At 41.7% G+C, this 42,812-nt stretch carries 36 protein-coding genes, 1 tRNA gene and 3 pseudogenes; 12 read left to right on the forward strand and 28 right to left on the reverse strand.

Annotated features, from left to right (window positions below; translation table 11 throughout):
* A pseudogene (locus ACOVQQ_RS12530) lies at positions 1-194 on the forward strand (hypothetical protein); the annotation flags it as partial.
* A 612-nt stretch (positions 195-806) separates the two neighbouring features.
* Here ACOVQQ_RS12530 and ACOVQQ_RS12535 read toward each other — a convergent pair.
* A tRNA-Ile gene (locus ACOVQQ_RS12535) sits at positions 807-880 on the reverse strand.
* 19 nt (positions 881-899) lie between these two features.
* On the reverse strand, positions 900-1,319 hold the full coding sequence (gene mce, locus ACOVQQ_RS12540; protein WP_421818497.1) for a methylmalonyl-CoA epimerase: 420 nt from the start codon (positions 1,317-1,319) through the stop codon (positions 900-902).
* An 86-nt stretch (positions 1,320-1,405) separates the two neighbouring features.
* Here mce and rbfA point away from each other — a divergent pair, with 86 nt between their 5' ends.
* The gene (gene rbfA / locus ACOVQQ_RS12545) at positions 1,406-1,798 is read left to right on the forward strand and encodes a 30S ribosome-binding factor RbfA (RefSeq protein ID WP_094485477.1); all 393 of its coding nucleotides are present in this window, start codon (positions 1,406-1,408) and stop codon (positions 1,796-1,798) included.
* Positions 1,798-3,003, forward strand: coding sequence for an ABC transporter permease (locus tag ACOVQQ_RS12550; RefSeq protein WP_421818498.1), 1,206 nt, complete (start codon positions 1,798-1,800; stop codon positions 3,001-3,003). Before rbfA ends, ACOVQQ_RS12550 begins: the two co-directional genes overlap by 1 nt.
* Before the next feature lie 226 nt (positions 3,004-3,229).
* On the opposite strand, the gene ACOVQQ_RS12555 is transcribed toward ACOVQQ_RS12550, so the two are convergent.
* From ACOVQQ_RS12555 to ACOVQQ_RS12610, 12 genes are all read right to left on the reverse strand, one after another.
* Positions 3,230-6,586: a hypothetical protein gene (locus tag ACOVQQ_RS12555; protein ID WP_421818499.1), complete on the reverse strand. Its 3,357-nt coding sequence runs from the start codon at positions 6,584-6,586 to the stop codon at positions 3,230-3,232.
* A 150-nt stretch (positions 6,587-6,736) separates the two neighbouring features.
* Positions 6,737-7,393: a CoA transferase subunit B gene (locus ACOVQQ_RS12560; RefSeq protein WP_421818500.1), complete on the reverse strand. Its 657-nt coding sequence runs from the start codon at positions 7,391-7,393 to the stop codon at positions 6,737-6,739.
* A gap of 2 nt (positions 7,394-7,395) precedes the next feature.
* Entirely contained in the window at positions 7,396-8,100 is a 705-nt protein-coding gene (locus ACOVQQ_RS12565) for a CoA transferase subunit A (RefSeq protein WP_421818501.1), read from the reverse strand.
* Between the two features lie 22 nt (positions 8,101-8,122).
* Positions 8,123-10,444 (reverse strand): penicillin-binding protein 1A, encoded by a 2,322-nt coding sequence (locus ACOVQQ_RS12570; protein WP_094485482.1) that lies wholly within the window; start codon positions 10,442-10,444, stop codon positions 8,123-8,125.
* A 2-nt stretch (positions 10,445-10,446) separates the two neighbouring features.
* The gene (locus tag ACOVQQ_RS12575; RefSeq protein WP_421818502.1) at positions 10,447-10,932 is read right to left on the reverse strand and encodes a gliding motility lipoprotein GldH; all 486 of its coding nucleotides are present in this window, start codon (positions 10,930-10,932) and stop codon (positions 10,447-10,449) included.
* A complete protein-coding gene (locus tag ACOVQQ_RS12580) occupies positions 10,916-12,217 on the reverse strand; it encodes a PSP1 domain-containing protein (RefSeq protein WP_421818503.1) in 1,302 nt (433 codons plus the stop codon). The genes ACOVQQ_RS12575 and ACOVQQ_RS12580 overlap by 17 nt, the downstream gene beginning before the upstream one ends.
* A 1,639-nt stretch (positions 12,218-13,856) precedes the next feature.
* Positions 13,857-14,897 carry a radical SAM protein gene (locus tag ACOVQQ_RS12585; RefSeq protein WP_421818504.1) on the reverse strand — a complete coding sequence of 347 codons (1,041 nt, stop codon included), beginning with the start codon at positions 14,895-14,897 and terminating at the stop codon, positions 13,857-13,859.
* A gap of 2 nt (positions 14,898-14,899) precedes the next feature.
* Positions 14,900-16,261 (reverse strand): rhodanese-related sulfurtransferase, encoded by a 1,362-nt coding sequence (locus tag ACOVQQ_RS12590; RefSeq protein ID WP_421818505.1) that lies wholly within the window; start codon positions 16,259-16,261, stop codon positions 14,900-14,902.
* Positions 16,262-16,349: 88 nt separating this feature from the next.
* Positions 16,350-17,789, reverse strand: coding sequence for a nucleoside recognition domain-containing protein (locus tag ACOVQQ_RS12595; RefSeq protein WP_421818506.1), 1,440 nt, complete (start codon positions 17,787-17,789; stop codon positions 16,350-16,352).
* A gap of 253 nt (positions 17,790-18,042) precedes the next feature.
* Positions 18,043-18,669 (reverse strand): leucyl/phenylalanyl-tRNA--protein transferase, encoded by a 627-nt coding sequence (aat, locus tag ACOVQQ_RS12600; RefSeq protein WP_421818507.1) that lies wholly within the window; start codon positions 18,667-18,669, stop codon positions 18,043-18,045.
* Between the two features lie 31 nt (positions 18,670-18,700).
* Positions 18,701-19,135: a DUF3127 domain-containing protein gene (locus ACOVQQ_RS12605; protein ID WP_421818508.1), complete on the reverse strand. Its 435-nt coding sequence runs from the start codon at positions 19,133-19,135 to the stop codon at positions 18,701-18,703.
* A 17-nt stretch (positions 19,136-19,152) separates the two neighbouring features.
* Positions 19,153-20,034 carry a flavin reductase family protein gene (locus tag ACOVQQ_RS12610; RefSeq protein WP_094485852.1) on the reverse strand — a complete coding sequence of 294 codons (882 nt, stop codon included), beginning with the start codon at positions 20,032-20,034 and terminating at the stop codon, positions 19,153-19,155.
* Positions 20,035-20,499: 465 nt separating this feature from the next.
* Between ACOVQQ_RS12610 and ACOVQQ_RS12615 the strand changes: the two genes are divergently transcribed.
* Positions 20,500-21,639: a sensor histidine kinase gene (locus ACOVQQ_RS12615; RefSeq protein WP_094485851.1), complete on the forward strand. Its 1,140-nt coding sequence runs from the start codon at positions 20,500-20,502 to the stop codon at positions 21,637-21,639.
* Between the two features lie 56 nt (positions 21,640-21,695).
* Here ACOVQQ_RS12615 and ACOVQQ_RS12620 read toward each other — a convergent pair.
* The 5 genes and pseudogenes from ACOVQQ_RS12620 to ACOVQQ_RS12640 form a co-directional block, all read right to left on the reverse strand.
* Positions 21,696-21,956 (reverse strand): annotated as a pseudogene (locus ACOVQQ_RS12620) (ribonuclease E/G); the annotation flags it as partial.
* A 77-nt stretch (positions 21,957-22,033) separates the two neighbouring features.
* On the reverse strand, positions 22,034-22,429 hold the full coding sequence (locus tag ACOVQQ_RS12625; protein ID WP_421818509.1) for a hypothetical protein: 396 nt from the start codon (positions 22,427-22,429) through the stop codon (positions 22,034-22,036).
* Positions 22,426-24,144, reverse strand: coding sequence for a hypothetical protein (locus ACOVQQ_RS12630; RefSeq protein WP_421818510.1), 1,719 nt, complete (start codon positions 24,142-24,144; stop codon positions 22,426-22,428). Before ACOVQQ_RS12630 ends, ACOVQQ_RS12625 begins: the two co-directional genes overlap by 4 nt.
* A gap of 368 nt (positions 24,145-24,512) precedes the next feature.
* Entirely contained in the window at positions 24,513-26,057 is a 1,545-nt protein-coding gene (locus ACOVQQ_RS12635) for a ribonuclease E/G (protein WP_298144131.1), read from the reverse strand.
* 252 nt (positions 26,058-26,309) lie between these two features.
* Entirely contained in the window at positions 26,310-26,600 is a 291-nt protein-coding gene (locus tag ACOVQQ_RS12640; protein ID WP_026703531.1) for an HU family DNA-binding protein, read from the reverse strand.
* Positions 26,601-26,729: 129 nt separating this feature from the next.
* Here ACOVQQ_RS12640 and mutY point away from each other — a divergent pair, with 129 nt between their 5' ends.
* The 3 genes from mutY to gldD all read left to right on the forward strand — a co-directional run bounded on the left by mutY (position 26,730) and on the right by gldD (position 29,073).
* Positions 26,730-27,776, forward strand: coding sequence for an A/G-specific adenine glycosylase (mutY, locus tag ACOVQQ_RS12645; protein ID WP_421818511.1), 1,047 nt, complete (start codon positions 26,730-26,732; stop codon positions 27,774-27,776).
* 247 nt (positions 27,777-28,023) lie between these two features.
* Positions 28,024-28,428 (forward strand): single-stranded DNA-binding protein, encoded by a 405-nt coding sequence (locus ACOVQQ_RS12650; protein WP_094485848.1) that lies wholly within the window; start codon positions 28,024-28,026, stop codon positions 28,426-28,428.
* A gap of 9 nt (positions 28,429-28,437) precedes the next feature.
* Positions 28,438-29,073, forward strand: a complete 636-nt coding sequence (gene gldD / locus ACOVQQ_RS12655) for a gliding motility lipoprotein GldD (RefSeq protein WP_421818512.1) — start codon at positions 28,438-28,440, stop codon at positions 29,071-29,073.
* Positions 29,074-29,806: 733 nt separating this feature from the next.
* On the opposite strand, the gene ACOVQQ_RS12660 is transcribed toward gldD, so the two are convergent.
* Positions 29,807-30,361 carry a heavy-metal-associated domain-containing protein gene (locus ACOVQQ_RS12660; protein ID WP_421818513.1) on the reverse strand — a complete coding sequence of 185 codons (555 nt, stop codon included), beginning with the start codon at positions 30,359-30,361 and terminating at the stop codon, positions 29,807-29,809.
* Between the two features lie 97 nt (positions 30,362-30,458).
* Here ACOVQQ_RS12660 and ACOVQQ_RS12665 point away from each other — a divergent pair, with 97 nt between their 5' ends.
* Positions 30,459-31,322, forward strand: coding sequence for a DMT family transporter (locus ACOVQQ_RS12665; protein ID WP_421818514.1), 864 nt, complete (start codon positions 30,459-30,461; stop codon positions 31,320-31,322).
* Here ACOVQQ_RS12665 and ACOVQQ_RS12670 read toward each other — a convergent pair.
* Entirely contained in the window at positions 31,258-32,220 is a 963-nt protein-coding gene (locus tag ACOVQQ_RS12670) for a hypothetical protein (RefSeq protein ID WP_421818515.1), read from the reverse strand. The two genes, ACOVQQ_RS12665 and ACOVQQ_RS12670, sit on opposite strands and share 65 nt — an antisense overlap.
* Positions 32,221-32,598: 378 nt before the next feature.
* Entirely contained in the window at positions 32,599-33,942 is a 1,344-nt protein-coding gene (gene gdhA, locus ACOVQQ_RS12675; protein WP_094485843.1) for an NADP-specific glutamate dehydrogenase, read from the reverse strand.
* A gap of 240 nt (positions 33,943-34,182) precedes the next feature.
* Between gdhA and ACOVQQ_RS12680 the strand changes: the two genes are divergently transcribed.
* On the forward strand, positions 34,183-34,986 hold the full coding sequence (locus ACOVQQ_RS12680) for a THC0290_0291 family protein (protein ID WP_421818516.1): 804 nt from the start codon (positions 34,183-34,185) through the stop codon (positions 34,984-34,986).
* Positions 34,987-35,189: 203 nt separating this feature from the next.
* Here the strand turns inward: ACOVQQ_RS12680 and ACOVQQ_RS12685 are convergent, their stop codons facing one another.
* On the reverse strand, positions 35,190-36,332 hold the full coding sequence (locus tag ACOVQQ_RS12685; protein ID WP_421818517.1) for a cystathionine gamma-synthase: 1,143 nt from the start codon (positions 36,330-36,332) through the stop codon (positions 35,190-35,192).
* An 80-nt stretch (positions 36,333-36,412) separates the two neighbouring features.
* Between ACOVQQ_RS12685 and ACOVQQ_RS12690 the strand changes: the two genes are divergently transcribed.
* Positions 36,413-37,156 carry a DUF3298 domain-containing protein gene (locus ACOVQQ_RS12690; RefSeq protein WP_421818518.1) on the forward strand — a complete coding sequence of 248 codons (744 nt, stop codon included), beginning with the start codon at positions 36,413-36,415 and terminating at the stop codon, positions 37,154-37,156.
* On the opposite strand, the gene ACOVQQ_RS12695 is transcribed toward ACOVQQ_RS12690, so the two are convergent.
* Positions 37,137-37,592 carry a DinB family protein gene (locus ACOVQQ_RS12695; protein WP_421818519.1) on the reverse strand — a complete coding sequence of 152 codons (456 nt, stop codon included), beginning with the start codon at positions 37,590-37,592 and terminating at the stop codon, positions 37,137-37,139. The two genes, ACOVQQ_RS12690 and ACOVQQ_RS12695, sit on opposite strands and share 20 nt — an antisense overlap.
* A gap of 197 nt (positions 37,593-37,789) precedes the next feature.
* Between ACOVQQ_RS12695 and ACOVQQ_RS12700 the strand changes: the two genes are divergently transcribed.
* The gene (locus ACOVQQ_RS12700) at positions 37,790-38,137 is read left to right on the forward strand and encodes an arsenate reductase family protein (protein ID WP_421818520.1); all 348 of its coding nucleotides are present in this window, start codon (positions 37,790-37,792) and stop codon (positions 38,135-38,137) included.
* A complete protein-coding gene (locus ACOVQQ_RS12705; RefSeq protein ID WP_421818521.1) occupies positions 38,137-39,036 on the forward strand; it encodes a DMT family transporter in 900 nt (299 codons plus the stop codon). The genes ACOVQQ_RS12700 and ACOVQQ_RS12705 overlap by 1 nt, the downstream gene beginning before the upstream one ends.
* Positions 39,037-39,039: 3 nt before the next feature.
* Here the strand turns inward: ACOVQQ_RS12705 and ACOVQQ_RS12710 are convergent.
* From ACOVQQ_RS12710 to ACOVQQ_RS12725, 4 genes and pseudogenes are all read right to left on the reverse strand, one after another.
* Positions 39,040-39,600: pseudogene (locus tag ACOVQQ_RS12710) on the reverse strand (DNA-3-methyladenine glycosylase I).
* 105 nt (positions 39,601-39,705) lie between these two features.
* Positions 39,706-40,545, reverse strand: a complete 840-nt coding sequence (locus ACOVQQ_RS12715; RefSeq protein WP_421818522.1) for a lipid A-modifier LpxR family protein — start codon at positions 40,543-40,545, stop codon at positions 39,706-39,708.
* Positions 40,523-41,254 carry a monofunctional biosynthetic peptidoglycan transglycosylase gene (gene mtgA, locus ACOVQQ_RS12720; protein WP_421818523.1) on the reverse strand — a complete coding sequence of 244 codons (732 nt, stop codon included), beginning with the start codon at positions 41,252-41,254 and terminating at the stop codon, positions 40,523-40,525. Before mtgA ends, ACOVQQ_RS12715 begins: the two co-directional genes overlap by 23 nt.
* Positions 41,251-42,369, reverse strand: a complete 1,119-nt coding sequence (locus tag ACOVQQ_RS12725; protein ID WP_421818524.1) for an NAD(P)/FAD-dependent oxidoreductase — start codon at positions 42,367-42,369, stop codon at positions 41,251-41,253. Before ACOVQQ_RS12725 ends, mtgA begins: the two co-directional genes overlap by 4 nt.
* Between the last annotated feature and the right edge of the window lie 443 nt (positions 42,370-42,812).

Raw genomic sequence — 42,812 nt, forward strand, 5'->3', positions numbered from 1 at the left:
ATTATGCTATTGGTGTTAATGAGGAATGTGCTTGTAAAATTATAACAGTTGATGCCTATGCTCAATCATTAGAGTTTTACGAAAAATTAGGGTTTAAATATCTTTCAGATAGCGACATAGAGAATGATACTAGGCAAATGTATTTAAACTTAACTCCAATTATTACTGCCTCGATTGAAAACCCAGCAGTGTAAATTTTTTTCAATTAAAATTAAAACCTACCAATTTTATTTAGGCTTTCTACTTCGTTTTCATTTTCATTTTTTTGAGATTTACTTTTTCCCCGAACTTTTTGAAGGTTTTAACGATGGTGTGTTACCGGGCGTGTTTTTATTATCTCGTTGTCGTTTGTCAGGCTTTCCTGTTGATTCTGCAATTCTCTTTGGCCCTGGTTTAAGTGACATAATACTGAAATTAAATTATTTAACTTTTAACAAAGTTAATTGTTTTTTATCGAAAAAATACTGATTTATCAAGTCCCTATCATTTTCAGTACCATTTTAAATATACTTCTCATCGCTGCTTTGTTATGTGTGGTGTGTTGTTTCTTGCACGCTCTCCGTGCACTATTTCGCACAAGGGACTGCAGCGGAAAGCCGTGCTGAAAAAAGGCGATTGAAGCCTGTTTTGCGGGGGCGACCCCAGAAGCCGACGCAAAATTTGGCTGAAACGACTTTTGAAGTGCGCCTTGCAGCGTAAGGCCCGACCTGCCGCCACAGCTGTTTCCACTAAATATCCGGCGGCAGGATGTGCCCAAATAAACATCCTAAAAACAAAAAAGCCCTGCACAAGGCAAGGCTTTCGGGTGGTCCCACTTGGAATCGAACCAAGCACCTACTGATTATGAGTCAGTTGCTCTAACCGAATGAGCTATAGGACCGTTTAGGGCTGCAATATTACTAACTATTTGTGTTTTCTGCAACTATATCCTGACACAACTCGACTAAAACGCCGTTTGCCGACTTAGGGTGCACAAAACAAACCCACTTATTGTCGGCACCGCGCTTAGGCGTTTCGTTTAGCAAGGTAAATCCGGCTTCGCGCAAACGCGTCATTTCTGCCTGAATATCGGCTACGGCAAACGCAATATGGTGAATGCCTTCACCTTTTTTCTCTATAAACTTGGCAATAGCCGAATCGGTTGTGGTTGCTTCTAACAACTCTATTTTATTGGGCCCGTTTTCGAAAAATGAGGTTTTTACGCCCTCGCTTTCAACGGTTTCTTCCTTGTACGGCGTCGCACCTAGCAATTTTTCGTACAAACTGTTAGCCGCTGCCAAATCGCGCACGGCAATTCCTATATGTTCTATTTTAAGCATATCGTTTTTTTTCAAAAATAAACTTTCGCACCGATGTTCTGCGCTTTAGTGCCTTACATTTTGCACGATTCGCCTAAATTTGCAGCATGGAAACAAACAGACAGAAAAAAATAGGCGCTTTGTTGCAAAAAGATTTGGTTGATATTTTGCAAGGCGAAATTCGTAAAAACCACATTGCTAATTTGGTGATTTCTGTGAGTAAAGTTTCTGTTACCACAGATTTATCGGTTGCCGCCGTTCACCTAAGCATATTTCCACCGGAACGTGCCGCAGAAATGTTGGCCGCCATTAAAACCAACGCTCCGTTAATTAAACACGATTTGGCACAGCGCGTGAAAATGCAATTGCGTCGCGTACCGTCGCTAAATTTTTATATCGACGATTCGTTAGAATACATCGAACAAATCGACAAGGCGTTGTCGGGCGCAGAAAATCCGATTGAGAACCCCGAATTATTACCACGCAGAAAGAAATCGTAGTGAACGTTTCTTTTTACATTGCTCGTAGATACTTGCGCAGTGCCAGCAAAAGCACTGCAATTAACGTTATTAACCGGATTGCTGCCGTGGGAATTGTTGCCGGAGGAGCCGCTTTGTTTGTGGCCTTGTCGGTTTTTAGCGGTCTGATCAACTTTTCACTTTCGTTTTCTAATGCGGCCGATCCGGATTTGAAAGTGGTAGTTGTTCAAGGAAAATCGATTCAAATAACACCCGAACAGAAACGTCGTTTAACAGAGCTTCCATACGTGTACAAATGGTCGGCCGTGGTGGAAGAGCGTGCTTTATTTACGTACAACGGCAAAGAACAAGTGGCTGTTTTGAAAGGCGTTGACGGAAATTTTACGGCAGTAACGGGTTTGCAGAAATCGATTTATGCCGGCGAATGGTTTTTGCAGAACAGCGGACAAGTAGTTGTTGGTTCGGGCTTGGCGCAGAATTTATCGTTAGGTTTGCTGGATTACAACAACGTATTCGAAGTTTTGATGCCGCGTGCCGGTGGCGCTGAGGTGAATGCCGTATCGGATGCCTTTCACCAAACCGTTTTATATCCGTCGGGCTTTTTTTCGGTTTCGGAAGAGTTAGATGCCAATTACGTTTTTTGCGACATCCGACTCGCGCAGCAGCTGTTGGAATACCAACCTAATGAATACAGCGCAATTGAATTTTCGGTGAGTAGTCCGGATGAAATCGACCAAACCCAACAAGCCATATCACAAATTTTGGGAACGAAGGTTGAAGTGAAAAATAGAGCGCAACTTAACGATGCACTTTACAAAATGCTCAATACCGAGAATTTAGTAGTGTATTTGTTTTTTACATTGGTTTTAATCATCGTGATGTTTAACCTCATTGGCGCATTGATTATGATGATTATCGAGAAGAAAAGCAATCTGCAAACCTTGTTAAATATGGGAATGTCGGTTAAGCAGTTACGCCGAATTTTTTTACTACAAGGTAGTTTGTTGTGCGTTGTTGGTGGTATTATCGGTATCGGAATTGGTGCCGTTTTGGTGTATTTACAGCAGCAATTTAGTTTGGTGATGATTACTCCAACCTTAGCATATCCGATTGTTTTCGAGATAAAAAATGTCGTTATAGTTTTTGTAACCATAACGACATTGGGATTTTTAGCTTCGATGTTAGCGTCGAACCGTGTCTCTGCTCGTTTTCTGAGCGAGAAATAATGTTAAACGTGAGTTCGACATAAAAATCTACGTTAGAACGCTTAAATTGAGTCATTTAAATACTTTACGGAAATTTTTGCTAAGCTATTTTAAAAGCTAATCATTTAAACAGTCGCTTACTTCGTTGTATTTTTTTGAGATACCTCGGTATCCCAAAGAAAATACGCCTTGTAATCAACTATTTAACTGATTTCTAACTTTAATTTTTACATCGAACTCACGTTATTTAGTGAATAATTTTTCGACTCACCACTGTTCCGTTTTCTAAGCTTATTTGCGCAATAATTAAACGGTTTTGCGATGCTAAGTCGTCGATGTAAAACGTGTCGGCGTTTTCTGTGTTGTAATTTCTTATTTTCTTGCCGCTCACATCAAAAACCGAGATAGAGGCTATTTTCTGTCCGTTGCTTCTAAAGCCAAGCTTATTTCCAGTTTTTATGACTTGAAGGTCGGAACTAGAGTCTGGATTGTCTACAGAAAGCGGTGCAGAGGTAAAGCGCAATTCAAAACGCTCGTCGAAAGTTCCGACGGTTGTAGTGAAGTGGTAGCGCGTTTCTTTGATGTTGGTTAAAATATCTAAATCTTTATCCAATAAAAACACGTCCTGATTTTCGAAAAAGCCGTCTAGATTTTCGATACCTATAGATGCAGGTGTTTCCAGTGTAGAAGTATATCCTAACGGAATAACATCGTTGTCGCTAAAATTGAGGTCTCTTCCTTGTATTACGAGTTTTTTATCGTTTAGAAGGGAGTAGAATGAAAAGTAGTTTCCGCCGTTGTTAACGTCGCCGTCGAACCCATAGTCGATTTCATTTGTTGCGCCAGGTACGTAACCGATTAAAGTTTCGGTATAAGCACCGTCTGGATTCGTCAAATTCAACCAAACGCGACTTTTACCACTGTTACTAGGTTCTGAAAAGGTAGTAGCTTGTACTTGCGAAGCTGGTCTGAAAAACTGATTGTTGCTGTTAGCTGTTTTAACGCGCATACTGTTATTCACGATCAGGTTTCTTACACCGTTTGATAAGTTGTTTTGCACTTCAACAAAGAAACCTTGTCCGGACGCGATTTTACCGTTGGGAGCCACACCGCCCGAAGTTGCTGCCAAGCCTTTTACAGAGCCGGTTAAGTTGTAAACAGCATAATCGTCGGCAGAGTAATTGTATGCGTAATTACCCGGAAAAGCTGTACTTATGGCGCTGTTGTGTGTCCAAATGTAAATGGTTCCTGTAAGGATGCCGAGGTTGTTTGCGTTAGATAGAAATAAATCGGCATCGAGTGCAGAAGGGTAGGGGTTTCCAATTAAGTTAAATGTAGCAGTTCCGTTTTTAGCCGCTGGGATCGTGACAACTCCCGTATTTGGAATTCCCGTAAACGTAACTTCGTATGAATTAGTTGGGTTATACGTCAGGTTTTCGGGCGCTCGTGCCGAATAGCCTAAGCCCGGAACCAAGATGTCGTTTTCATTTACAAATACCCAACCATAGTCGGAGTTTCCGCTCTGCATAGGATCGTACTTAAAGGTCCAAGTTGGCGCATTATTTACCAAAACGTGCGCAGGTTGATTTTTAAGTGGTGAGCTCCAATAGATATAATCGTATTGCTTAAGCGGAGTTGTTTTTCGTTTTACGGTAATGTTGCCGTTGTGTGTAGCAGTATCGCTTATTTGTACTAAACTTCCGCCGTCGGCAATATCCAAGGCGCCTTCAACATCAATGCCGTTTTCAACTTGAACAACTGTGTGTGGCGCAATGGTGAGCGTGCGATTGTTTTTTACACGTAATTCGCAGCAAACGAACGATCCGTTTGTGGCCGTGTTGTAGTTTCCGTTAAGTACCACAGAGGATGTAGCTGTTGGTGTGCCGTTCGACCAAGCGGTTCCGCTCCAAGCTGTGGTGGTACTGCAACGCGAAAACTCGTCGGCGCCCATGTCTGGCGTAGTGGTGCTGCGCTCTTGTCCGTCGATGTCTGAACTAAACCCAGAAAGAACCACGCCTTCATTATCGAAGTTTGTTACTTCTGATTCTAAACGTAAATCGGTGTCGGAAACAAAATCGGGTGTCACAGAAATGGAATTTTGGTCTTTTCCGGTTGAAGTTTGCCAATTTGCTAAACTCGTTCTGCGGTTTGTTGTGGTATAATAACTTCCCCAGCTTCCGATGTGCTGTGAAGAAACGTAATCGTTGTAATCGATTTGTGTAAAGCTACTTTGGTTGGTAATGTTGGAATATACCGCAAATCGAATAGAACCGCTGGTTTGTTGGTTTACGAAGACGTTGTTGCGAATGTCGAATTGTGCACCGGCATCGATATACAAACAGGCTGAGGCTCCAGTGGATTGATTTGTTTTCAAGAGTACAGAATTGTAGTACAAACGATTTCCGGTTCCTGATTTTAGGTAAATTCCGTAACCGCCTTGGCTACTTGGGTCGCCACCGCCCGCCGACGAAACATTACTTACCATGTTGTTGTACAAGGTGTTCGAATTTCCTTCGACATAAATACCTGTAGCCAATTTTGAATCGGAAGCGCGAATGGTGTAAATTTCGTTTCCGTTGACTGTTCCGTTGTTTCCCTTTACATGAATGGCGTTTAATCCGATGGATGAAGAATTGGTAACTGCTGATTCAATATTGTTATCCGAAATAACTGCAGTGTTTCCTTCGACGTAGATTACGATATTCGTGTCGTTTCCCGTTGCGTTTTCCAAATTCTTCACTGTGTTTGAAGTAACTACAGCGTTAGCTCCAAAAATGTAAATGCCTCCGAAACTCGGGCTTCCACCTAAGCCATTTGGTCGTCGGATACCATCCAGAACGTTACCAGTAACGGTAGCGTTTGTGGTATTGTTCAAGTAAATTCCATAATAGGGTTTGGAGTTGTTATTTGAATTTCCGATGGTATTGTTACGAATTTCCCAACCTGAATTTGCTGTTGAATTTCCAGTGACCCAAATGCCTTGTTTTACATTGACAAATTGGTTGTTTTCGATGGTATTGGTAGCATTGTCGCCGTTTGCAATAAAATTGGCATTACCTCCGGCGTAGATTCCGATGGAGTTTGTTCCGTTCGTAATACCTACAATGTTCGTTTGAATGATGGCGTTACGTATGCGGTTATTTGTGGCTCCGCCGTACATTCGGATCGCAGCTCGATTGCTGTAAGAATTGCTGTTATCGTTAAAGTTGTTGAAGATAGTAAGTGTTTGATCAGTGCTTGTATTATTTCCGTCGATGGTTACGAAATCCGCACCATTGAGTTCTATGACGCCTCGATTGGTAAATGCACCAGAGATAACGATGTTGTTTTGTCCCGCGTTAGGTCGGATGGTTAAGGTGTTTGTGGCACTTGCTCCTGTGAATGCATTGATTACAACAGGATTGGTCAAGGTTTGATTCTGCGCAAGCGCTAAGACAACGGGGCCGGAAACACCGACATTATTTATTCGAGTAATTGCAGCAGTTAGTGTGCGAAAATTTGGGTCAGCATTTGAAGTCTGTACTACATAAGTTCCACCAGGAACCTGGCCAAAAGCCGTAAATGTAAGTTGCAGAAATACAACAAGGGTAAACAATAGTCTCATAGCAAAATCTTTTTCGCTGCAAAAGTATTGTGCTACAGACGAGTGGCGCTATTTTATCGATTAACTGCGCAGTATTGACGACTATAAATGTTAATTCGTAACTTTTTAAGAATTGTATGAATTAATTTAACATTTGTTCGGATTGATTCTTTAGGAAATATCCATTTCTGGGATAAATCCTTCAATAATCAGATTTGCTTCGGTAGCTTTTACAATTTCTTCTACAGTTACGCCGGGTGCTCTTTCGAGAAGTTTAAATCCGTTAGGCGTTATTTCTAGAACTGCCAATTCGGTTACTACTTTTTTAACACAGCCCACGCCTGTAAGTGGTAGTGTACAGCGCTTAAGTATTTTTGATTCTCCCGCTTTGTTGACGTGCATCATGGCTACGATAATATTTTCTGCGGAAGCAACTAAATCCATTGCTCCGCCCATACCTTTCACCATTTTTCCAGGAATTTTCCAGTTGGCAATGTCGCCGTTTTCGGCAACTTCCATCGCTCCTAAAATGGTTAAATCGACTTTCTGGCTGCGGATCATTCCAAAACTAAAAGCCGAGTCGAAAAAGCTGGCTCCGGGTAAAGTAGTAATGGTTTGCTTTCCCGCGTTGATGATATCTGCATCTTCTTCTCCTTCAAAAGGGAAAGGCCCCATACCTAAAACGCCGTTTTCACTTTGAAATTCGACCGAAATATCGGTGCGTACATAATTGGCTACCAAAGTCGGAATACCAATTCCCAGATTCACATAAAAGCCGTCTTTTACTTCTTTAGCGATTCGTTTTGCGATTTGTTCTTTGGTTAGCATCTTTAGCTGTTTTTCGGTCTTACTGTTCTTTGCTCAATTCTCTTTTCGAATGTTTCTCCTTGGAAAATACACTGTACCATAATTCCAGGAATATGAATTTCATTCGGGTCGAGTGTTCCCGCTGGCACTAATTCTTCAACTTCGGCTATGGTAATTTTTGCTGCTCCAGCCATAGGTGCATTAAAGTTGCGTGCAGTTCCTTTGAAAATTAAGTTACCCGCTTCATCGCCTTTCCACGCTTTCACTATCGAATAGTCGGCTTTGTAAGCGTGTTCTAAAATGTGCATTTTGCCGTTAAATTCCTTTACTTCTTTACCTTCAGCCACTTCGGTTCCGTAACCAGCAGGCGTGTAAAAGGCGGGAATTCCAGCTTGAGCTGCGCGACATTTTTCCGCCAAGGTTCCTTGTGGAGTTAATTCTACTTCCAGTTCGCCCGAAAGCATCTGACGTTCGAATTCGGCATTTTCTCCCACATACGAACTAATCATTTTTTTAATTTGTCGTTTTTGGAGGAGAAGTCCCAGTCCAAAATCATCTACACCGGCGTTGTTGGAAATGCAAGTTAGTTGCGTCACGTTCAACCGAACTAATTCCGCAATAGCGTTTTCGGGAATGCCACAAAGGCCAAAACCGCCAAGCATAATCGTCATACCGTCTTGAATACCTGCAAGAGCTTCAGCGACAGAGTTTACTTTCTTTACAATCATTTATGCTGATTTTTTTTGATTTTTAAATCTCAAATTCGTCTGTATTCTGTTCTTCTTCAACAGGTACATTCTCGTTTTCGTCTGTAGAAGTGGTGTCGCGAACCGCCTGATAACAGTCAACTTTTATTTGCAAATTCGCGGGTCTTTCAAAGGGTTCACGAGACACTTCAAGCGTTTCATCGCCGTAGCATTTTTTCATAAAGATGGCCCAAATGGGGAGCGCGGCTGTTGCACCTTGACCATAGGTTATTCCTTTAAAGTGTGCGGAACGATCTTCATTTCCTACCCAAACTCCAGCGGCTAAGTTGGGAACCATGCCTACAAACCAACCATCCGATTGATTCTGAGTAGTTCCTGTTTTCCCTGCAATTGGATTTCGGAATGCGTATGGATAACCCGTTACCCGATTGTATCCGTGGCCGCCGCCTTCTGTGCGTAATCGCGCTCCAGAACCCGACTCCGTAACGCCTTCCAAAAGTTTAATCACTGCATAAGCAATGTCTTTATTTAAAACGTCGTGCTGTTCGGTTACTGGTTTATAAAGCAGAACGCCGTTTTTGTCTTCAATGCGGTCGATAACTTGTGGCTTAACGTAAACGCCTTGATTAGCGAAAGTACTGTAAGCCGCAACCATATCTTGAACGGTGATTTCAACGGCTCCTAAAGCAATTGATGGCTGCGAGGGAATATCGCTGTTTACACCTAATTTTTTAGTGAGTTCGATTACGGCATCTGGACCCACTTTGTCGATTAGTTTTGCAGAAACGGTGTTAATCGACAAGGCTAATGCTTTCTTTAAGGTTACCATGCCGCGGTATTCGCCGTTGGAGTTGCTTGGCGTCCAGGTTTCGGTAACGTTGTGGCGACCTTTTGGTATCGTAAATGGCGAGTCGATAATAGAATCGCAAGGCGACATGTTAAGTTGTTCGATTGCAGTTGCATAAACAAACGGCTTGAATGTTGAACCAACCTGTCTTGCGCCTTGAGCCACGTGATCGTACTGAAAGTGCTTGTAATTGATTCCGCCAACCCATGCTTTTACGTGTCCGGATTGCGGTTCCATAGCCATCATCCCGGTTTGCAAGAAGCTTTTGTAGTAGCGAATAGAATCGTTTGGCGTCATTACCGTGTCGCGCTCTCCGTCCCACGTAAACACGCTCATTTTTGTTTTCTTATTGAAGGATGCGAGAATTTCGGAATCCGATTTACCGTTTTCTTTAAGAATGCGCCATCTTTCCGAATTTTTGCGCGCTTTCATCATCAACTTTTCCGTTTCGGCTTCGGTGAGTTTTATGAAAGGAGCGTTTTCATTTTTAGATTGCTCGGTATTGAACTCTTCTTGCAGATTTTTCAAGTGCATTTGTACCGCCTCTTCGGCATAGGTTTGCATGCGCGAATCGATCGTAGTGTAAATTTTTAGTCCGTCGCGGTAAATATCATAGTCGCTGCCGTCGGGTTTTTTATTGTCTTTAACCCACTGTTTCATGAATTCGCGCAGGTATTCGCGGAAGTACGTAGCAATTCCGGATTTATGTGTTTGCAACTCGAATTTCAGTTTGATAGGCAATTTTTGTAAACGCTCTTTTTCGTTTTGGCTAATAATATTGGCTTTAGCCATTTGTGCCAGAACTACGTTGCGACGGTTTTTAACGCCTTGCGGATTTCGAACCGGATTGTAGAGCGCCGAATTTTTAAACATACCAACTAAAATCGCCGATTCGTCTGTGGTAAGTTCTTTCGGTTCTTTTCCGAAATATGTTTTTGCCGCAGAACGAATTCCGATGGCGTAGTTATTGAAATCGTATACGTTGAAGTACATTGCAATGATTTCGTCTTTGGTATACTGGCGCTCAAGGCGAACGGCGATAATCCATTCTTTCACTTTTTGGATCATCCGAAACAAGATGAAGTGCGAGCCTTCGCCGTGAAAAAGTTGCTTAGCTAATTGTTGGGTTAGGGTAGAAGCACCGCCATCGGTTCCGACTTTAATTACAGCACCTAGTGTTCGACGACCATCGATACCAGAATGCTCGTAGAAACGTTCGTCTTCGGTAGCAATGAGTGCGTTTACCAGATTTTTAGGTAAATCTTTATATTTGATAGCCGTCCGGTTTTCGTTGTAAAACTTTCCGATTACCACGCCGTCTGAAGAAATGATTTCTGTAGCCAAGTTTGAATTTGGATTTTCAAGCTCTTCAAACGATGGCATAGAACCCAGCAAGCCCCACGACGCAAACAAAAAAGTGGCGAAGATTCCGCCCATGAGGTAAAAATAGTAGCGCCAAAACTTCTTTTTGTAAAAAGAGATGTCTCTATTGATATTAAATTGTTCCTTAATTGACATAATTAGGGTATTGATTCGATTCTAAATCCGATGTCGGTTACGCCTTTTAAATATTCCTCACCTTCGATATTGCCTGTTTTTCGAACGGCTTGTCCGATGTTCACTTTGTATGGACCTTTTTTATCGAAGCGGTAATTTAATTTGTAAACTAATTTGTTGTCTTTTACGTCGCTAAATCCATCGCCCATGAGCGTTCCGTCTGGATTTGCCATCAAGTACTGCAAGGTGTCTACTTTGGTTAATCCGTTGGGTTCTTCCATTTTTACAACCAAATACAAATTGCTAAACTCATATTCGTTGTTGTTACGAACGTTGATGAACAAGTTATACGGTTTTTGTAGTTCGATGTCTTTTAATTCAAAGCTCGCAATCGAATCTTTATGCCACTGCGATCCCACATGTACGTATTCGTCGTATACGCGAAGTTTGTCGCAAGACGCTAACAGTAAAACGCAAAAAATCAGCAGGCAATTAAGAAGTTTTCTCATTGTTCGGACCGTTTTTTGGATTTCCTTTTTTGCGATCGTTGAAGCGCTTTTTGTTCTTGTTTGGCTTCTTTGCAGCAGCTGGAGCGACACCTTCCTTTGCTTGTTGCGGTGCGGCAACCGCTTGCTTTTCTTTCGGTTTTATGGCCACACCAACTTTTTCGCCTTTTGGTTTGTTTTTCTTGTTGTTTCGGCGGCGTTTTGGTTGGTCGAAACGAGTCAGACTCTCTTGGCCCATGGCATTTGTAAAGTCTTTCTCTTTGCTTTCAACGGGTTCGATCGCATAGTCTTCTAGTGCTGAAACCAAGCGCTTTTGCTTGTTTTCTTCGATGATTTCTTTGACTTGTTCGATGCGTAAAGTATGCCAATTGGCAAAGTTATCCGGATAGGCAAACCACATTAAGCCTTTAAAAATGTCTTGCTTTTGGCAGATAGCTACGCCTTTTTCAGTTTGTAATTTGGTGTCGAAATCTGGGAAACCTTTCAAGGCGTCCATGTAAGTGTCGAGTTCGTAATTCAAACAGCATTTTAGTTTTCCGCACTGTCCGGCCAACTTCTGTGGATTGAGCGATAGCTGTTGGTATCGCGCCGCCGAAGTATTTACCGAACGAAAATCGGTAAGCCAAGTAGAGCAACATAATTCTCTTCCGCAGGAACCAATACCGCCTAAACGAGCCGCTTCTTGTCGGAAACCAACCTGTTTCATCTCGATTCGCGTACTAAATTCTTTTGCAAATTCTTTGATGAGTTGTCTAAAATCGATACGATCTTCTGCGGTATAATAGAAAGTAGCCTTCGAACCGTCGCCTTGAAATTCGATATCCGAAATTTTCATTTGCAATTTTAGTGCGATAGCTAATTCGCGGGCTTTTACTTTCATGCTTTCTTCCCGATCGCGAACACTTTTCCAAATGTCGATGTCGCGCTGACTTGCTTTTCGGTAAATTTTTGGGACATCAACACGATCTTTCACGCCTTTTTTCTTCATTTGAACGCGAACCAACTCGCCCGTAAGAGTCACAATTCCGATATCGTGTCCGGGTGAAGCTTCGGTAGCAACAACGTCGCCAATACTTAAGCTTAGATTGTCGACATTTCTGAAAAAGTCTTTGCGTCCGTTTTTAAAACGCACTTCTACACAATCAAATTTTTCCTGTCCGGCAGGCAAACTCATGTTTGAAAGCCAGTCAAAAACCGTTAGTTTGTTACAACTATCGGTTCCGCATGTGCCTTTATTGTTGCAGCCCGCCGGCGCTGAGCCTCCGGTAGAGCAATTTCCACAAGCCATATTTTATAGAGATGTTGTTGCTAGAACAACTTGAAATCGTTAATAATTCAATCGGTAAAGATACTATATATCGGCAAAATCCGACAAGTGTTGGTGCTGTCAAATTAATCTTAAAGTAACCAACGTGAAAGTTTTGGATATTTATGTGTTTAAACGAATGATTTTGAAAATATTGTCTTTCTTTTTTTGAGAAGCTAGTTCCGATAGCTATCGGGATAGACACGAGTTCTGATAGCCATCGGGTTCGATGAATTCACCACTTAATGTATCATATTTCCCAACCAAACCCACGTATCGTCGCTGCCTGAGCAGGTCGAAGACAGCGTTGTGTACATTGTGATAGACTTTGTGAAACATGGTGCTCCCTAAATCTTTGAATCTCAAAATCTTTTAACCTCTGAAAATTACGGTTTTTCCGTAAAATTTATTTCCGGAAATTTTGTACGTGGGAATCGCTCCCCATCCCACCCGCCCCCATCGAGGCGAAGATTTGAAAAAAAATCGACATACGATTACGGGTTTTCCTCATATTTTTAGGAAGCATTGAGATTGGAGTATTTAGTATTAAGACTGGAGTATTAAGTATTAAGACTGGAGTATTAAATATTAAGACTTCGTGACGTTTAGCACTTAACGATTCATTTTTCCCAACCAAACCCACGTATCGCCGGAGCCTGAGCCTGGCGAAGGCATAAACTTTTTTTGAGAAGCTAGAAGCTAGACACTAGAAGCTAGACTTTGATGAATTCACCACTTAACGTATCGTTTTGCCCAACCTGACCCAGGGATTGTTGGAGCCTGAGCCTGTCGAAGGCAGCTTGTCGAAGGTGGCATCGTGTACATCGTGAAAAACTTTGTGAAACATGGTGCTCCCTAAATCTTTCAATCTCAAAATCTCTGAAAATTACGGTTTTTCCGTAAAATTTATTTCCAGGAATTTCGTACGTGGGAATCGCTCCCCATCCCACCCGCCCCCATCGAGGCGAAGTTTTGAAAAAAAATCGACATACGATTACGGGTTTTCCGCATATTTTTGGGAAGTATTAAGATTGGAGTATTAAGTATTAAGACTGCGTGACGTTCACCACTTAACGTATCATTTTTCCCAACCAAACCCACGTATCGTTGGTGCCTGAGCCTGTCGAAGGCATAAACTTTTTTTGAGAAGCTAGAAGCTAGACACTAGAAGCTAGACTTTGATGAATTCACCACTTAACGTATCGTTTTGCCCAACCTGACCCAGGGATTGTTGGAGCCTGAGCCTGTCGAAGGCTAGTGCATTTTTTGTTGGCATGACACGTTCTGTGTTTTCCTCAACAGTTCTATATTTCGAAATAATTTGTGAACTTCGGTGTTTTCTGTGCGCTATAAAAGCTGGTGCCTGAGCCTGTCGAAGGCGCATCTTTCCCTTCTTTCCATTTTTTCCATTTTTCCCTTGCGCACTTTTCCCGCGCGAACGGGTGCAGCGGTATCCTTTGGGCGCTATGCGATTTCCACTGCCGTTCTCGCCCAAAGATATAGCGGAACACGTGACGGCTTGAACCTCTTTTGCGAAGCGACGACTCGTTTGCCGGCGCGCCCAAAAAAGTAAGAGCCGCAAATTCGATACGATTTTTAATCCTCGAAATAGCGTCGGTAATCAGGTTTGGTGAATTTCGACGTCATAGTTGAGCATGTTGCGGTTTAAAGACGCTAATGTCGATTTTGAAACAAAAATGTTCTTAAATAAACGCCAGTTCCAGCGGTTTCTTGCTTGCCACTGCGCAAATCCTTCGTTGCGCCAATCGAAGTCGTCTTTCCAAAAGAAATCGGGACCAACGTAACAATACGTGTACGGCATTAAGTACGAACTGTCGTTATTGCCCGCTACTTTTAAACTCTGGTTTTCGTTTCGCTTTACCGAGGCCGGAAACAACAAGGTAATGTTTCGTTTTACCGCTTCTTCTTGAAAATTCGCCACCAGATCCGGGTACTGATCCTCGATGCTTTTCAAACTAAAATTCTGGTAAGCAGACTCGCCGATTTTATCTACAGGTCGCAGTTGAATTACGTCGATTTTATACTTGCCGCAGCGCTCGAAAAACGAACGTAACTCACCAAAATTGTCGGAATTAAACGTATAGTTTATGCGAAGTTTTACCTGAGGAAATTGCTGTTTTACGGCGGTAATTTCGCTCAGTGTTTCGTGAAATTTTTCGAACTGCGCCAAACCCATGAATTTTTCGTAGGTTTCTTTATGAACGCCGTGCATCGATATAATAAATTCATCTAAACCCGCCGAAACCAATTCAAAAATTTGCTTTTTGTCTAACAAATTTCCGTTTGTAACCATGCTGATAAAGGGCACTTTTTTCTCTTTTGCGAGTTCAACGAGTCGCACATTGTCTTTAAAGAGCGTGGGTTCGGCCGCACAGCCAATTTGCAATTTCAATGCATATTTAAAAATCACGTCAGAAATCCGCGCCAAATCGTCTTTCTTCATAATGCCTTTCATCTTCTTGCGAACAAATTCGGCATCGGTGAAATAGCACATGGTACAACGCAAATTACAAGCTAAAACCGGGTCGAGCTGTATCGACAAATGTCGTTTGCCCGAAACCGACAACAGCCACAATCCCAGAAATTTCAGACGGTGACTCTTAATTCGGCTGTTTAAGCGCAGTAATTTGTATACATCCATTTTTAATCGACGTTTTCGAGCTTATATAACTTGTCGGACAACCGAATTCTGAAGCCGGTTTTTACACTAATTTCGGCTGGAGCCGTTGCCACCGTTGCGGGTTGGTCGTTTACGTAAAGTTCGGAAATCTGTACTTCCTGTTCGCCGGTAGTTGGCCCGGAAATCAAAAGAGTGTCGCCTACATTCACAGCGCCTTGCACCAATTTAAAACGCCCGATGGTAGCTTTTGGGAAATAATGCGTTGCTTTTCCGATTTTGACCCGACGTACTTTCGGAATGGCTACTTTTTTGGCTTCGTCGATGGGTGCTTTGGCTAAGACTTGTGTTTTTGCCGGCGCTTTGTACACCAATTTATCCGATTTTCCTTTTTTGAAAATCTTATTTCCGTTCATAATGCCGCTGCGGAGTTTACGCTGTTCGGCTTCCGGCAATTGAATGATTTCGAGACACTCGTCGGAGCAGGTGTTTTGCATTTTCTCTTTGCAGCTGTCGCATTGAATAAAGAGCAAATGGCAGCCTTCGTTGGCACAGTTGGTATGATTGTCGCAAGGTGCACCGCATTGGTGGCATTGCGCGATAATGTCGTCGGTAATGCGTTCGCCTAAACGATGATCGAAAACAAAGTTCTTTCCAATAAACTTGCTTTCTAAACCTTCGGCTTTTACTTGGCGTGTGTATTCAATGATTCCGCCTTCAAGCTGGTACACATTTTTAAAACCTTTGTACTTCATGTACGCACTCGCTTTTTCGCAACGAATGCCGCCGGTGCAGTACATCAGTAAATTTTTATCTTGCTTGTGTTCGGAAAGTTCTTGTTCGATAATCGGAAGCGATTCCCGAAACGTATCTACATCAGGTGTAATGGCGCCCACAAAATGTCCAATTTCACTTTCGTAGTGATTGCGCATATCGACCACAATGGTGTTTGGGTCTTCCAGTAATTTATTGAATTCGGCGGCTTTTAAATGCACACCAATGTTCGAAGGATTAAATTCCGGATCGTTAATTCCGTCGGCAACAATTTTGTCGCGCACTTTTATTGTGAGCTTTAAAAACGAATGATCGTCGTGTTCAACAGCGATATTCAAACGAATATTCTGCATAAACGGATATACTTCAATGCTGTCTTTAAACTCGTAGAAGTTATCGGCCGGAACCGACAGTTGGGCATTAATCCCTTCATTAGCTACGTAAATACGACCGAGAACATCGAGCGGATTCCACGCTAGGAAAAGGGCATCGCGAAAGTCTTGAGGGTTTTCAATTTGGGCATACGCATAGAACGATATGGTTAGACGCTGCTTTCCAGCTTCGTCTATCATTTTGGATCGTTCTTCTGCGCTTAAGGTGTTGTACAGTTGCATGCTATAAACAATTTAAGAATAGAAGACCGCAAAGGTAGAAAAAGAAACGAAAGTTGCTTATGCAGTTATCAATTTCAAAAACGGCATTCTAGAAAAACCAACTCGCCACAAAAATGGCGGTTAGCACGCATATCAAATCAACTAAGAGCATAGTGCCCAAAGTATATCGCGTGTTTTTAATGTTTACCGAACCAAAATAAACGGCAATTACATAAAACGTGGTTTCGGCGCTGCATTGGAAAATACACACCAAACGTCCGGTAAACGAGTCGGGTCCGGCATTTCGCATGGCATCGATCATAAATCCGCGTGAACCTCCCGAGGAAAACGGACGCAAGATTGCAACCGGCAACGAATCGGTAATTTCTTTGGCCACGCCCATTTGCGCAAATACAAAAGCGATTCCGTTGCTAATGAGTTCAAACAAACCACTGTTTCTAAAAAGCGAAATAGCCACGAGCATACCTAAAACGTATGGGAAAATCTGAACGCCGGTTTGCAATCCATTTCGTGCCCCAACTACAAACGAGTCGAAAACCGTAGTTTCTAAAGCCGCAAATTTCTTTTCGTTGGCAAACGAGAATATCAAGGTAAAGCCAATAATTACCAGTAGCATAATGCCTGATAAATTAGCGGTAAAGAAGTTTTTTTCCACCAAATTCAATCCGTTGATGTAAAAAAGCAATCCGATGATTCCACCAATAACCGCGAAAATGCCCGAAAGTAGCGTAACACTCCAAAAGTTAATTCGTTGGCGAATCCCAACAATGATGAAGGCTGCAATAGTTCCCACGAATGAGGTAATGATACACGGAAGCATCACATCGGCCGGATTCGCTGCGTTTTCGGCTGCGCGGTAACCAATAATCGAGGTCGGAATTAAGGTTAAACCGGCGGCGTGCAAACACATAAACATAATTTGGGCGTTGCTGGCCTTGTCTTTGTCCGGATTTAGTTCCTGCAAACTTTGCATGGCTTTCAGACCAAAAGGTGTGGCGGCCGAGTCTAATCCGAGAAAATTAGCGGCAAAATTCAAGGTCATGTACGAAATCGAATCGTGGTTTTTCGGAATGTCGGGGAAGACTTTCACAAAAATCGGACTCAGCAATTTGGCTAGTTTTTCGGCCGCGCCCGAGTCGATGAGCAGTTGCATCAAGCCGCAAAAAAACGCCAGATAGGCAATAAGCGGCAGTATTAAATCAAGCAAAGTATTTTTACAGGTGGGCAGTAAACCGTCGGCTTTTTGTACGCCGCTATATATTTTTACGGTTTTGGTTTCTTGCACAAAAGTGGTGTCGGCATCTTTGGTATTTCGGTTTAAAACAAAGGTTTTATCGTCGGCTTTGTTTAGGCTATCGGCTATAAAGGCAGGAATTTCGTTTGGGAATTTCTCAGCAATCAGAATTTTGTCGTCTTTTTTTCCATTTATCAGAAAATCAACCGTATAGAAGTTTCCTGTAAAGAGCGCAATACCGATAAAAACGATCGAGGCAATAAATATGCTGAGCCAAAACCTGCTTAAAACCATATAAAATCAATTTTTGTAAAAGTAGCAGATTTTTTTAGTCGTGTTATTTATTATTTGGAAGTTGCGCGCAAACGTTCGGTGGAAATTCGTAGCGCGCCGCGCCATTCGCTCCAATAAACCTCGTTTGCTTCTTGCAGGCTAGCGTTTTGGCGTAGCTTCCGCTGGTCGCTCGCCAAAGTCACAGCCCGCAACGCGCAAACTTTGGTTTATAACCGCTGCTGTCGCTAACTCGAAAAAGTGTGCACGGTGTTCGTTACCTCAAAAACGTTTCAAATTCCTTTCGCGGAATCAATCGGGCACCCAAACTTTCCAAATGTGGGTTCATGATTTGGCAATCGATGAGTTCAAATTGCGAAAAATCGCTAATCAATTGTATAAGTGCCGCTTTCGATGCGTTGCTCACCTTCGAAAACATGCTTTCGCCACAAAATACACGCTTTTGCACGATGCCGTATAAGCCGCCAACCAAATTATTGTCTTGCCAAACTTCAACCGAAAGTGCCACGCCCAACTCATGTAAATGCATATACGCATGTTTCATTTCAGGTGTTATCCAGGTGTCAACTTGACCTTCGCGTGGTATTGCCGCACAGTTTTCTATCACCGCTTCGAACGCTCGGTTGTAGGTAATCGTAAACATTTGCCGGTTAAATACGTTGCGCATGCTTTTGCTCACTTTTATTTCGTTTCTAAAAATCACGGCGCGTTGGGGAGGCGACCACCACAAAATAGGCTCATCGGGATTAAACCACGGAAAAATGCCCGATTGATACGCGAGTTGCAAGCGTTCCGGCGACAAATCGCCACCAATAGCCAATAAGCCGTGATTGTTCGCGGCAGTGGTGGGCGGAAATTCGAGTGCTGAGGTCAGAAAATGCATAAAAAAAGGCGCTTTCGCACCTTATTAGTTTTTAGAACGGCAAATCGTCCGAATCGGCGTCGGTGTTGTAGCTGTCGGCGGGCGGAAACGGTCCGGTTGGCGCCGCAAATTGGTTGGCTGCCGGCTGTTGCGGTTGCTGGTAGCCCGTTGGTGCCGATTGCTGATACGCCGGTGGTGCTTGTTGAGCCACTTGTGCGCCGCGCTCGATACGCCAGCCTTGAATGTCGTTAAAATATTTTATTTCACCTTGTGGACTTCTCCACTCGCGACCGCGTAAATTTATTGATACGCGAACTTCTTCGCCTACTTGAAAATTGTTCAGCAAGTCGCATTTGTCTTGTACAAAATTGATGCTGATGTATTGTGGATATTGTTCTTGTGTGGTTACTACCAATTCGCGTTTTCTAAAACTATCACTTACGCGTTGCTCTGGGTTGATTACTTTGATGATTCCGGATACTTCCATGTTTTTTGGCTTTTAAATTAGTTAATACGCGGTGCTAGCAATAGTTTCCAGGCATCTAAAACAGCTCCCGAACGCAGGTATTCAAGGGCTTGTTCTTGAATTTTGTGCTCGTCGGCGGTGCTTAATGCGGCTTTTGCTGCAAAATTGCTTTTTACAAATGTATCAATTTCTGCTTCGGTAGGCAACTGTTCTACATTTCCTAACCTGCCTAAATCGTTTCCGGTAAACAAGGAACTATCGCGTATGAATTTCGGAATATTGTCGACACCAATACCCAAGGTTGTTAGCGGTTTCGGAATTTCAAACAAGCCCGTATTCGAACGGCCGTACCAGTTGCCACCTAATCGTGAAACCAAATCGATTTTATGCTGATCGATGCCGCCTTTTTCGTCCAAAACCGCATCCGAAACATGAATTTTTAAAACTTCGCAGATCACTAAATTTCCGGCACCGCCGTTTTCGCCCAAGGCAATAATATCGTTGATTTTGCACTCAAATTGCACCGGACTTTCGGCTACGCGAAACGGTTTTACCAGATCTGACGCCACAGCCGTTAAACCTGCCTTTTCGAATTCGTTTACACCGTCGGGATACTCGGTACTGGACAATGAAACTTGTTCGACCATATCGAAATTCACGACGTTAATTACTACTTCGCGCGTGGCTAAGCTGTTTTCGAGCGTGTGTTTTGTGGTATTATCGCGAACACGACGTGCCGGCGAGAAAATAAGTATCGGCGGATTGGAACTAAAAACGTTGAAAAAACTAAACGGAGACAAATTAGGAACACCCGTTGCCGACAAAGTGCTGGCCAATGCTATAGGTCGCGGACCGACAGCAGCTTGCAAGTACCCTTGAATTTGTGCAGCCGATAAAATATTGGTTTCGAAAGATGGCATTTGAGATTTTTTTCAAATGTACATCACTGCACGAAAAGCTGTTTGAATTTTAAGTTTTTTTAAAATCAATTTTTGGATTTGAGGAATTATTGGTGGTAGGTTTATGGCTTTGTATTTTTTGGTTTGTAATATTGCAATATTACCTCGAATTTAAATAATGAAAATCAATTACTTAACATCTTTATTTTTTAGCGAGAACAACTATAGTAAGCAAGTAAATTGTATAACGTTTTTTCGTTAACGATTTTTCCGCGTTAGCGATAAGAGCGGAAATGCGCTGAAGCCTGCGGTTTTGCGGTTGTTTATTGCGGCGGCGACAGCGAGAGCCCACGCCAATACCTACAACCGCAACCGCAGGCAAAGGGCATTGCAGCGGATAGCGCGGCGCTCGGGCGGACTGAGCAAGGGGAGCGCAACGCCCAAAAATTGAAAAAATAGCGTACTTTTAAATCTCAAATTGTTTGCATGAAATTTTCTCAGAAACCACAATCGGCGCGGTGGATTATCTTGGCAACTTCGTTTGCTATAATCCTGCTTATTTTGTGGAATACGTACCGCTTTTTTCAGGTTTTTAAGAATGAAGAACGCCTGAAAATGACCGTTTTAGCGGAAAGTATGAAGACTATAGACAAGGCCGATTTGCTGAACGATGAAATTGAATTGCCGCTGCAAATTATTAGCAACAACAAGACCATTCCGGTGATTGTAACCGACAGTAAAGGCAAGATTTTAAACACGGCGAACTTAAGCGAACAACTGGCAAACGACAGCGTGTACATGAAGCGCACCCTGGCACGCCTGAAGAAAGAAAACGAACCCATTTTGATGGCGAGTACGGGCAGCAAACAATATTTGTACTACGGAAACTCGGAACTTTTGAACTCGCTGAAGTATTTTCCAATAGCACTTTTGCTGATTATCTTTTTGTTTATTGCGCTGATTTACAACTATTACCGCAGCGTAAAAATTGGAAGTGAAAATAAACTTTGGGCCGGAATGGCCAAAGAAACGGCGCATCAGATTGGTACGCCTTTGTCGAGTTTGCTTGGGTGGATTGAAATTTTGCGCAGCGAACATGTAGAAGAATCGACTGTACAAGAAATCGAAAAAGACGTGGCGCGTTTGCAAACGATAGCCGATCGATTTTCGAAAATTGGTTCGGAACCCGCGCTGGAATCGTTGGATTTAATAGCCGAAACAGAGAAGTCGTACGCGTATTTGAAATCGCGTTTTGCGGGTCAGGTTAGTTTTACGTTTAATGCGCCAGCGTATCCGATATATCGGAATTTGAATCCGGTTTTGCACAGCTGGACGATAGAAAATTTGGTTAAAAACGCCATTGATGCGATGCGCGGACGCGGCGCTATTGATTTAACGATAACCGACGACGGCAAGCAGGTGCGTATTTTTGTGTCGGATACCGGAAAAGGCATTGCCAAACATCAGTTTAAACGTATTTTCGAACCGGGTTTTACAACGAAAAAGCGCGGCTGGGGCTTGGGTTTATCGCTTACAAAACGCATTGTGGAAGAGTATCACAAAGGTAAAATTGCCGTTACACGTTCGGAAATTGGTAAAGGAACAACGATTGAGGTGTGTTTGTAGCACAGGAAAAGGAAGGCATAAAAAAACCCCGACTTCTAGAGAAATCGGGGTTTTTGTTATTCTAAAATTTCGTTGCCTTCGCGGTCAAAGAAATGGTATTCTAAAAAGGTATAAGCATCTCTGGGGATGATTTTTACCCACTTTTTGTATTTCAAGGCCCAGCGCACACGTGGCGATGGCATGCCTTTAGAAAGATACGCAGCTACGAATGGATGTACGTTAAGTACGAGTCCGCGGTGTGTACCGATAAGTCGGTCGAGATCGCTTTCTATTTTGGTAATGATAGAAATAGGCGGATTGTTCGGATTTTGTGTTTTCTGAAAATTGAGTCCGGCAGTCGGTGATGATTTGAATGAATCGTAAAAACAATTGCTATATATATGCCTCTCAAGTTTTATTCACACCGAATAGATGTTAAGCCTATTTCAGGTTTTTTTGGTGTTCCAAGTTCTGTAATGTTCCAACCCGTTTCTGATTTCCAATATTTTCGTAAGATTTTAATTCTTGAGATTCGTTCTTTAACGATTTTTGTAAGTATTCCTTGCTTGCTGTTTTTTAAAATTTCATTGTATGCAGATATGGTACTATCAGGATTTATAATATATTCATTAACAAAGGCTTTTTCAAATCTGTGATAGTTTTCAATTTGACCCTGTAATTCGCTTGTTAGCTTGATAAGTCGCTTATTTTCGATTTCGCATCTTTGAATTTCAACTACTTTGGATTCTTTGTTTTCACAAGAAATAAGTGCAACAAAAAATGTTAGGATAAAGAATATTTTTTTCATCATTCACATGAATTATTTGAACTGTCAAAAACAGTTATTTGATTGATAATTTGTGCTCGTTCAGCAGCGGTTAAGTTTTCCCATGCTACAGTGCCTTGCAAACCTACCCACGAAAGCGCTTCGTATACTTCGTCGGCTTGGGTATTGTCGTAAGCTTTTAATGCTTCTATTATTGTATTACGATAATGTTGTGCCATTAATTGATGTTGTTCGTCGGATGTTGTTTGTCCTGCTGGTATATTAAAAAAGAATCGTTCGTAATAGTCATATAATCCTGGATAATTATTCCTTAGGTTAATTATAAAATTTCTCCATTGAGCGTCGGTGTAATTTGGAAAGTTGAGATTGGGTAGGCTTGAACATTCCATCAATTTCCTAAAGATTTCTGCGTGAATCAACTCGTGAATAAAAGTTCGCGCAATCGATAATTTTGGACGATTTAGATTATTCGAATTAAATGTTATGGTAATAACATAATTCTCTGGCGGGCTAGTTTGTGCATTTATATTTGAAGGAAGCGACGATGAAGTGTTTAAACGTAAATGTGAGACAGGAAAGTCGCCATCAAAATTTTTGATATACTGGCGAAATTGAGCACTATTTCCTAACCCATTATATATATTAGTCAAACAAGGGTTTTCACTAAAAGATGGCTCTTGAATGATTTTATTTAAGAAATCTATTTTCGCTTCTGGATTTTCCATCAAATACTCAATTGCCCAATTTACTAATTCCATAGTGGCTTGGCAGTCGTCGGTTCTAAATAGGAGTCCATTTATGGCAGCTTCTATATCTGGTCTCGAATTTAAAAATTCTCTTTGAGGACTATCCATAAATAAGCTGGAGTAAAATGCTCCTTGACATTCGCTTATCGGGCTAACTACTCCTGTTGGAGGTTGAGCTTCTTCGCAAGGGTCACTTGGTTCGGATTCTGTATTCGCAAGAGGTCTATATACCTGTGTTATTGTTCCCGCGCAACCATCTACCAAATATGTCGCTCCTATATTACCATCTGTATCTTTACATTTGCAGTTTTGAGACTCTCCAGAATGTATTCCATGGCAACACAAAAATTGCAGTAGTATTCGTTCGCAAGGTTGTTCTATTTGCTGCGTACCAGCCCCGCCACTACCTTGATTTCCGTTTCCAGGTGTTGAAGAATCTGGACTTCCTGGGAAATAGCCACCTCCTCCTGGTGAAACTACATCTTCAGGAGGGCAAGGATCTGTTGGTGTTTCTGGAGTTATTGGAGCTGTAATAACTAAGCCTGAAAAGTCCTTGATGGAACCTACTTGTGTTTCGCTGTCGTAAATCGTCAAGTAGCTCTTTTCGAATTTTAACAATTTTAGCTGTAAATCACTATCAGTTACTGGTCTGGCAACAACATTAAAAAAAATCTTATTCGTTTCTAATGGATGATTTTTAACGTACATACTATAAGTTGTGTTGCCTAAGCTATCGACTACTTGCATAATTCTGCTGTAATCCACACTAACAGGAATCTCGGAGCGCGAATGCAAATTTCCTATTTGAAACGGATCGGGTGCACGACGAATAACAGATTGCACTTTTTCTTGTACTTTTTGCGCCTCAGCGCCTTCTAGCAGCGAACTTTTAACTATGCTTTTTGCTTGTTGGTTTTTAATGGTTTCATGCTCAACACTGCACGAGGAGAGCCATGCTAAAACGAAAATTAGTAATGTTGTTTTTTTAAGCAAAAGAAGTTTGCACTGTTGGTTTAATTTTCCCCGTAATATTTTAAGGGGGGGCTAAATAAATATGTCATAATAAATGGTTTAAGTCGAAAATAAAATTAGCTAAATAATTAATACCGTTATGAAATAAGTAACAATTTACACCTTTTTTATTTTCAACTGCTATTTGTTTAAAAATAAAACAACCATTACGGAAAAACCGTAACAGTAATTTCAGGAGAATTATATGTTTGTAGATTTTTAATGAGTGAAACTTCTAAAATTACAAGAGTTTCCCTCAGAACAAATGAAATATGGGTATAAAAAAGCAACTTCTTACCCTAGTTTAAAGCATAAAAAAACCCCGACTTCTAGAGAAATCGGGGTTTTTGTTATTCTAAAATTTCGTTGCCTTCGCGGTCAAAGAAATGGTATTCTAAAAAGGTATAAGCATCTCTGGGGATGATTTTTACCCACTTTTTGTATTTCAAGGCCCAGCGCACACGTGGCGATGGCATGCCTTTAGAAAGATACGCAGCTACGAATGGATGAACGTTAAGTACGAGTCCGCGGTGTGTACCGATAAGTCGGTCGAGGTCGCTTTCTATTTTGGTAATGATAGAAATAGGCGCTTCGATTTCGCCGTTTTCGTTGTTTGGATCTTCCTCTCGTGTTTTGATGTTTACTTCCGGGCGTACACGTTGACGCGTAATTTGTACGAGTCCGAATTTGCTCGGCGGTAAAATTTTGTGTTTGGCTTTATCGTCGCTCATTTCTTCCCTCAGGAAGTCGAATAACACTTTACGGTTATCCGGATTCGACATATCGATGAAGTCGACCACAATAATGCCTCCCATATCGCGCAGTCGCAATTGGCGTGCGATTTCCGCAGCTGCGATGAGATTTACTTCCAAGGCAGTTTCTTCTTGGTTATTGGCTTTGTTACTGCGGTTTCCGCTGTTCACGTCGATTACGTGTAAAGCTTCCGTATGCTCGATAATCAAATAAGCACCTTTGCTCATCGAGACGGTTTTTCCGAAAGAGGTTTTTATTTGTCTTTCGATGTGATATTTCTCGAATATGGGCAAATTTTTAGATTGATAAAGTTTAACAATAGATTGTTTTGCGGGAGCGATCTCTTGGAGATAGTCGCGCGTTTGATGGTACAACTCTTCGTCGTCGACATGAATGCCGCTAAAGGTATCGTTAAATACGTCTCTGAGAATGCTAGAGGCGCGATTCAACTCTCCGAGGACTTTCGATGGATGATGAGCAGTTGGTAATTTTTTACACATTCCCGACCACCTGTCGAGTAATGTTTGTAGATCTTTTTCAAGTTCTGTTGTTTGTTTGCCTTCAGCTACTGTGCGAACAATAACTCCAAATCCTTTCGGACGAATAGAGGAAACCAATCGTTTAAGACGCTCTTTCTCTTCTCTTGATTCGATTTTTTGCGATATAGAAACGCGGTCAGAGAAAGGAACGAGAACAATAAACCGACCGGCTAAGGAGAGTTCGCTGCTAATGCGCGGTCCTTTGGTCGATATAGGTTCTTTGACGACTTGTACCAAAACGGATTGATTAGCGCTGAGAACGTCGGTGATGGCACCATTTTTGTCAATTTCTTTTTCAAATTGAAAGTTCTTTAGCGTGTAATCTTTAGCTTTTCCGGTGGTAAGCGATTTCAGAAATTTGAGTTGTGAATTTAGGTTTGGACCTAAATCGTGATAGTGCAAGAAAGCGTCTTTTTCGAAACCTACGTTTACGAAAGCCGCATTTAAACCGGCAACTGGTTTGCGAATTTTAGCTATAAAAATATCGCCGACCTGAAAGTTGCTTTTTTCTTCTTGTTTGTGTAACTCAATTAGTTTTCCGTCTTTAAGTAAGGCAAAATCAACAGCATCAGGATTAGATCTGATGATGAGTTCTTTGTTCACTTTTGTGTATGGTTGTGGGCACGAGACAAGCTCGTATTTGCCCAATTGTTAAACAATGCTAATTTTCGGTTGGAGCTAACTAGGTTGGCTCGCGATGTCAATGAACGTAAAAAAAGAAAAAGTAGTGTTGAACTACTTTTTCTTTTTGTGGCGGTTAGCTCTCGCTCTCTTTTTTCTTTTGTGCGTAGCTACCTTATGTCTTTTTCTTTTTTTACCACTTGGCATAGTTGGTGTATTAGTGATTAATATTGGTTATTTAGCCTCATTGTTGGTTTTAACACCCTCAACAAATACTTTAGCAGGCTTGAAGGCAGGAATGTTGTGTGCCGGAATTTTAATAGTAGTGTTCTTAGAAATGTTTCTTCCGGTTTTCTCTGCTCTTGTTTTGATGATGAAACTTCCAAAGCCTCTCAAATACACATTATCACCAGTTTCTAATGAAGTTTTCACCTCTTCCATAAACGTTTCCACAGTAGCTTGAACATCGCCTTTTTCAAGACCAAGTTTCTCAGAAATTTTAGCTACGATATCTGCTTTCGTCATTTTCTTTCTTTTAATTGAGAATTAATTTTTTTGAGGTTGCAAATATACGATAATAAAAAACAATATATCAAGCTAAAACATTAAATTTTAACTACATAAACGATTAATTTTGGGAGCACCTTAACAAATATGAACTTTTCTAAGATTCTCATAGCGTGGTATTTAGACAACAAACGCGATTTACCTTGGCGTTCTACCACGAATCCGTACCTGATTTGGTTGTCGGAAATAATGCTGCAACAAACGCGCGTGGCTCAAGCTTTACCCTATTATTTTGCCTTTGTCGATGCCTTTCCGACCGTTACCGATCTGGCCAATGCAGCTGAAGACAAAATTTTGAGATTGTGGCAAGGTTTGGGCTACTATTCTCGCGCTCGGAACATGCACGCCACCGCAAAGCAAGTCGTCGAACATCATCAAGGTGCGTTTCCCACTTCTTACAAAGAGCTTATTAAATTAAAAGGTATCGGTCCTTACACCGCTGCCGCCATCGCCTCTTTTGCTTTCCGCGAAGCTGTTGCTGTGGTCGATGGTAATGTGTACCGCGTACTTTCTCGTATTTATGGTATCGATGTGGATATTGCTAAATTCGAAGCAAAGTCGATTTTCGCCGAAAAAGCACAATCGTTACTTAGCGTAAAAACACCCGATCTGTATAATCAAGCGTTGATGGAATTCGGCGCGTTGCAGTGCCTGCCTAGAAATCCGTCTTGCCATAACTGCCCGTTTTCGAGTTCGTGTTTTGCTTATCAAAATCAGCGCGTAACCGAACTGCCCGTAAAATCAAAAGCCAAAAAGGCGCGAAAACGCTACTTTAATTATTTTGTAACCGCGAATGCTAAAGGTGAAATCGCGCTGCAACAACGCTTGCAAAACGACATTTGGCAAAAGCTCTACGAATTTCCGCTACTTGAAACTGAAGCCGAAATTGATGCCGAAGCTGCAGTGGCTGCCGTGAACAAACTCATGCCTGCTGCCGTTGTGAATCGCATCGATGCTTTTCCGGTGCGAGCAAGCCATAAATTGTCGCATCAAATCATCGAACTTTGTTTCTGGAAGCTCGAAATCGATGGCGACCTACCTGTTGCCGTTCCGCTTAATAGCGTTGTCGATTATCCGATGCCGATAGCCCTTCACAATTTTACAGTCGCAGAAATTTCGCGAGCAGAAAAATGATTACATTTGAAGCTGAGTTTGATTTAAAATTGAGGTCAGATTACATTGAAATGGCCAATGATGAGGCAGATTTCTTTTGAGATATTTTATTTCGAAAATAATCCAACTGTGTCATGAGTCGTTGATATGTTGAGCACAGCGTTTGCGGATACGTTGAAGTAACTGAGGTCTGCAATGATCAAGTTGGGAACGCTCGAAGCTATAATTTTAAACAAACCCAAATTTTCAGATTTAAAAGCCATCAAAAATGAATAACGGAACGCTCAATAAAGTCATGCTAATCGGTCATTTAGGAGACGACGTAAAAATGCACTACTTCGATGGTGGAAATTGTATCGGACGCTTTCCGCTGGCTACCAACGAAGTGTACGTTAATAAAACCACCGGAGAAAAACTCACCTCTACAGAATGGCACAATTTGGTTGTTCGAAACAAAGCTGCCGAAATCTGTGAAAAATACCTTTCAAAAGGCGACAAAATTTACGTAGAAGGTCGGATAAAGTCGCGTCAGTGGCAGGCCGAAGACGGCTCTACCAAGTACACTACCGAAATTCAAGTAACCGAATTTACGTTCTTAAGTGTCAAAAAAGATAACGATCACAACAAATCGGGCGATGCACACTACGGAATGTCTGATGCCGATATGCCTTAATTTACCGCTATGAACGCCTTTTCTCGTACGTTTCGCAACAAACTTTGGCTTGCGCTTGTTACCGTGGCATGCTTGTATTCCTGTAAAGACGAAGTACTGCCAAAGCCCGAAGCGCAATTGCGGCTCGATTATACTTTTCCAAAGTACAAACCTTACGTTGGTCCCTGTCCGTATACGTTCGACATCAACTCGGAGGCTGTGGTTAAAGTTACTTCGGATTGCGGACTCGAAATCAATTACCCAAAAATGAAGGCAACGATTTATTTAACTTATAAATCGGTTTCCAATAATATCGATCTGTTGCTTCGCGATGCGCAAAAACTAACTTATAAACACGTCATTAAAGCCGACGATATTACCGAACAACCTTTTCTTAATAACAACGACAAGGTTTACGGGATGTTTTATGAAGTGAACGGGAATGCGGCAACAAACGGACAGTTTTATGCAACCGACAGCTTGCGCCATTTCATAGACGGCTCGGTGTATTTTTACGCCAAACCCAATTTCGACTCGCTTCTTCCGGCTGCAGCTTACGTAAAAAACGATATGCGACGCCTGCTGGAAACACTTCGCTGGGAACGCGGAGTGGAGGCAACATCACCAAAAATAACCCTGCCTGCCGAAAAGAAAACGCAATTGTAGTTTTTGCTTTTTTGGGGCAGCATTTTGCGTTTTTCGCTTCATCCCGATTGCTATCGGGACACGCAAAAAATAAAGCCAAAAAGTACCAACCAATTGCGCTTCCGTTGGTCGCCAATTCGTTGGTTTTTTGTCATTTCATTTTTTGTTCCGGGTTTTCCGCTGCAACCGCGGCTGCGAAAATCGTTACCGAAAATGTGCGTAAAAAACGTTTGAAGGTACATCTTTAGGGTTACGTTGTTGCACAAGAGATTGCAACGAAAAGCCGTGCCGAGCGAATGCGATTGAAGCCTGTTGCGGCGCGGCGACCAGCAGAAGCCGCAACGCAATTTGGCTGAAACGCTTTTGTTTGGTGCGGCTTACAACCTGAACTCGATTAAAAATCTTTGTCAGATCGCGATTTCACAGTACATTGAGATTTATACTACCACAAAATTTTTGTAAATCGCGGTCGCTAAATATTTAAACGGTCGCTTACTTCGTTGCATTTATTTGCGATACTACAGTATCCCAAATAAAGTGCGCCTAGTATTCAACCATTTAAATATTTTCTGACTTTAATTTTTAAATCGAGTTCAGGTTTGCAGTGAAAAGCCCGACCCACCGCCAACCAAGTTTCCACTACTTTTTGCGGTGGGATGTGCCCTAAAAAAGCTGCTGTTAGATCTCCAAATTGAAGGAAATAAAAAAGGCCGCAACAACTTGCGACCTTCGTAATTTTTTTAGAGCCTTACTGTTATAAGGTTCCGGTTTCGGAGCTACAGTGTTTTTTCTTAGCAGCGCAACAACCTGGCTTAGCATCCGATTTTGCAGCTTCGCCCGCACATGATGCAGGAGCGGCAGTTTCAGCTTTTGCGGCTTCAGCTTTTGCAGCTTTCTTAGATTTTTTCGACTTCTTAGCTTTTTTTGGCTCTTCTTCGTAAAGCGATGCCTTGTCGGTACTCGATTTTACCTCACTTACTTTGTAGGTTTTACCATCAGCTACTGCTTCGACTTTCTTAGCGAGTTCCGACGGAGTTACAAGCGTACTGTTGTATTCTACGGTTGCTGTTTTCTTTTCGAAATCAACCTTTGCCGCTTTTACACCTTCCGTTTGTTGTAATTCTTTTTCAATTTTCGACGCACACATTACTGCACAACTCATCCCTTCAATTTTGAAACTGGCTGTTGCCGTTTCTCCCGCCGCTAGTGTTTTTGATGTTGCAGTTGCAGTAGTTTCTGTTTCTTTTTTACAAGCTGTAAAGCTCGCAGCCATAGCACAAATAAGTATGGCAATCTTCCAAGTTTTCATGGCTAATCATTTAATTATGAAACAAAAATAATAAACTATACATACTATTGTGTTGTAAAAATGCCAAATTTGCGCCTTTATTCCCGGCAAAACCGTTATGAAACAACAAAAATGGGTTCTTTTAGTCGCATTAGCATTAGTTTGGGGTAGTTCTTTTATTCTGATTAAGAAGGGTTTAGCTGGTTTGTCGCCTATACAAGTGGGTGCTTCACGCATTGTTTTTGCGGCCTTGTTTTTAATGCTAATCGGTGCCAATCAAGTTGCTAAAGTGCCGTCGTTTAAATGGAAGTACATTGCCCTCACTTCTTTATTCGGAACTTTTATTCCCGCATTTTTGTTTGCTACTGCACAAGTTTACATTAGTAGTACCGTTAGTGCTGTGCTCAATTCGCTTACGCCGCTGAATACCTTTATCATTGGTATTATTGGTTTTGGGGCCACTTTTGTTCGCAGGCAAATGCTGGGTGTAGTTATTGGTTTGTCGGGTAGTTTGATTTTGATCTTGAATGGTGCCGCGAACCATCCGGAACAAGACTACCGATTTGCAGCCTTCATCGTTATAGCATCGATATGTTATGCGATCAATGTAAATTTGATCAATAAATTTCTGAGCGATATTCCGCCGTTTACGATTACCGTAGGGAATTTTGCAGTAATGTTAGTGCCGGCATCTATAGTTTTGGCGTGCACCGGAATTCACGCAAACATTAGCGATGAAAGTGTTGTTCACGCCTTGTTTTTCGTAGCTATTTTAGGTGTCGTTGGAACCGGTTTGGCCAATATTGTTTTCTTTAAACTGATACAAATCTCCTCGCCTGTATTTGCAACTTCGGTAACGTATTTAATTCCGGTTGTTGCCTTTTGTTGGGGCTTATTCGACGGCGAATCGTTAACGCTTATTCAGCTGTTGGGTGCGGCTGTGGTTCTGAGCGGGGTGTATTTGGCAGCGAAGAAGCAATGAGTACGATCACAAACGGCAGTGCCATGTTGAAGTACGAGATGTCGAATTTACTATCGTAAATACAAGCGTTCCAACCATATTCTCGTAGGGTATAGGAGAAGCTCAAAAATACGGGAACGGCAAGTGAAATGCTGCCTATTTTGATAAGTTGTAGCTTTCCTTTCTTCACGAGAAATAACAGTATAAAAGGTAGTAATCCACACAGGATGTTTACGCTCAGTGGCAAGTACGAGCTTTGCAACGAAAACGGATGGTAAGTTTCGATTGTTTGCCGGTTTGGCGCCAAGGAAAAAACCCAATAAGTTAACACGGCAATTGTTGCAACTAGCACGGTTAAACTGATCAGCAAATTATAGATGCGAGTTTTAAAAGGCAGTTCTGTTTTGTTTCTCAGCTCAAGGATTTGTTGTGCGAAATACGTGCCAATAAGCATGGCAGCGGGTATTCTGGTGTACGCCAAGATTGCTGCTAAGACGGAGATTCCAAGAAGCGGTGCAAATTTTAGTCGGGTGAGATCAGGTGGAGTTAATAATAAGAAGCTAGCCACCAGTAAAAAATTTGCCATAAGATCGCTCACCACGTAGCTTTCCCACCAAAATGAGATGCTACCAAAAAGAAGTAAAAGAATCAGAAGTGCTTTTTCGGAAGAATTGGTTTTCAGTATTGAAGCCCCGAAAATTACAACACTAAATGCGGTGAACAATCCAATATTGTGTAATAGAAAAACGGGTATTCCAAGTAGAATCAGGCCCGGAAAATTTGATGTTCGGCCGCCAAGATGGTCAATTTTATCATAAGGATATTGCTGGTTCAAAACCGACTTAATTGCGACGTCAAATGCCGACCAACGGTCTACGTTGAGGGTGTTCCAATTTACTGCATTAGTTAAAGCAGTCATAGCAAACACAGCAAGAATTAAAGTAAAATAGAATAAGTATTTATGATGAATTTTTCGCTGGAACTTTTGTAGTAAATATGCGATGTAGCAAACAAATAACATCAAGAGAATCGCAACGATACATTGCAAGACAAAACAAAAGTTTAGTTTATTAAAAGAGTACTTTGCAATGAAAACAAAGCAAACAAAAAAATGATAAATTTTTGCGCTGATGAGATTTACATTTTGTATCAAGGTCTTCAAAAATGGGATCATACAGCAAACATTCGAAATGTAAAATTAATAAGTAGTGTGCGTATTTATAAGTAGCTTTTTTAAAGGTATAAAAAAACCTCGATGTATGCATCGAGGTTTTTTCAACTTGAATTAATAATCTGCTTACACTACGCCTTGTGCGAGCATGGCATCGGCAACTTTTACAAAGCCGGCAATGTTTGCACCTTTTACGTAATCCACATAACCGGATCCGTCTGAGCCATATTTTACACAGGCCGCGTGAATGTTTAGCATAATATTTTTTAGACGTTCGTCTACTTCTTCGGCAGTCCAACTTAAACGAAGTGAATTTTGCGACATTTCTAATCCAGAAGTTGCCACACCACCCGCATTTGATGCTTTTCCAGGAGCAAACAAAATTTTTGCTTTTTGGAAAACAGCAACGGCTTCTGGTGTTGATGGCATGTTAGCACCTTCGGCTACGCAAATACAGCCGTTTTCTACCAACATTTTTGCCTCTGCTTCGTTGAGTTCATTTTGTGTGGCGCAAGGTAGTGCCACATCGCATTTCACTTCCCACGGGCGTTTACCAGCCACATAAGTTGCGTTTGGATATTTCTTTAAGTAATCGCTGATACGGCCGTAGTTTACGTTTTTGATTTCCATCACGTAAGCCAATTTTTCGGCATCGATACCTGCTTCGTCGTAAATGTAACCTCCTGAATCAGAAAGAGTAACTACTTTTCCGCCGAGTTGTGTTGCCTTCTGACAAGCGTATTGAGCTACGTTTCCAGAGCCTGAAACTACTACAGTTTTTCCTGCAAAGCTCTCTCCTTTAGTTTGCAACATGCTTTGCGCAAAATATACGTCGCCGTAACCGGTTGCTTCCGGACGGATTAACGAACCGCCGAAAGAAATTCCTTTGCCCGTTAAAACACCAGTGAATTCGTTGCGTAGGCGTTTGTATTGGCCAAACATGTAACCTACTTCACGTCCGCCAACACCGATATCTCCAGCAGGCACGTCGGTATCTGCACCGATATGTTTAGAGAGTTCGGTCATGAACGCTTGGCAAAAACGCATGATTTCGTTGTCTGATTTACCTTTCGGATCGAAATCGGCACCACCTTTTCCGCCGCCCATAGGCAGGGTAGTAAGGCTGTTTTTGAACGTTTGTTCGAAAGCTAAAAATTTAAGGATGGATAAGTTTACCGATGGATGGAAACGAATTCCTCCTTTGTACGGGCCGATTGCCGAATTCATTTGAATGCGATAGCCGCGATTTACTTGAGTATTGCCTTGATCGTCTTGCCAAACCACGCGAAATTGGATGATTCGCTCGGCTTCGACCATACGCTCTAACAGCATTTTGTTTTGATATTTTTCGTTTTGTTCAATAAACGGAATTACTGTTTCCGCAACTTCGTGAACTGCCTGTAAAAACTCAGGCTCATTTGGATTCCGTTTCGCAACAGATTCAACAAATGATTCGATGCTTTTTGACATAAAAAATTAGTTTTTTCGCTTTTAAGAAAACGTTTTCGTTTGCAGGCACAAATATACATTTTAATGAAAACGACAATCATATTTTTTCGTTAAGGCGCACAAGCTTTTTGCAGAAGCACTTCTTTTTCAAATCCGTTCGTGTTAATCTTACGTATTTATTGAAGTTATGCTAACATATTTATTGGCTAAGTCGAAGCTTGTTTTATATATTTGTCACAATTAGAAAGAATTATCGTCCCAATGCTTAAGAAAACGCTTTTGGCGCTGCTTTTTGCGATAGGTTTTCCCGGCCTTACAGTCGCTCAGTTTGATTTATCTTCCGAGGTAGGATTAATTATGGGTCCGGTAGCTATGCAGTCGGATTACGGCGAGCGTTATAATTTCGACACCAATGTTGGAAATACAGGCTTTGGAATAGGTATCGTACATTACTTAAACTTTTCGTATTCGGCAGGGTGTAGCTGTTATACGCCTGAAACCTTCTGGAATGACCATTTTAAATTACGTACCGAGCTTTCGTATAGCTATACAAAGTTAGAGCACTTCGGACGATGGGTAGATCGCGACAATGGTTCGCTTGGTGTGCAACAGTTGCGCGCTCAATATGGTTCGGCTTCTACATTATCGGCAGGGATGCAATTGGAGTATTACCCTTTAAGTATTCGTGATTTTACAGCTACTGTAGGTAGTTTTGGTCCGTTTGTGAGTTTAGGAGCGCATTACAACTATTTCAATCCGTCGGCTAAATCAGAACTTGGACCTTTAGGTTTGCCACAAACTACTTTCCCTAAATATTTAACTCCATCAGACGGAAAGCCGTTCGGATTTTCAAACGATCCAGAGAGTACTTGGTCGATTGTCAGTAGTATCGGAACGCGGTACAAATTAGCGCCCTTATCCGATTTATTGGTGGATTTACGTTTTCAATATTATTTCAGTAATTGGGTTGATGGTTTAAATCCGAACCCAGACCTTTACAAAGAAAATAAAGCAAACGATTGGTTGGTGTGGTTTAATGTAGGATACATTTATTACATCGAGTAAATCGACTCACCAAATAAAAAACACTCATTTCGGCAACGGTTTTGCGGCAGCGATAGAGCGGATTAGCCCGCAGCGCAAACAAATAACAAAAAACCCAACGAAACGGCGACTGTAAGAAGCCCGTTTGGTTGGGATTTTTTGTGTTTGGATGGGCGAGGACTATGAGCGAAAGCGCGTTTGCCGCCCTAAAAATGTCTCAAATCTTACTGAAAAGCTTGTTCTAAATCGGCGAGTAAATCGTCTAAATCTTCAACGCCTACGCTTAGTCGCACCAAATCGTCGGTGATGCCAATGGCTTTGCGTTTGTCTTCGGGAATCGATGCGTGCGTCATTAAAGCGGGATGATTTGCCAAAGATTCAACGCCGCCCAAGCTTTCGGCTAACGTAAAAACCTTCAGTTTTTCAAGAAAGCTAATCGCATCGGCTTTTTGTGCCGATTTAAACGTGAACGAAACCATGCCTCCGAAATCGCTCATTTGCTTTGCGGCAATTTCGTGATTGGGATGTGTTTTCAAACCTGGATAATATACATTTGCTACAGCTGGATGTTGCGTCAGGTAGTCGGCAACTTTTCGTCCGTTTTCGCTGTGTCTCTGCACACGTAAATGCAAAGTTTTGATTCCGCGAAGAACCAAATACGAATCCATTGGCCCTAAGGTTGCGCCCGTTGCAAATTGCTGAAAGTGAAGCTGTTCTCCTAAAGCAGCATCTTTAACCACGAGTGCGCCGGCAATAACATCGGAGTGGCCGCCCAAGTATTTTGTTGCGGAATGCATCACGATGTCTGCGCCTAAATCGAGTGGTTTTTGAAGATAAGGCGTGGCAAAAGTATTGTCTACTGCAAATAGGATTTTCCGTGCATTGGCTAATTTGGCAACGGCTTTGATATCGGTGATTTTCATCAACGGATTTGTAGGCGTTTCGAGCCAAATCAACTTAGTATTATCGTTGATTAACTGCTGAACGGCAGCAATTTCGTTTAAATCGAGGAAGTGAAAAACAATGCCTGAATCTTTGTAAATGCGCGAGAAGAGTCGGAACGTTCCGCCGTACAAATCGTCGGATGCAATCACTTCATCGCCGGCTTTTAAACCGCGCAAAATACAATCGGTTGCTGCTAAGCCCGATGAAAAAGCCAGACCGCGCACGCCGTTTTCGATGCTGGCTAAGGCATTCTCGAGTGCTGAGCGCGTTGGATTTGAAGCTCGGCTGTATTCGAATTCGTTTACGGGCTTGCCGGGCGAAGTTTGAACAAAAGTTGAGGTTTGATATACAGGTGTCATGACCGCGCCTGTTGCTGGGTCGTGATGCTGATTTCCGTGGATTACTTTGGTATTAAATTTCATAACATTTTATTGCAACGCAAAGGTAATTTTTTTATTTCGCGGATTTAAATCTCTTAACTTTAGATTTTAATTTCTGTGTTATGAATCGATTGATTTTACTGCTGGTGGCGGTGCTTAGTATTTCTTGCGACAATGAACTTAAACTTGAGCAAAAGCAGTTTTCGGCCGCTTCGAAAGGAGCAGATGCTAACAAGGGGGCTCGCGTTGAAATTTCGTTGCCTGTTGCTTCGAATAAGCCTTTAGTTGCCGATTCGATAAACCGTAAAATCCTATCGGTTATGAAAGATATTATAAACTACGGCGAAACACCTTTTACCTCAAAGAATTACCAAGAACTAGCCAATGATTTTATAAGTACGTACGAAAAGGTATCGGCCGAATTTCCTGACGATAAGATGGCTTGGGAAGCGAAAGTAACCGGACGTTTTTGCTACGAATCGGATGTGTTGCTAAATTTGGAAATCGACCATTATACCTTTACCGGCGGTGCACACGGCTACTCGGGAAAGAGCTCGTTGCTGTTTGATCCGGCAAGCGGTAAAAGTATTTCGGAAAAGGACCTGATTACTAATCCGTCGGAATTTCTAAAAATTGCGGAAATCGCTTTTCGTAAGAAATATAAAATTGCAAATACAACTCCTTTAAATGAAGCCGGATTTATGTTTGAAACTGAAAGATTTCAGCTACCGCAAACGTATTTCTTCACAAAGGACGGATTGTTATTGTATTACAACGTTTACGAAATTGCTTCGTATGCGCAAGGTCCGCAGGAAGTTCTGATTTCCTACGAAGAAGCCAAACCGTTTATCGCAATCCCTTTTTGATTTTCAAGCAGAAAGCCAAATGCAAAGCTTCGTGGAAGTTGTTGAATTTAATCGCGTCTTCTACTTTTTCGAGCGGAATTCCCAAAAGGGTTTGATACGGCATGTAATTGCTGAATTTCCCCGCGTGTAAATCGGCGCTTGTTTGTTCGATGGTGCTACACACAAGCGATTTAATCGTTTCGATTTCTGCTTCACTAGTTGTGCCCGTCGGAATAGTACCTCTGTTGTATAAACCAACCATTTCTGAGGGAATAAGTAATTTATTTCCAGACAATTGGTAGATCAATAATTGTTGAATAACAAGGGTATGACCGATGTTCCATATCAAGTTGTTTGACTGCCCCGGCGGAATAGTGTTGAGTTCTTCCGCATTGTAGTTTACCAAGTACGAATACAAAACTTTGCGGTTTCCTAGCGTGAGTTCTAAATCGGTCATAAGTCTTAAATCAGGTAGTTGATAATTGTTAAAAGTATATATTTTGGTTCAAATTGACTGGTTTTAAATCGCATTTCTAGTCAATTTCCGATTTTCGAATTTCAAAATTGTAATTCTGTAGCCTTTTATTACCGCGAAATTCGGCATGTTTTGATCCAGCATCCGGTTTCTTATCCGTAATTTTACCCAAAAAAGAAATGGAGTTTTTGTATCTGTCGACTTGCAGCACTTGTAAACGCATCATGCAGTTGTTGCCCAAGCATAAAGATTTGAATTTCAGAGATGTAAAGGTAAATCCGCTAAGTCTGGAAGAGGTTCGGCAATTGGCTGCGCTTGCGGGTAGTTTTACAGCGCTTATTAACAAACGATCGCAACAATTCAAGATTTCAGGGATAAGTTCGAAAGATCTTAGTGAAGCACAAAGCGAGCAGCTATTAGTAACTCATTACAGTTATTTAGCGCGTCCGATTTTGGTAATCGATTCGCACATTTATATCGGAAACAGCAGCTCAACGGTTGCAGCAATGGTAAATAAACTGACCTGATGCAGAGTAGGGTTGCGGCTTTAGCGGGCGCCACATTGGTGTCGATTATCTACGGAGTTACATTCACAATTGCAAAAGATGTTATGCCTGCGCATATTCAGCCGTTTGGTTTTATACTTATTCGAGTCGCAGGTGCTTGTTTGTTGTTTTGGATTACATTCTTCTTGTTGCGCTTTTTTGGTAAAATTCCTAAAGAAAACCTGAGTAAAGCAGACATTCCCGTTGTTATTGCTGCTGCGTTTTTTGGCGTAGCGCTTAACATGCTTACTTTTTTTAAAGGATTGAGTTACACCTCGCCAATTAGTGCCGCAGTACTGATGGTTTCTACACCTTTAATTGTTATGATACTTTCGGCCATATTGCTGAAAGAACGCATAAATTTGGTGAAATCGGTTGGCATTATCTTAGGTTTGGCAGGAACTATTTTACTGATTGTTGGAAAAAAAGCAGTTGTCGTTGGAAGTAACGAAAATTTGGGAAATTTACTGGTTTTTATCAATGCGCTTTCGTACGGTTTTTATCTGATTATCGTGAAAAAGTTAATGGATAAATACAATGCATTCACTTTTGTTGGATGGATTTATACAATTGGTTTCCTGATGGTTTTGCCTTTTGGCTTTAACGAATTTCAGCAAGTTCCATTTTCAGCTTTTGATTTTTCAATTTGGTGGAAAATTGTGTTTATTATCGCAGGTTCGACCTATCTTACCTACTTATTAAATCTGGTTACCATGCGAAAATTATCACCAACTATTGTTGCTGTTTTCATTTATTTACAGCCCGTATTTGCAGCAGTTTTCGCTATTGGTTTGGGAAAAGACGCGTTAACAACCGACAAGCTTTTGGCAGGCGCTTTGATTTTTATAGGTGTAGCGCTTTCCGTAAAAAAGAAGAAGTAAAACTTACCTAAAGTCGCATTGCAGCAAATGGTCGTTTACCATGCCAGTAGCTTGCATATGTGCGTAAATGGTTGTTGATCCAACAAATTTAAATCCACGCTTTTTTAAATCTTTAGATATGGCATCTGAAAGTGCTGTTTTTGCCGGAATTTGTTTCAAAGAAGTAAATTCGTTTTCAATAGGTTTATGATTCACAAAACCCCAAATGTAGTTGCAAAACGTACCAAACTCTTGTTGAACTCGGATGTAAGCCTGTGCGTTGGTAATCGCTGCGTAAATTTTTAGCTTGTTGCGAATAATGCCCGGGTTTTCGAGCAGTTCCATAATCTTGTCGTGCTCCTATGCGGCTACTTTTTGCACATCGAATTGATCAAAAGCAGCTCTAAAATGCTCGCGTTTATTCAAGATTGTAAGCCAACTTAAACCGGCTTGAAAGGTCTCCAGAATTAGAAATTCAAACATTTTCGCATCGTCGCGAACGGGTTTTCCCCATTCTAAGTCGTGGTATTCGCGATACAGCGGTGTCTTTAAACACCAATCACAACGTTCTTTTTCAGCTTCCATTAAAACAAATATCCCAATTTGATGGAACCGTAAAAATAAGCCATATTTACGTTATTGTCGACTTCCCGACTGCGGTAATTAAACGTATAATGTGCGTTGAAACGGTTATCGGTATTTAAATCCCGCTTCAAAAACAAAGCGAATCGGAATTAAATCGAACGTTACCGGACTCGAATCGCTAAATAAGCTTCCCTGAATCGTGGCGTCGTAGAATTGATAATTGAAGTTTGGATTCAGAAAGAAGTAGAGTTCACGTGGTTTTGGCTGCGTTTGCTTTCCCGCCGAGGCTTGGTATAAATTACTTTCGTAAATCGGAAGCAATTTATGAATGGCGATGCGTGCATTAAAACCCGATGTAACACCCGTCAGTATTGTTCCCAGCTGAATTTTGTTTTGCCAACCAAAAGAAAATTTCGAATTGCTAACCCAGGGTAAAGCGAGGTAATGCGTGGCGTTGAATTGCGCAAGGAACGCATTATGTATTTGATTTTGCCATCCGCGAACGGTTTTAAAATTAGAAAGGTTATGAAATGTTTCTTGCATTTCTTCTCCAAACGAATTCGGACCTATATAACCTAATTGAACCTCGGTCCTGAAGTAGTTTTCCGATTTGTAGTACCTCGATATACTTGCTTCGCCAAACAGTAAGCCACAAAACGGACGATCGTTAACCAATAAATTATCGGCATCTCGCGTTTGTGGATTATACAAATATTGTCCGGCGCGAAAACCCAACAGTCTTTTCTCAGCTTTTCGGGCTGAAATGGGTTTAATAAAATAAATCTCTAAGCCGTTTGTGTAGTATCGATCGTATACCGAACTCGTGTACAAATCGTTTTCTGTTACAAAACCAATTTCGTTACGCGATTCTTGCCCAAAAACACCGCCAAAAATAAATGTCAAACAAAGTGTAAGAAGCGATTTAGTAATCGAGATTTCCGACATATCGCATGTGTTTTACGATTCTACTTTTTCGACGTTCAATGTAAGAAGATGAGTTGGTAGCAGTGTATTTTCTCGGGTTTGGAAGTATCGCTGCAATACCCGCTGCTTCGCGTTTAGTAAGTTTGGAAGCATCTTTGCGGTACCAGTACTTCGACGCGGCTTGAACGCCGTAAACGCCATCGCCCATTTCAATGCTGTTTAAATAAACTTCCATGATGCGTTCCTTACCCCAAATAAGTTCGATCAAAAAAGTAAAATAAGCTTCTAAGCCTTTTCGCAAATAACTTCGTCCTTGCCAGAGAAAGACATTTTTCGCAGTCTGCTGACTTATCGTACTACCGCCTTTAATTTTCTTTCCTTTTTTGTTGTGTTCGTACGCCATTCGCATAGCTCTAAAATCGAAACCATGATGGGTTTTAAAAGTGCCGTCTTCTGCTGCAATAACCGCGCGTTGCATGTTCGGCGATATCTCTTCAATCGGAACCCAATCGTGCATGCAAACCATGTCTTTTCCTGCGCTATTTTGTTCAAAAGCTCGGGTAATCATTAGTGGTGTAAATGGCACTGGAACCCATTTGAACAAAATGACCAATCCGATGGAGATGGCAAAAAAGTATAAAGCCGACTTCCATAAAATCCGAAGTAACTTTTTGTGCCAAGGTAATTTTTGGGTAGATTTCGTTGCTGTGGTTTTGTTTTGTTTTTTCATACTAAAGCTGCAAGTTCGGTTCCTACTAAGCTGCCAATTGCTACGCCCATGCCGCCTAGGCGCACACCGCAATAGGTGCGTTCAGTTAGTTGTTGAACAATCGGACGCTTTTCTGCGCCTAAGCCCATGATTCCGCTCCAAGAATAGTCGATTTCAAAGCGGGTGTTGGGTAAAATTACCGATTCTAAATAGGTTTTTAATTGGTTTTGAATTTGGTTTGTAGTGCCGAAATCGGTTGTTGTTTCGCCCTCGAAATCTAGGTTTCTACCGCCGCCAAATAAAATGCGGTTTTCGATGTTCCGGAAGTAAAAGTAGCCGCGATCGAGGTGAAAAGAACCTTTAATGTCGAGATTGGGTATTGGTTTAGTTACCAAAACTTGTGCGCGTCCGGGTGTCACGGCAACGGGAAGTAACTGCGATGCAAATGCGTTTGTGGCGAATAACAATTTGTCGCATTCTAGTTCGAAATCGTCCGTATAAATACTAACGTGAGAACCGCTTTCGTGATAATTTGTTACGTTTTGTTTTGTAAAAATAACTACGCCTGCTGCCTGCACTTTTTGCAAGAGCGCCTGCATCATTTTACCCGTGTTTAATTGTCCTTCGAACTGGTTGTAGATCAGGTATTCTTTAGTGTTCGAAAAGTTAAATCGATCGATAACTTTTGAGAATACCGATCCTTTAAAAACGGGGTGTAACAGTTCGTTCAGATAGTCGAGACGTAGCAAACAGGTGTTAAAAAGAGATTCGTCCTTTTCAAGAAATACTTCATAACCACCAAACGGCTCGTAGTTTATTGCGCTGTCGCCCAAGGTTTTGCGAAGTAGGTTTAAGCCTTCTTTTCGTTTGCTAACAAGTTCAATAACAGCTTCTTCGTTCGAGGTGTTTAAGTCGTCGAGCAATTCGCTACTGCTACCAAAGCAGGCAAATCCAGCATTTTTTGTGCTTGCGCCTTCGGGTAAAATGCCTTTTTCAAGTATCGCAATTGATGCGTTCGAATGCGCATCTCGGAGCTTCAGCGCGGCAAATAAACCAACGATCCCAGAACCCACTATTACATAGTCGTAGCGCTTCAAAAACGTCTCCTTTTCCCAGTAGCTAAAAGTCGATTTCATAGTTGCGAAATTAAGCTTCTTTTGTTTTCAACGACGCTTTTAGGTAAAATTCACAGTCTTGTTTTTGGTTTTTTGGGCGCGCCGGCAAACGAGTCGTCGCTGCGCAAAAGAGGTGCAAGCCGTCACGTGTTCCGCTATATCTTTGGGCCAGAACTGTAGTGGAAATCCCGCAGCGCCCAAAGGATGCCACTCCACCCGTTCGCGCAGGAAAGCTACGCAAGTGAAAAATGGATAAAATGGAAAAAATGAAAAGAAGCTAAAGAAGGGAAAAAAGTGAAAGATGCGCCTTCGACAGGCTTAGGCACCAACGAATTTGGGGTTAGGCTGGGCAAAACGATACGTAAAATGGTGAACGTCGTGCAGTCTAACTTCTAACTTCTAACTTCTAACTTCTAACTTCTAACTTCTAATTTCTAAAAAAATTTCCGCTTTCAACTCACTCA

Origin of the sequence: Flavobacterium sp. (genome assembly GCF_049240005.1) — a bacterium.
Taxonomy (GTDB): Bacteria; Bacteroidota; Bacteroidia; order Flavobacteriales; family Flavobacteriaceae; genus Flavobacterium.

Bases quoted from the DNA above. Each gene is read 5' to 3' on its own strand.
- aat (WP_421818507.1), bottom strand. From the start codon at position 18,669: ATGCATTTTCTGACCTCAGCACTCGAATTTCCGCCCACCACTGCCGCG.
- ACOVQQ_RS12605 (WP_421818508.1), bottom strand. From the start codon at position 19,135: ATGGAAGTATCCGGAATCATCAAAGTAATCAACCCAGAGCAACGCGTA.
- gldD (WP_421818512.1), top strand. From the start codon at position 28,438: ATGAACGCCTTTTCTCGTACGTTTCGCAACAAACTTTGGCTTGCGCTT.
- ACOVQQ_RS12660 (WP_421818513.1), bottom strand. From the start codon at position 30,361: ATGAAAACTTGGAAGATTGCCATACTTATTTGTGCTATGGCTGCGAGC.
- ACOVQQ_RS12610 (WP_094485852.1), bottom strand. From the start codon at position 20,034: ATGCCATCTTTCGAAACCAATATTTTATCGGCTGCACAAATTCAAGGG.
- ACOVQQ_RS12665 (WP_421818514.1), top strand. From the start codon at position 30,459: ATGAAACAACAAAAATGGGTTCTTTTAGTCGCATTAGCATTAGTTTGG.
- ACOVQQ_RS12555 (WP_421818499.1), bottom strand. From the start codon at position 6,586: ATGAGACTATTGTTTACCCTTGTTGTATTTCTGCAACTTACATTTACG.
- ACOVQQ_RS12585 (WP_421818504.1), bottom strand. From the start codon at position 14,897: ATGGATGTATACAAATTACTGCGCTTAAACAGCCGAATTAAGAGTCAC.
- ACOVQQ_RS12715 (WP_421818522.1), bottom strand. From the start codon at position 40,545: ATGTCGGAAATCTCGATTACTAAATCGCTTCTTACACTTTGTTTGACA.
- ACOVQQ_RS12670 (WP_421818515.1), bottom strand. From the start codon at position 32,220: ATGACTGCTTTAACTAATGCAGTAAATTGGAACACCCTCAACGTAGAC.
- mce (WP_421818497.1), bottom strand. From the start codon at position 1,319: ATGCTTAAAATAGAACATATAGGAATTGCCGTGCGCGATTTGGCAGCG.
- ACOVQQ_RS12685 (WP_421818517.1), bottom strand. From the start codon at position 36,332: ATGAAATTTAATACCAAAGTAATCCACGGAAATCAGCATCACGACCCA.
- ACOVQQ_RS12595 (WP_421818506.1), bottom strand. From the start codon at position 17,789: ATGGTTTTAAGCAGGTTTTGGCTCAGCATATTTATTGCCTCGATCGTT.
- ACOVQQ_RS12625 (WP_421818509.1), bottom strand. From the start codon at position 22,429: ATGATGAAAAAAATATTCTTTATCCTAACATTTTTTGTTGCACTTATT.
- ACOVQQ_RS12615 (WP_094485851.1), top strand. From the start codon at position 20,500: ATGAAATTTTCTCAGAAACCACAATCGGCGCGGTGGATTATCTTGGCA.
- rbfA (WP_094485477.1), top strand. From the start codon at position 1,406: ATGGAAACAAACAGACAGAAAAAAATAGGCGCTTTGTTGCAAAAAGAT.
- ACOVQQ_RS12580 (WP_421818503.1), bottom strand. From the start codon at position 12,217: ATGGCTTGTGGAAATTGCTCTACCGGAGGCTCAGCGCCGGCGGGCTGC.
- ACOVQQ_RS12565 (WP_421818501.1), bottom strand. From the start codon at position 8,100: ATGATTGTAAAGAAAGTAAACTCTGTCGCTGAAGCTCTTGCAGGTATT.
- ACOVQQ_RS12700 (WP_421818520.1), top strand. From the start codon at position 37,790: ATGGAGTTTTTGTATCTGTCGACTTGCAGCACTTGTAAACGCATCATG.
- ACOVQQ_RS12560 (WP_421818500.1), bottom strand. From the start codon at position 7,393: ATGCTAACCAAAGAACAAATCGCAAAACGAATCGCTAAAGAAGTAAAA.
- mutY (WP_421818511.1), top strand. From the start codon at position 26,730: ATGAACTTTTCTAAGATTCTCATAGCGTGGTATTTAGACAACAAACGC.
- mtgA (WP_421818523.1), bottom strand. From the start codon at position 41,254: ATGAAAAAACAAAACAAAACCACAGCAACGAAATCTACCCAAAAATTA.
- ACOVQQ_RS12570 (WP_094485482.1), bottom strand. From the start codon at position 10,444: ATGTCAATTAAGGAACAATTTAATATCAATAGAGACATCTCTTTTTAC.
- ACOVQQ_RS12680 (WP_421818516.1), top strand. From the start codon at position 34,183: ATGCTTAAGAAAACGCTTTTGGCGCTGCTTTTTGCGATAGGTTTTCCC.
- ACOVQQ_RS12695 (WP_421818519.1), bottom strand. From the start codon at position 37,592: ATGACCGATTTAGAACTCACGCTAGGAAACCGCAAAGTTTTGTATTCG.
- ACOVQQ_RS12650 (WP_094485848.1), top strand. From the start codon at position 28,024: ATGAATAACGGAACGCTCAATAAAGTCATGCTAATCGGTCATTTAGGA.
- ACOVQQ_RS12690 (WP_421818518.1), top strand. From the start codon at position 36,413: ATGAATCGATTGATTTTACTGCTGGTGGCGGTGCTTAGTATTTCTTGC.
- gdhA (WP_094485843.1), bottom strand. From the start codon at position 33,942: ATGTCAAAAAGCATCGAATCATTTGTTGAATCTGTTGCGAAACGGAAT.
- ACOVQQ_RS12590 (WP_421818505.1), bottom strand. From the start codon at position 16,261: ATGCAACTGTACAACACCTTAAGCGCAGAAGAACGATCCAAAATGATA.
- ACOVQQ_RS12705 (WP_421818521.1), top strand. From the start codon at position 38,137: ATGCAGAGTAGGGTTGCGGCTTTAGCGGGCGCCACATTGGTGTCGATT.
- ACOVQQ_RS12575 (WP_421818502.1), bottom strand. From the start codon at position 10,932: ATGAGAAAACTTCTTAATTGCCTGCTGATTTTTTGCGTTTTACTGTTA.
- ACOVQQ_RS12725 (WP_421818524.1), bottom strand. From the start codon at position 42,369: ATGAAATCGACTTTTAGCTACTGGGAAAAGGAGACGTTTTTGAAGCGC.
- ACOVQQ_RS12640 (WP_026703531.1), bottom strand. From the start codon at position 26,600: ATGACGAAAGCAGATATCGTAGCTAAAATTTCTGAGAAACTTGGTCTT.